The sequence below is a fragment of the Novosphingobium sp. NFX11 genome, assembly GCF_057376415.1.
In genome coordinates, this window is the sequence record NZ_CP080384.1 from 2,212,170 (window position 1) to 2,266,575 (window position 54,406).

General features: G+C 66.6%; 54 protein-coding genes, 2 tRNA genes, 6 pseudogenes and 1 riboswitch (2 of these 63 only partly in view). Of the genes and pseudogenes, 28 read left to right on the forward strand and 34 right to left on the reverse strand.

Annotated elements, in window-relative coordinates:
- Positions 1 to 554, reverse strand: partial view of an arylesterase gene (locus KZO24_RS11275; RefSeq protein ID WP_211149776.1) — the 5' portion only. It extends 142 nt beyond the left edge of the window; the window shows 554 of its 696 coding nt (coding positions 1-554); its start codon is at positions 552 to 554; the stop codon falls past the left edge of the window.
- 50 nt (positions 555 to 604) lie between these two features.
- Between KZO24_RS11275 and KZO24_RS11280 the strand changes: the two genes are divergently transcribed.
- Together KZO24_RS11280 and KZO24_RS11285 are read left to right on the forward strand one after the other, a co-directional pair.
- On the forward strand, positions 605 to 1,363 hold the full coding sequence (locus KZO24_RS11280) for an ABC transporter ATP-binding protein (RefSeq protein WP_211149782.1): 759 nt from the start codon (positions 605 to 607) through the stop codon (positions 1,361 to 1,363).
- Positions 1,356 to 3,880 (forward strand): annotated as a pseudogene (locus KZO24_RS11285) (ABC transporter permease). Before KZO24_RS11280 ends, KZO24_RS11285 begins: the two are co-directional and overlap by 8 nt.
- Positions 3,881 to 4,004: 124 nt before the next feature.
- Here KZO24_RS11285 and KZO24_RS11290 read toward each other — a convergent pair.
- Positions 4,005 to 4,487 (reverse strand): RDD family protein, encoded by a 483-nt coding sequence (locus KZO24_RS11290; RefSeq protein WP_008832133.1) that lies wholly within the window; start codon positions 4,485 to 4,487, stop codon positions 4,005 to 4,007.
- Positions 4,488 to 4,770: 283 nt separating this feature from the next.
- Positions 4,771 to 7,470, reverse strand: coding sequence for a TonB-dependent receptor (locus tag KZO24_RS11295; RefSeq protein ID WP_486486221.1), 2,700 nt, complete (start codon positions 7,468 to 7,470; stop codon positions 4,771 to 4,773).
- Between the two features lie 314 nt (positions 7,471 to 7,784).
- Here KZO24_RS11295 and typA point away from each other — a divergent pair, with 314 nt between their 5' ends.
- Together typA and KZO24_RS11305 are read left to right on the forward strand one after the other, a co-directional pair.
- Positions 7,785 to 9,617, forward strand: a complete 1,833-nt coding sequence (gene typA / locus KZO24_RS11300) for a translational GTPase TypA (RefSeq protein ID WP_271181931.1) — start codon at positions 7,785 to 7,787, stop codon at positions 9,615 to 9,617.
- A gap of 123 nt (positions 9,618 to 9,740) precedes the next feature.
- Entirely contained in the window at positions 9,741 to 10,367 is a 627-nt protein-coding gene (locus KZO24_RS11305; protein WP_271181932.1) for a YitT family protein, read from the forward strand.
- A gap of 56 nt (positions 10,368 to 10,423) precedes the next feature.
- Here KZO24_RS11305 and KZO24_RS11310 read toward each other — a convergent pair whose 3' ends face one another.
- The 6 genes from KZO24_RS11310 to KZO24_RS11335 form a co-directional block, all read right to left on the reverse strand.
- The gene (locus tag KZO24_RS11310; protein WP_008832138.1) at positions 10,424 to 11,269 is read right to left on the reverse strand and encodes a TorF family putative porin; all 846 of its coding nucleotides are present in this window, start codon (positions 11,267 to 11,269) and stop codon (positions 10,424 to 10,426) included.
- Between the two features lie 359 nt (positions 11,270 to 11,628).
- Positions 11,629 to 13,170 carry a SulP family inorganic anion transporter gene (locus tag KZO24_RS11315; RefSeq protein WP_008832139.1) on the reverse strand — a complete coding sequence of 514 codons (1,542 nt, stop codon included), beginning with the start codon at positions 13,168 to 13,170 and terminating at the stop codon, positions 11,629 to 11,631.
- Positions 13,167 to 13,856 (reverse strand): carbonic anhydrase, encoded by a 690-nt coding sequence (locus tag KZO24_RS11320; RefSeq protein ID WP_008832140.1) that lies wholly within the window; start codon positions 13,854 to 13,856, stop codon positions 13,167 to 13,169. Before KZO24_RS11320 ends, KZO24_RS11315 begins: the two co-directional genes overlap by 4 nt.
- Before the next feature lie 137 nt (positions 13,857 to 13,993).
- Positions 13,994 to 15,319 (reverse strand): ATP-binding protein, encoded by a 1,326-nt coding sequence (locus tag KZO24_RS11325; protein WP_271181933.1) that lies wholly within the window; start codon positions 15,317 to 15,319, stop codon positions 13,994 to 13,996.
- Positions 15,319 to 16,047: a response regulator transcription factor gene (locus KZO24_RS11330; RefSeq protein ID WP_008832142.1), complete on the reverse strand. Its 729-nt coding sequence runs from the start codon at positions 16,045 to 16,047 to the stop codon at positions 15,319 to 15,321. Before KZO24_RS11330 ends, KZO24_RS11325 begins: the two co-directional genes overlap by 1 nt.
- Before the next feature lie 163 nt (positions 16,048 to 16,210).
- Positions 16,211 to 16,474, reverse strand: coding sequence for a hypothetical protein (locus KZO24_RS11335; protein ID WP_271181934.1), 264 nt, complete (start codon positions 16,472 to 16,474; stop codon positions 16,211 to 16,213).
- A 268-nt stretch (positions 16,475 to 16,742) separates the two neighbouring features.
- Between KZO24_RS11335 and KZO24_RS11340 the strand changes: the two genes are divergently transcribed.
- The 3 genes from KZO24_RS11340 (at position 16,743) to KZO24_RS11350 (ending at position 19,334) form a co-directional block, all read left to right on the forward strand.
- Positions 16,743 to 17,117, forward strand: coding sequence for a hypothetical protein (locus KZO24_RS11340; RefSeq protein WP_008832144.1), 375 nt, complete (start codon positions 16,743 to 16,745; stop codon positions 17,115 to 17,117).
- Positions 17,118 to 17,504: 387 nt separating this feature from the next.
- Positions 17,505 to 18,035: a hypothetical protein gene (locus KZO24_RS11345; RefSeq protein WP_271181935.1), complete on the forward strand. Its 531-nt coding sequence runs from the start codon at positions 17,505 to 17,507 to the stop codon at positions 18,033 to 18,035.
- A gap of 147 nt (positions 18,036 to 18,182) precedes the next feature.
- A complete protein-coding gene (locus KZO24_RS11350; protein WP_486486222.1) occupies positions 18,183 to 19,334 on the forward strand; it encodes a glycosyltransferase family 4 protein in 1,152 nt (383 codons plus the stop codon).
- 129 nt (positions 19,335 to 19,463) lie between these two features.
- Here KZO24_RS11350 and KZO24_RS11355 read toward each other — a convergent pair whose 3' ends face one another.
- Entirely contained in the window at positions 19,464 to 19,817 is a 354-nt protein-coding gene (locus KZO24_RS11355; RefSeq protein WP_008832147.1) for a hypothetical protein, read from the reverse strand.
- 404 nt (positions 19,818 to 20,221) lie between these two features.
- On the opposite strand from KZO24_RS11355, the gene KZO24_RS11360 reads away from it, so the two are divergent.
- Positions 20,222 to 20,650, forward strand: a complete 429-nt coding sequence (locus KZO24_RS11360; RefSeq protein WP_008832148.1) for an OsmC family protein — start codon at positions 20,222 to 20,224, stop codon at positions 20,648 to 20,650.
- Here the strand turns inward: KZO24_RS11360 and KZO24_RS11365 are convergent.
- Complete coding sequence (locus KZO24_RS11365; RefSeq protein WP_486486223.1) at positions 20,647 to 21,255, reverse strand: COG3650 family protein; 609 nt, start codon at positions 21,253 to 21,255, stop codon at positions 20,647 to 20,649. The genes KZO24_RS11360 and KZO24_RS11365 overlap by 4 nt on opposite strands.
- A 140-nt stretch (positions 21,256 to 21,395) precedes the next feature.
- On the opposite strand from KZO24_RS11365, the gene KZO24_RS11370 reads away from it, so the two are divergent.
- A complete protein-coding gene (locus tag KZO24_RS11370) occupies positions 21,396 to 21,668 on the forward strand; it encodes a hypothetical protein (protein ID WP_036529531.1) in 273 nt (90 codons plus the stop codon).
- Positions 21,669 to 21,870: 202 nt separating this feature from the next.
- Positions 21,871 to 22,365: a hypothetical protein gene (locus KZO24_RS11375; protein WP_271181939.1), complete on the forward strand. Its 495-nt coding sequence runs from the start codon at positions 21,871 to 21,873 to the stop codon at positions 22,363 to 22,365.
- Positions 22,366 to 22,393: 28 nt separating this feature from the next.
- Here KZO24_RS11375 and KZO24_RS11380 read toward each other — a convergent pair whose 3' ends face one another.
- From KZO24_RS11380 to KZO24_RS11405, 6 genes are all read right to left on the reverse strand, one after another.
- Positions 22,394 to 22,690, reverse strand: coding sequence for a hypothetical protein (locus KZO24_RS11380; RefSeq protein ID WP_036529573.1), 297 nt, complete (start codon positions 22,688 to 22,690; stop codon positions 22,394 to 22,396).
- A 183-nt stretch (positions 22,691 to 22,873) separates the two neighbouring features.
- Positions 22,874 to 23,254: a DUF4440 domain-containing protein gene (locus KZO24_RS11385; protein WP_271181940.1), complete on the reverse strand. Its 381-nt coding sequence runs from the start codon at positions 23,252 to 23,254 to the stop codon at positions 22,874 to 22,876.
- Entirely contained in the window at positions 23,251 to 23,553 is a 303-nt protein-coding gene (locus KZO24_RS11390; RefSeq protein WP_271181941.1) for a YciI-like protein, read from the reverse strand. The genes KZO24_RS11385 and KZO24_RS11390 overlap by 4 nt, the downstream gene beginning before the upstream one ends.
- 38 nt (positions 23,554 to 23,591) lie before the next feature.
- On the reverse strand, positions 23,592 to 24,185 hold the full coding sequence (locus KZO24_RS11395) for a hypothetical protein (RefSeq protein WP_211149765.1): 594 nt from the start codon (positions 24,183 to 24,185) through the stop codon (positions 23,592 to 23,594).
- Positions 24,186 to 24,312: 127 nt separating this feature from the next.
- Positions 24,313 to 25,056 (reverse strand): DUF72 domain-containing protein, encoded by a 744-nt coding sequence (locus tag KZO24_RS11400; RefSeq protein ID WP_271181942.1) that lies wholly within the window; start codon positions 25,054 to 25,056, stop codon positions 24,313 to 24,315.
- Entirely contained in the window at positions 25,053 to 25,337 is a 285-nt protein-coding gene (locus tag KZO24_RS11405) for a hypothetical protein (RefSeq protein ID WP_008829356.1), read from the reverse strand. Before KZO24_RS11405 ends, KZO24_RS11400 begins: the two co-directional genes overlap by 4 nt.
- A 120-nt stretch (positions 25,338 to 25,457) precedes the next feature.
- Between KZO24_RS11405 and KZO24_RS11410 the strand changes: the two genes are divergently transcribed.
- The gene (locus KZO24_RS11410) at positions 25,458 to 25,766 is read left to right on the forward strand and encodes an alkylphosphonate utilization protein (protein WP_271181943.1); all 309 of its coding nucleotides are present in this window, start codon (positions 25,458 to 25,460) and stop codon (positions 25,764 to 25,766) included.
- Between the two features lie 138 nt (positions 25,767 to 25,904).
- Here KZO24_RS11410 and thiC read toward each other — a convergent pair whose 3' ends face one another.
- Positions 25,905 to 27,764 carry a phosphomethylpyrimidine synthase ThiC gene (thiC, locus tag KZO24_RS11415; RefSeq protein WP_271181944.1) on the reverse strand — a complete coding sequence of 620 codons (1,860 nt, stop codon included), beginning with the start codon at positions 27,762 to 27,764 and terminating at the stop codon, positions 25,905 to 25,907.
- A 63-nt stretch (positions 27,765 to 27,827) separates the two neighbouring features.
- A riboswitch (TPP riboswitch) is annotated at positions 27,828 to 27,938 on the reverse strand.
- A gap of 43 nt (positions 27,939 to 27,981) precedes the next feature.
- Here thiC and KZO24_RS11420 point away from each other — a divergent pair.
- From KZO24_RS11420 to KZO24_RS11430, 3 genes and pseudogenes are all read left to right on the forward strand, one after another.
- Positions 27,982 to 28,461, forward strand: coding sequence for an SOS response-associated peptidase family protein (locus KZO24_RS11420; protein WP_486486224.1), 480 nt, complete (start codon positions 27,982 to 27,984; stop codon positions 28,459 to 28,461).
- A 243-nt stretch (positions 28,462 to 28,704) separates the two neighbouring features.
- The gene (locus KZO24_RS11425; RefSeq protein ID WP_271181946.1) at positions 28,705 to 29,574 is read left to right on the forward strand and encodes a DUF1838 family protein; all 870 of its coding nucleotides are present in this window, start codon (positions 28,705 to 28,707) and stop codon (positions 29,572 to 29,574) included.
- A gap of 46 nt (positions 29,575 to 29,620) precedes the next feature.
- Positions 29,621 to 30,228: pseudogene (locus tag KZO24_RS11430) on the forward strand (uracil-DNA glycosylase family protein).
- Here the strand turns inward: KZO24_RS11430 and KZO24_RS11435 are convergent.
- From KZO24_RS11435 to KZO24_RS11445, 3 genes are all read right to left on the reverse strand, one after another.
- Positions 30,216 to 31,019 carry a MipA/OmpV family protein gene (locus tag KZO24_RS11435; RefSeq protein ID WP_271181948.1) on the reverse strand — a complete coding sequence of 268 codons (804 nt, stop codon included), beginning with the start codon at positions 31,017 to 31,019 and terminating at the stop codon, positions 30,216 to 30,218. The pseudogene KZO24_RS11430 and the gene KZO24_RS11435 overlap by 13 nt on opposite strands.
- Positions 31,020 to 31,139: 120 nt before the next feature.
- On the reverse strand, positions 31,140 to 31,646 hold the full coding sequence (locus KZO24_RS11440) for a DUF2585 family protein (protein ID WP_486486225.1): 507 nt from the start codon (positions 31,644 to 31,646) through the stop codon (positions 31,140 to 31,142).
- Between the two features lie 92 nt (positions 31,647 to 31,738).
- Positions 31,739 to 32,332, reverse strand: a complete 594-nt coding sequence (locus tag KZO24_RS11445; RefSeq protein ID WP_430097942.1) for a GNAT family N-acetyltransferase — start codon at positions 32,330 to 32,332, stop codon at positions 31,739 to 31,741.
- 38 nt (positions 32,333 to 32,370) lie between these two features.
- Here KZO24_RS11445 and crtY point away from each other — a divergent pair.
- The 7 genes and pseudogenes from crtY to KZO24_RS11480 all read left to right on the forward strand — a co-directional run bounded on the left by crtY (position 32,371) and on the right by KZO24_RS11480 (position 37,410).
- Positions 32,371 to 33,571 (forward strand): annotated as a pseudogene (crtY, locus tag KZO24_RS11450) (lycopene beta-cyclase CrtY).
- Positions 33,568 to 35,045 (forward strand): annotated as a pseudogene (locus KZO24_RS11455) (phytoene desaturase). Before crtY ends, KZO24_RS11455 begins: the two co-directional pseudogenes overlap by 4 nt.
- Entirely contained in the window at positions 35,042 to 35,479 is a 438-nt protein-coding gene (locus KZO24_RS11460; protein ID WP_271181951.1) for a hypothetical protein, read from the forward strand. The pseudogene KZO24_RS11455 and the gene KZO24_RS11460 overlap by 4 nt, the downstream one beginning before the upstream one ends.
- Position 35,480: 1 nt before the next feature.
- Entirely contained in the window at positions 35,481 to 36,074 is a 594-nt protein-coding gene (locus KZO24_RS11465; protein ID WP_008829805.1) for an LOG family protein, read from the forward strand.
- Positions 36,075 to 36,228: 154 nt separating this feature from the next.
- Positions 36,229 to 37,004 (forward strand): annotated as a pseudogene (locus KZO24_RS11470) (phytoene/squalene synthase family protein); the annotation flags it as partial.
- A 54-nt stretch (positions 37,005 to 37,058) separates the two neighbouring features.
- On the forward strand, positions 37,059 to 37,184 hold the full coding sequence (locus KZO24_RS11475) for a hypothetical protein (protein ID WP_486487203.1): 126 nt from the start codon (positions 37,059 to 37,061) through the stop codon (positions 37,182 to 37,184).
- Positions 37,185 to 37,263: 79 nt separating this feature from the next.
- Positions 37,264 to 37,410 carry a lmo0937 family membrane protein gene (locus KZO24_RS11480; RefSeq protein ID WP_008829807.1) on the forward strand — a complete coding sequence of 49 codons (147 nt, stop codon included), beginning with the start codon at positions 37,264 to 37,266 and terminating at the stop codon, positions 37,408 to 37,410.
- Between the two features lie 17 nt (positions 37,411 to 37,427).
- Here the strand turns inward: KZO24_RS11480 and KZO24_RS11485 are convergent, their stop codons facing one another.
- Positions 37,428 to 38,657: a multidrug effflux MFS transporter gene (locus tag KZO24_RS11485; RefSeq protein ID WP_486486226.1), complete on the reverse strand. Its 1,230-nt coding sequence runs from the start codon at positions 38,655 to 38,657 to the stop codon at positions 37,428 to 37,430.
- A gap of 126 nt (positions 38,658 to 38,783) precedes the next feature.
- Here KZO24_RS11485 and dinB point away from each other — a divergent pair.
- Positions 38,784 to 39,910, forward strand: a pseudogene (dinB, locus tag KZO24_RS11490) (DNA polymerase IV).
- A gap of 295 nt (positions 39,911 to 40,205) precedes the next feature.
- Here the strand turns inward: dinB and KZO24_RS11495 are convergent.
- The 3 genes from KZO24_RS11495 to lptB all read right to left on the reverse strand — a co-directional run bounded on the left by KZO24_RS11495 (position 40,206) and on the right by lptB (position 43,499).
- Positions 40,206 to 40,892 (reverse strand): energy transducer TonB, encoded by a 687-nt coding sequence (locus KZO24_RS11495; RefSeq protein ID WP_271181955.1) that lies wholly within the window; start codon positions 40,890 to 40,892, stop codon positions 40,206 to 40,208.
- 181 nt (positions 40,893 to 41,073) lie between these two features.
- Positions 41,074 to 42,582, reverse strand: a complete 1,509-nt coding sequence (gene rpoN, locus KZO24_RS11500) for an RNA polymerase factor sigma-54 (protein WP_486486227.1) — start codon at positions 42,580 to 42,582, stop codon at positions 41,074 to 41,076.
- 131 nt (positions 42,583 to 42,713) lie between these two features.
- Positions 42,714 to 43,499 carry an LPS export ABC transporter ATP-binding protein gene (lptB, locus tag KZO24_RS11505; RefSeq protein ID WP_271181957.1) on the reverse strand — a complete coding sequence of 262 codons (786 nt, stop codon included), beginning with the start codon at positions 43,497 to 43,499 and terminating at the stop codon, positions 42,714 to 42,716.
- 292 nt (positions 43,500 to 43,791) lie between these two features.
- On the opposite strand from lptB, the gene KZO24_RS11510 reads away from it, so the two are divergent.
- Entirely contained in the window at positions 43,792 to 44,151 is a 360-nt protein-coding gene (locus tag KZO24_RS11510; RefSeq protein ID WP_430097935.1) for a hypothetical protein, read from the forward strand.
- A gap of 196 nt (positions 44,152 to 44,347) precedes the next feature.
- Positions 44,348 to 45,694 (forward strand): TldD/PmbA family protein, encoded by a 1,347-nt coding sequence (locus KZO24_RS11515; RefSeq protein WP_271181958.1) that lies wholly within the window; start codon positions 44,348 to 44,350, stop codon positions 45,692 to 45,694.
- Between the two features lie 165 nt (positions 45,695 to 45,859).
- Here KZO24_RS11515 and KZO24_RS11520 read toward each other — a convergent pair.
- The 3 genes from KZO24_RS11520 to KZO24_RS11530 form a co-directional block, all read right to left on the reverse strand.
- Positions 45,860 to 45,934, reverse strand: a tRNA-Gly gene (locus KZO24_RS11520).
- Positions 45,935 to 46,049: 115 nt separating this feature from the next.
- Positions 46,050 to 46,394 carry a VanZ family protein gene (locus tag KZO24_RS11525; RefSeq protein WP_486486228.1) on the reverse strand — a complete coding sequence of 115 codons (345 nt, stop codon included), beginning with the start codon at positions 46,392 to 46,394 and terminating at the stop codon, positions 46,050 to 46,052.
- A 125-nt stretch (positions 46,395 to 46,519) separates the two neighbouring features.
- Positions 46,520 to 46,594, reverse strand: a tRNA-Gly gene (locus KZO24_RS11530).
- 214 nt (positions 46,595 to 46,808) lie between these two features.
- On the opposite strand from KZO24_RS11530, the gene KZO24_RS11535 reads away from it, so the two are divergent.
- Together KZO24_RS11535 and KZO24_RS11540 are read left to right on the forward strand one after the other, a co-directional pair.
- Entirely contained in the window at positions 46,809 to 47,711 is a 903-nt protein-coding gene (locus tag KZO24_RS11535) for a tetratricopeptide repeat protein (protein ID WP_486487171.1), read from the forward strand.
- Between the two features lie 5 nt (positions 47,712 to 47,716).
- Positions 47,717 to 48,325 carry an LON peptidase substrate-binding domain-containing protein gene (locus KZO24_RS11540; RefSeq protein ID WP_008830163.1) on the forward strand — a complete coding sequence of 203 codons (609 nt, stop codon included), beginning with the start codon at positions 47,717 to 47,719 and terminating at the stop codon, positions 48,323 to 48,325.
- A gap of 95 nt (positions 48,326 to 48,420) precedes the next feature.
- On the opposite strand, the gene KZO24_RS11545 is transcribed toward KZO24_RS11540, so the two are convergent.
- Positions 48,421 to 49,095, reverse strand: a complete 675-nt coding sequence (locus KZO24_RS11545; RefSeq protein WP_008830164.1) for a response regulator transcription factor — start codon at positions 49,093 to 49,095, stop codon at positions 48,421 to 48,423.
- Between the two features lie 275 nt (positions 49,096 to 49,370).
- On the opposite strand from KZO24_RS11545, the gene KZO24_RS11550 reads away from it, so the two are divergent.
- Entirely contained in the window at positions 49,371 to 50,276 is a 906-nt protein-coding gene (locus KZO24_RS11550; RefSeq protein WP_008830165.1) for a UDP-2,3-diacylglucosamine diphosphatase, read from the forward strand.
- Positions 50,273 to 51,355 (forward strand): glycosyltransferase family 4 protein, encoded by a 1,083-nt coding sequence (locus KZO24_RS11555; protein WP_271181961.1) that lies wholly within the window; start codon positions 50,273 to 50,275, stop codon positions 51,353 to 51,355. Before KZO24_RS11550 ends, KZO24_RS11555 begins: the two co-directional genes overlap by 4 nt.
- 102 nt (positions 51,356 to 51,457) lie before the next feature.
- Here the strand turns inward: KZO24_RS11555 and KZO24_RS11560 are convergent, their stop codons facing one another.
- From KZO24_RS11560 to KZO24_RS11580, 5 genes are all read right to left on the reverse strand, one after another.
- Positions 51,458 to 52,255: an IclR family transcriptional regulator gene (locus KZO24_RS11560; protein WP_271181962.1), complete on the reverse strand. Its 798-nt coding sequence runs from the start codon at positions 52,253 to 52,255 to the stop codon at positions 51,458 to 51,460.
- 8 nt (positions 52,256 to 52,263) lie between these two features.
- The gene (locus KZO24_RS11565) at positions 52,264 to 53,274 is read right to left on the reverse strand and encodes an LLM class flavin-dependent oxidoreductase (protein ID WP_271181963.1); all 1,011 of its coding nucleotides are present in this window, start codon (positions 53,272 to 53,274) and stop codon (positions 52,264 to 52,266) included.
- Between the two features lie 84 nt (positions 53,275 to 53,358).
- The gene (locus KZO24_RS11570; RefSeq protein WP_271181964.1) at positions 53,359 to 53,700 is read right to left on the reverse strand and encodes a YnfA family protein; all 342 of its coding nucleotides are present in this window, start codon (positions 53,698 to 53,700) and stop codon (positions 53,359 to 53,361) included.
- On the reverse strand, positions 53,697 to 54,335 hold the full coding sequence (locus KZO24_RS11575; protein WP_008829351.1) for a MarC family protein: 639 nt from the start codon (positions 54,333 to 54,335) through the stop codon (positions 53,697 to 53,699). The genes KZO24_RS11570 and KZO24_RS11575 overlap by 4 nt, the downstream gene beginning before the upstream one ends.
- 10 nt (positions 54,336 to 54,345) lie before the next feature.
- A protein-coding gene (locus tag KZO24_RS11580; protein ID WP_271181965.1) for a Cif family virulence factor crosses the window boundary here: on the reverse strand, positions 54,346 to 54,406 show its 3' end. 629 nt of this gene lie beyond the right edge of the window; 61 of the gene's 690 nt are visible here — the last part of the coding sequence; its start codon lies off the right edge, out of view; the stop codon is at positions 54,346 to 54,348.

Sequence of the window (54,406 nt, forward strand, 5' to 3'; positions counted from 1 at the left end):
ACCGCGCCGTACTTCTCCGCCAGCTGCGGATAGATCGGGTTGAAACCCGAGGCATAGTCCCTGCCCAGGTTCGGCGCCGCCAGCATTCCGAGCAGCACCACGCCGATCTTCTCCTGCCGCAACCGCTGGAGGATCTTCTCCAGGTTCGCGCGCGTCTCGGCCGGGGGCAATGAGCGCAGCATGTCGTTGCCGCCGAGGCTGATGATCACCAGTTCGGGCTTGGCCGGCTGGCTTTTCAGCGTGAAGTCGAGCCGCTGCAGCCCCGCCGCCGTGGTGTCGCCCGAGACCCCGGCATTGGCGATGCGCGCGTTGACACCCCGCGCGCGCAGGGCCTGTTCGAGCCGGTCGGGGTAGCTTTCGCCATCCTCCAGTCCGTAGCCCGCCAGCAGCGAATCCCCGAAGGCGAGTATCCTGCGCTCCGGCCCCATGACCGGTATCTGCGGCGGCGCATCGACGGCCGACCGGCTCTCCTGCACGGGCGGCGCCGGGGCCTTGTCGCAGGCGGAAAGCGCCAGGGTGGAGGCGGCAAGGAGAGCGAGGGAAACGAGGCGCAAGGCATTCTCCTGAAGGGACCGACTTGTCGGATGCACTGGTGCTATCCCATATGGGGATGGTGACAAGCCCTGCCCAAGCCCGCTCCGCCCTTTCCGGCACTCCTTCCCCCGCTTCCGACGACACTATTCTGGCCCGCGACCTGCGCCTGACGCTGGGTTCCGGGGACAGTGCGGTCGAAATCCTCAAGGGGATCGACCTTTCCGTGCCCCGGGGCCAGACGCTGGCGCTGCTCGGTCCTTCGGGATCGGGCAAGTCGTCGCTGATGGCGGTGCTCTGCGGGCTGGAGCGCGCCAGTTCGGGCACGCTGGAGGTCGCCGGACAGGACTTCGTGGGGATGGACGAGGACGCCCTTGCCCGGGCGCGGCGCGGCAGGATCGGCATCGTCCTCCAGGCGTTCCACCTGCTGCCGACGATGACCGCGCTGGAAAACGTCGCCACGCCGCTGGAACTCGCGGGAATGCCCGATGCCCGCGCGCGGGCCGAAGCGGAACTCACGGCGGTCGGGCTGGGCCATCGCCTGTCGCACTATCCCGCGCAGCTTTCCGGCGGCGAGCAGCAGCGCGTCGCCATCGCCCGCGCCCTCGCTCCCCGCCCGGCGCTGGTCTTCGCCGACGAGCCGACCGGCAACCTCGACGCCGCCACCGGCGCGGCAATAATCGACCTGCTTTTCGCCCGCCGGGCCGAGACCGGCGCGACCCTGCTCATCATCACTCACGACGAAAGCCTCGCCCACTGCTGCGAGCGCGTAGTGACCATCGGCGACGGCCAGATCGCCAGCGACATACGGGCAGGCGAACACCTTGGCTGACGCCCTCCCGTGGCGGACCGCCTGGACACTCGCCCGCCGTGACCTCTCGGCCCGGTTCAAGGGGCTGCGGCTGCTGCTCGTGTGCCTGTTCCTCGGCGTCGGCGCGATCGCCGCGATCGGGACGCTGACCGGCTCGATCGAGCGCGAACTGGGAACGCGGGGGCGCGAAATCCTTGGCGGCGACATCGAACTGAGGGTCTGGCAGCGCGCCTTCGGCAAGGACGAGGATGCGGCGCTCTCCCGCCTCGGCCGGGTTTCGCGCGGGCAACGCATGCAGGCCATCGCCACGAAGGGAGATGCCACCGCGCCCGTCGCGCTCAAGGCGGTGGACGGGAACTGGCCGCTCTACGGCCGCCTCGAACTGACCGACGGCCGCCGCGTCGGCGCCCCAGCCCCCGGCACGGCATGGATCGCCAAGGGCACCGCCGCCCGCCTCGGTGCCGGGAAGGGCCAGCGCATCGCCATCGGCGGCGTGCCAGTGATCGTGGGCGGCATCATCGCGACCGACCCCGAGCAGATGAGCGAGGGCTTCGCGCTGGGCGACACCGCCGTGGTGCCGCTCGACCTTCCCGCGAGCGCCGGGCTGACCGCGCCGGGCGCCATGTACCGCAGCGTCGTACGGGTGCGCTTCGCCGACCCCGCGCGCGATCCCGAAGCGGTGATCGACGCCCTCAAGTCCCGCTTCGGCGACGGCTTCGACACCCGCACCCGGCTGGCAGCCTCGCCTTCGACCGAGCGCTTCGTCACCCGCATGGGCGAGTTTCTCGTGCTGGTCGGGCTTGCCGCGCTGGTGATCGCCGGGATCGGCATCGGCGGCGGCGTCTCGTCCTATTTGGAGGCACGGCGCAGTTCGATCGCAACCCTGAAGGTGCTCGGCGCCACCAGCGGCGACATCGCGCGCATCTATCTCCTGCAGGTCGGCGCGGCCGCCCTGGTCGGCAGCCTGGCAGGGCTTGCCGCAGGCGTGCTCGTGACCCCGCTCCTCGCCTCGGCGCTGCAGAGCCTGCTGCCGGTCGAGCCCGGGTTCACCGTCTCCCCGCGGCGCTCGCGACGGCGGCGGCCTATGGCCTGCTGGTCGCGCTGATATTCTCCGCGCCGCCGCTGGTGCGGGCGCGCAGCTGGCCCGCGATGGCGCTGATGCGCGCCCGCGTGGCGCCGCTCACGGCCGACCGCAAGGCGCTCGCCCTGCCGGTCGGCCTCGGCCTTGCCGCCATCGTCGCGCTGGCGCTGCTCAACGCCGCGCAGCCGCTGGTGACGCTGGGCTTCCTCGGGGCCTCGGCCGCGATGCTCGGCCTGCTGGCGCTCGTCGGCCTCGGCATCCGCAAGCTCGCCGCCCGCCTGCCGAGACCGCGCGGGCCGATGCTGCGCGCGGGACTGGCGAACCTCCACCGCCCGGGCGCGCAGACCGGGGCGCTGGTCACGGCGCTCGGCTTCGGACTTTCCGCCTTCGTGCTGATCGCGGCTGTGCAGACGAGCCTCGACGCCAACATCCGCCGCACCGTGCCCGAGCGCGCGCCCGACTTCTTCGTGCTCGACGTGCCGAAGGACAAGGCCGATGCCTTCGCCGACGCGGTCGAGCGGACGATCCCCGGTTCCACCCTCAAGCTGGTGCCGAACATGCGCGGCCGCATCCTTGCCTATGGGCCGAAGGACCGGATGACCCGCGTGGCCAGCCTCGGCAAGGACCTGCCCGATGGCGCCTGGGCGCTGCGCGGGGAGCGCGGTCTGACCTACTCGGTCGGCGTGCCCGAGGGCAGCAGCGTCACCTCCGGCCAGTGGTGGCCCGAGTTCTACCGGGGCGAGCCGCTTGTCTCGGTCGATGAGAGGCTGGCCGAGGCGATCGGCCTGAAGGTCGGCGACTACGTGACCGTGGGCGTGCTGGGCGTCGAGAAGACCGCGCGCATCGCGGCGCTGCGCCGGATCGACTGGGACAGTCTGGGCTTCAACTACGTGCTGGTGTTCTCGCCCAATGCGCTGGCCGACGCCCCGCACAACCTCGCCGCGACGATCGAGGTGCCCAAGGGCGCGTCCACGGCGGGCCTGCTGCCCCGGCTGGTGCGCGCCTTCCCCTCGACCTCGGTGATCGAGACGGGGAGCCTGCTGCGCGATGCCCGCGCGCTGCTCGACCAGATGTCGGCGGCGATCCTCGCGGCATCCTCGGTTGCAGTGCTGGCGGGGCTCGCGGTGCTGCTGGGCGCTATCGCGGCGGCGCGGGCGAGCCGGACGTACGACACCGTGATCCTGCGCGTGCTGGGCGCCAGTCGCGGGCAGCTGCTCGCGGCGCAGATGGCGGAATACGGGCTGCTCGCCGTGGTGCTCGCCCTCGTCGCGTTGGGCGCGGGCAGCGCGATGGCTTGGGCGGTGATCGTCAAGCTGTTCGAGTTCGCCTGGCTGCCCGACTGGCCGCGCGTGCTGGCGGTTCTGGCCGCCGGGCTGCTGCTGATCCTCGGCTTCGCCCTAGCCGGAACGCTGCCGCTGCTGCGGGCGAAACCGGCAAGGGCGCTGCGCGAACTTTAGAAGCCGATCTCTACCCTCACCACTCATTGGTCATTCCCGCGAAGGCGGGAACCCATCTGCTGACGCTTCCTGTTCGCGATCATCAGATGGGTCCCCGCCTTCGCGGGGATGACGGGATTGGAAATCAGGCGAAGACCTCGCGGTTGTCGAACAGCACGCTGGGATCGCGCGTCTTGTAGACGAGCGTGCTGGCGACGATGTCGTGCAAGCCCTGCTTGCGCTCGGTGAAGGCGACCATGATGTAGCCGATGCACAGGATCAGGCTCGACAGGATCTTGGCGAAGTAGCGCCCGGTCGCACGCGCGAAAGTCAGCCGTTCGCCCCGCAGGTCGGTAACGACCACGCCGACGGCCAGCTTGCCGACGGTCGCCTGCAGCTTCGAGCTTTCCATGATCGCGAAGTAGAGCCAGTTGATCACCAGCGACGCGCCGATCATGCCGAACATCATCATCCCGAACGCCGCGTTCTCGCCCGCGCCCAGCCCCGTCAGCGGCAGCGCGAGGCCGACGCCGAAGATGCCGCCGATGATCGAAGTCGCGATCTGCAGGATGATCGCGTCAAGGATGTAGGCGAGCACGCGCCACCAGAAGCCACCATACGGAATCATGCATTCCCCCTTATTTTTGCGGCCTGCCCAGCCTGACAATGCGACGCAAGTTCACATTTAAATCGGGAAATTACAAAGACTTTCTGTTCCGCCTTCCGAAGCCGTAAAGAAAGAGGGGCGCAGGAGGCCGAGCCTCCCGCGCCCCTTTTCAGGTCCGCGTCCCGCTTCTCTTGCCGTACCTCCTCCCAGAGACGACACGGCGGGTACGCGCTTCACACGCTCCGGGCTTTATCATGCCGCATTTTCCGAGCCGCCGACCGCGCACGGCCGGCTTGAAAATGCTTCAAAACCGGTAGCGCGCCGCCACGCCGTAAGTGCGTGGCTGGTTCGGATAGCCCGAGATCGAGCCGGGCTGTGCCGGGCTGTCGAATATCTGCAGAATGGTGCGGTCGTTCAGCAGGTTGCGGCCCCAGACCGTCAGTTCCAGCCCGTTCGCCATCACGTAAGTCAGCGAGGCGTTCATGTCGTTGATGTCCTGCTTGAACTCCCGCGCGGCGGCGAGCGCTGCGGATACGTCGGTGACGTTGCCCGCGCTGTCGCGCACGACGAGGCCCGGCAGGCCCTCGACCAGACGGAACTGCGATTCGTAGTGATAGTCACCGCGCAGGATGATCCGGTCCCCGCGCGTTCCCACGGGCTGCACGAACTCGGCCGAGAACGTCGCCGAGAGCGGCGGGACGCCCGCCGGGGTCGTCCCCGAAAGGTCGCCGAAGGCCGAAAGCTGAAAAGTGTCGTACTTCGGGTTCAGGTACGTCCAGGCCATCGTCAGGGTCAGCTGGTCGATCGGCTTGGCCGAACCCTCGAACTCGATGCCGAACGCCGACTGCTTGCCCGCGTTCGCCAGAAAGAAGCCCGAGCCGGTGAAGATGTTCGACTGGAAGTTCTTGATCTCCTGCTTGAACACCGCGACGTTGGCCGAGACGATCCCCCAGTTGCCCTTGATCCCGGCCTCGTAGACCGTCGAATTCTCCGCATTGGCGAAGCGGCTGCCGGAGGTCAGATTGGTCACCGCCAGGCCCTGCGCGCGCAGTTCGACGAGGTCGGCAGGCGTCGGGCGGCTATCACGCGACAGGTTGATCGACGCCGCCTTGTAGCCGGTCGCCCAGGCCGCATAGAGGTTGACCGTGGGCGTCACGTCCCAGGCCACGCGCGCGGTGTAGCTGAAGTCGCCGTCGCTCACCCTGCCCGGCTCGACCGCGTTGGGCACGTTCATGAACTGCGGGAAATACTGCAGCGCGCGCAGCGGATTGAGCGGGTTTGCCGCCGGATTGTTGGCATTGCCGTTCGCGAAGCCGACCAGCTGCTGATAGATCGGCGCGGTCTGCGGGTTCGTCGCGAAGGCGAAGATCGCCGCCGGGTTGGTCGGGTCCACACCCACCGAACGCAGCGCCCCGCCAAGCAGCAGTTGCTGGCGGAACGCCGAATAGCGCGGATCGTCGAAATTGATCGACGAGAACACGTCATCCGACGTCGTGTTGGTGGCGAAGCGCTTCTTGTCGTGCGTGTAGTTGAGACCGCCGGTCACCGTCAGTCCCGGCGCCACCTCGAAGTCGAGCTGGCCGAAGATGGACCACGCCTCGTTCTTCAGCTTGTAGGCCTCGGTCAGGCCGGTGCCGGAAGCGAAGAACTGCCCGGCGTACTTGGCCGGATTGCCTTCGTAGGCGCCGAAGGCCGTCTCCAGCGCAGGCACGCTGAGCGCCCCGCCCGACAGGCTCTGGACGAGGAGGTTGGCGTAAGGCCGCGCATCGTCGCCCCAGAACACCTCGTTGTTCTGGTCGATCTTCTCGTTGAAATAGTAGCCGCCGATGAGGCCGGTGATCTTCTCGCCCACCTCGAAGTTGGCGCGCAGTTCCTGCGTGAAGGTCTTGATCCGCAGGTCCTGCCAGTTGCGGCCCAGCAGGTCGGCGCTGGAGAAGTCCGAATCCTGGTTGGTGAGCGCATTGGTGCGGCGGTACGAGGTGATCGAGGTCAGCTTGGTGGCGCCCAGATCATAGTCCAGCTGGCCCGAAACGCCCCAGTTCTCGATTCTATTGGACGATCTGAAGTTGTTGTAGACGAAGTTGTCGTACTTCTCGCCCGGCTGGTTGACCGCCCCGCCCAGCGCGAAGATCGCCGCCGTGGGGGTCGCCTGGCGCAGGTTGACCACCGCGCAGCAGTTCTCGTCGATCTTGCCGTAATCGCCGATCAGCCGCAGTTCGAGGCCGTCATGGTTGTCGAACAGCAGCTGCCCGCGCCCGAACCAGCGATCACGCTCGTTGGTGCGCTCGCCGGTGGCAAGGTCCCTGACGATGCCGTCGCGCTTGTTGAGCCCGCCCGCGAGGCTGAATGCGACGTTCTCGCTTAGCGGCCCGGTTACCGTGCCCTTGACGACTACGGCGTCGTAGTTGCCGTAGCTGGCCTCGACATTGCCGCCGAACTGGAACTGCGGCTTCTTGGTAACAATCGAGATCACGCCCGCCGAGGCATTCTTGCCGAACAGCGTGGACTGCGGCCCACGCAGCACCTCGATGCGCTCCACATCGGGGAAGTCCGCGATCATCGAGGCCGAGCGCGAGCGGTAGACGCCGTCGATGAACAGGCCCACCGAAGGCTCGATACCCGCGTTGTTGGCGCCGTTACCGAAGCCGCGGATATAGAAGTTGGTATTGGCGCTCGACTGCAACTGGTTGACGCGCAGCGACGGCACCAAAGTCTGCAAGTCCTTGAGATCGCGCATCTGCGCGCGTTCCAGCGTCGCTCCGCTGGTCACCGAGACGGCGACTGGCACGTCCTGCAGCGTCTGCTCGCGCTTGGTCGCGGTGACGATGATGGTATCGGTGTACTGCTCGTCGGCCGCCTGAGGCGCCGCATCCTGCGCCAGAGCCGCCGGCGCCCACAGTACCGCGGAAGCCCCCGCCAGCAGCGCGGACTTGTGCGCCATGATCCTGCGTTCGTTGAAGATGCGCGTACCCCGCGCGCAGATGCCCGCCAAAACACCCTTCATCGGATCCCCTGTCCCTTCCTGCACGACTGCCCGCGTCGTGGTGCGCAAAGCTGGTCGCAATTGGTAAGAGGGGCAGCTTATGTCGTTCTACGAGCGCTCACAATCGGGACCTGTGCATAGCTGCGGACATTCTGCACCATTGTTGTACTATCGACACAGGATGTGACGAAGTATGTCGGGCGCCATTACCCCCAGCAGTCTGCCTCATCTCACTGCGCTTGCCGAAATGCCCGCCATCGGCTAAGGGCGCGGCAATTTTGCGGTGCAGCACACGATGGCTGCCCGCCTCCGGCCCTCGTACAGAGAGAACAACAATGTCCGCCCCGCTTCCCTTGCGCAATATCGCGATCATTGCGCACGTCGACCATGGCAAGACCACCCTTGTCGACCAGCTGTTTCGCCAGTCCGGCACGTTCCGTGACAACCAGCGCATCGAAGAGCGCGCGATGGACAGCAACGACCTCGAAAAGGAGCGCGGCATCACCATTCTGGCGAAGCCGACCTCGATCGAGTGGAACGGCTATCGCATCAACATCGTCGACACGCCCGGACACGCCGACTTCGGCGCCGAAGTGGAGCGCATCCTCTCGATGGTGGACGGCGTCGTCCTGCTGGTGGACTCGTCGGAAGGCGCGATGCCGCAGACCAAGTTCGTCACCGGCAAGGCGCTGGGCCTCGGCCTGAAGCCGATCGTCGTCGTCAACAAGATCGACCGTCCCGACGGCCGCCACGCCGAAGTGCTGGACGAAGTGTTCGACCTCTTCGTCAGCCTCGACGCCAACGACGAGCAGCTGGACTTCCCGACCCTCTACGCTTCGGGCCGCAACGGCTACGCCAGCTACGATGCGGACCGCCGCGAAGGCGACCTGACCCCGCTGTTCGAGAAGATCGTCGAGCACGTCCCCGCGCCGAACCTCGACGTCGACGCGCCGTTCTCGTTCCTCGCCACCCTGCTTGACCGCGACAACTTCATGGGCCGCGTCCTGACCGGCCGCGTCCAGTCGGGCACGCTGAAGGTCAACGACCCGATCCGCGCCATCGACATGGACGGCAAGGTCGTCGAAGTGGGCCGCGCCACCAAGGTGCTCTCGTTCCGTGGCCTCGACCGCGTGCCCGTGGAAGAAGCCCGCGCCGGTGACATCATCGCGCTCGCCGGTCTCGAAAAGGCGACCGTGTCGAACACCATCGCCGATCCTTCGGTCACCGAGGCGATCCAGGCGCAGCCGATCGATCCGCCGACCCTGGCGATGCGCTTCGCCGTCAACGACTCGCCGCTCGCGGGCCGTGAAGGCGACAAGGTCACCAGCCGCATGATCCGCGACCGCCTGATGCGTGAAGCGGAAACCAACGTCGCCATCCGCGTCACCGAGTCGGCCGACAAGGACAGCTTCGAAGTCGCCGGTCGCGGCGAACTCCAGCTGGGCGTCGTGATCGAAACCATGCGCCGCGAAGGCTTCGAACTGGGCATCAGCCGTCCGCGCGTGCTGTTCGGCACCGACGAAAAGGGCGGCCGCACCGAGCCTTACGAAACCGTCGTGATCGACGTGGACGACGAGCACTCGGGCACGGTCGTCGAGAAGATGCAGCGCCGCAAGGCAGAGCTGACCGACATGCGTCCGTCGGGCTCGGGCAAGACCCGCATCACCTTCTCGGCCCCTTCGCGCGGCCTGATCGGCTACCACGGCGAGTTCCTTTCGGACACGCGCGGCACCGGCATCATGAACCGCCTGTTCGAGAAGTACGACGCCCACAAGGGTCCGATCGAGGGCCGCCAGAACGGCGTGCTGATCTCGAACTGCACCGGTGAAGCGGTCGGCTACGCGCTGAACTCGCTCGAAGATCGCGGCGTGCTGTTCATCAAGCCCCAGGAAAAGATCTACGAGGGCATGCTGATCGGCGAGAACGCCAAGACCGACGACCTCGAAGTGAACCCGATGAAGTCGAAGCAGCTGACGAACTTCCGTTCGACCGGCAAGGACGACGCCATCCGCCTCACCCCGCCGCGCGTGATGACGCTGGAGCAGGCGATCGCCTACATCGACGACGACGAGATGGTCGAAGTCACCCCGCAGTCGATCCGCCTGCGCAAGGTCCACTTGGACCCGAACGAGCGCAAGAAGCAGAGCCGCAAGAAGGAAAACGCCTGATTTTGCCCTCCCCTGTGGTCGGGCTTTGAAAAGAGCGATCGCGGGGGATGCATTACCGGTTGAATGAAAGGTCGGGGCGCCGAAGGGCGCTTTCCGGCCTTTCGTGTTTTTGAAGCAGGGGGCATGACTGCAATGACGAGTTCCAACGCACCCTCGCCCACCCCGCACGGGCACGGCGAGGATATCTACGCGATGTTCGTGGGCACGATCCATCTGGCGGTCGGGCTCGTGCTGCTGCGCGCGGCAGGGCTCGCGACAGGCGGTGTGGCGGGTGTCGCGCTGGTGCTGAGTTATGCAACGGGATGGCCGGTGGGCCTGCTCTATGCGCTGATCTCGGCGCCGCTGATGGCGATCACCTTGCGCTCGATGAGCTGGCGGTTCCTGATAAAGACCGCCGTGGTGACGCTCGGCCTGTTCGCGATGACCGCCCTGGCCCCGATGGGCATCGACATCGCCCGGGTGAGCGACCCGGTTGCAGCGGTCGTCGGCGGCAGCGTCATCGGCATGGGCGCGCTCGCCCTCGCCCGCCATGGGGCCGCAACGGGCGGCTCGGGAGCGCTGGTGCTATGGCTTTATCGCACGCGTGGATGGAATGCCGGCCGCACCCAGCTCATCATCGACGGTACGGTGCTGCTGTTCGCCGCCTCACGGCTCGATGCGGTGCGCATGGCCTGGTCGCTGCTGGGCGTCGCGGCGACGGCGGGCATCCTCTGGGCCTGGCACCGCCCGGGCCGCTATACCGGATACTGAAAGAGGGCCGGCCCTGCCCGGCCGGCCCTCCCCGTTTGCCCCACAAGGCCGAGTGATCAGAACGCCGCGGACAGCGAGAACACCACGGTCGAGCCGGAGATCTGCGAACCGTTCTTGGAGGAGGAGAAGTTCGGCTTCAGGTAAGCCGATTCCGCCTTCGAGATGTCGGTATCGATGTAAGCCACGCCCAGCACGACCGGGCCGACCGCGAGGTCCGCGCCGAGCATCCAGTCGAGATAGCTGCCCGTCGGCGCCACGCTGGTGCCGTTGGGGCCAAGGCCGGAGTTGCCGTTCGAATAGCCCAGGTGTGCCTTCAGGGTCAGCGGCGTGTTGGGAATGCCGGTGCTGGCATCGCCCCAGAGGTAGAAGTTGTCCGACTTGGCGCCGGGTGCATCGGGAATGCCGGTCGCGTAGGAATCGGCGTCCAGATACCAGCGACCGAGCGCTTCCTGCTTGGGCGCATAGGCCGCGCCGACGAGCAGGTTCGCCGGGCCGACCGAGCCCGAAACCTTGACGTAGGGTTCAGCAAAATCGGTGATGTCCGAGCCGCCCGGGTACATGTACCAGGTCACGCCGACGTCCACCTTCACGCCCGGCGTCACTTCGGCCGCGAAACCGCCGTAGATGTCGAGTTCGGTGTTCGAGCCGCCGAAAGTGCCCCAGCCCGAAAGGTTCGAACCCCAGGTGCCGACGTAGAGCCCGCTTTCATGCGTAACCGAGACGCCGCCCTGCACCGCGAGTTCCTTGTCGGACTGCGACACACCGCGAAAACGGTAGTCGGTGACGAGCCCGACGCTGCCCGCGATGGTGAATTCGCTGGGGGCTTCCTCCTGCGCCATCGCTGGAGTCGCAGCAAACGCGGCTGCGAGGCCGGCGACGCCGGCAAAGAGACGAAACTTCATAGTCGGAACACCCTCATGTTACTGTTGTAGCATGTTCCGTCCTGCGGCCTGCAAGCCGGGCTCCGCTGCGTGGCGAGCCCGTTTCATGCCGGCAGGTTCATGGATATGGCGCCGACCTGTCTCTATTCTTGCGTTATCGTAACGAACTGTTGCTGAATTCTGCAGCGCAACAAGTGTGGTTGCGTAGCAACACAAGCACGCCGTCACGATATTGCCGAGTATCTATGCAGGCCAATTCGCTCTGCGATCAGAAAACGGCACCGTCCAAAGAAAGCGGGCGGAAACGCTTACGCGCTCCGCCCGTAGGTTAGAGGGCCGGGTGTGAGGGTTCCCGGCCCGCCAGGTGTTCGATCAGATCGTCAGCTGGCCAGCGGCAGCGGGCGCAGGATGGCATCGGGACCGGTGATCCGGTCACGCTGGCCACCCTGGCGGCGGCGGCTGATCCATTCCGACAGCGTTTCCGCCGTGGTGTGGTCCATCGCCTTGACCAAGCCGAGGTCGAGGTGGACCGGACGGTTCGCCGGCTGCTTCTCCAGCACCGCGTTTAGGCGGGTGAGCCCGACGAAGGTGGCCGCACCGTTCAGTTCCACGCGGGTCGCTTCACCCTCGTCATGCTCCGCAACCTTGAGCCGCAGGTGCTTGTAATGCGGCAGCAGCTCGACGACCGAGAGCGCCAGGCCGACGAGCACGCCGGTCAGCAGGTCGGTGGTCACTACCAGCACGAAGGTCGCGGCCCAGATCGCTGCGGGCAGCGGGCCATGCGCCTTGAACAGGTGCGTGACGTGCTTGAGGCTGACGAGCTTCCAGCCGGTGACGACCAGAACGCCGCCGAGCGCGGCCATCGGCACTTCGCGCAGCAGCCAGGGCAGCAGCGCGACGAAACCGAGGATCCACACGCCATGGAAGATCGTCGAAAGGCGGGTCTTTGCACCTGCCTGCACGTTCGCCGAGGAGCGCACGATCACGCCCGTCATCGGCAATGCGCCGAAGACGCCGCACAGGAAGTTGCCGATGCCCTGCGCGCGCAGTTCCTTGTCGTAGTGGGTACGCACGCCGTCATGCATGCGATCGACGGCAGCCGCCGAGAGCAGCGTTTCGGCGCTGGCGATGAAGGCGATGGCGACGGCTGCGACGAGCAGCGCGGGCTGGCTCAGCGGCGCGAACCAGGCGGCGCTGGTCGGCAGACTGAAAGCCGAGGCGATCGAGGCAGGCACCTCGATGCGGGCGACGTCCAAGCCCATGCCCCAGGCAACCGCCGTGGCGGAAACCACGCCGAGCAGCGCGCCGGGAACCAGACCCATCGACTTGGGACGCAGCTTTTCCCACGCAAGCATGACGGTGATCGTCAGCACGCCGATCAGCAGCGCCATTTCGGTTGCAGCCGCATTGGTGAAATCGAGGCCAAAGACGCGCGCGGGCATCGCCGCGAGGTTCTGGAGGCCGCTCGACAGCGGCTTGGCGTCGAACAGGATGTGGAACTGGCCGATGACGATCAGCGCGCCGATACCCGCCAGCATCCCGTGAACGACAGCCGGGCTGATCGCGCGGAACAGCCCGCCGAGCCTGAGCGCACCGGCAATCAGCTGGAGCACGCCTGCCAGAAGCAGGACCGGGCCAAGCGCCTCGAGTCCGTTCTCGCGAACGAACTCGAAGACGATGACCGCAAGGCCGGCCGCCGGGCCGCTGACCTGCAGCGGCGAACCCGCCAGCAGGCCGACGACCACGCCGCCGATGATGCCGGTGACGAGGCCCCTTTCAGGCGGCACGCCCGAAGCGATGGCGATGCCCATGCACAGCGGCATGGCGACCAGGAACACGACGATCGACGCCGTGAAATCGCGGCCGAAGTGGGAGAAGAGGCCTTGGCGGCCGTCTCCCACGCCAGAGGAAACCGAGGTCATTCTGCCGCTTCTGCGTATTCGGTGGCAAAACGGCTGCGGGCGGCGAGAGCAACCGGCAGGTCACGGTCTTCGCGCAGCGGCACGAACTCGCCGGTGTCGCCGTTGAGGCCAAGGACCTGACCGGCGTGAATATCGACCATCCAGCCATGCAGCGTGATCTCGCCGCGCGCGATGCCCGCAGCAACGGCCGGATGCGTGCGCAAGTGGCTGATCTGGGCGATGATGTTCTCCAGCGTGATCGCGCGGACGCGGTCCTTGCCCTGAAGGTCGGAATGGCAGGCGCTGACGATATTCTCGGCCGCGGCGCCGTGCTTGAGCCAGGCGGCGACGTTCGGCATCGCCTCGAGGCCGGTGGGATCGGAAAGCGCCTTCATCGCGCCGCAGTCCGAGTGGCCGCAGACGATGATGTCGCGCACGCCGAGCGCCATGACCGCATATTCGACGGTCGAGGTAACGCCGCCGTTGAGCGTCGCGTAAGGCGGCACGATGTTTCCGGCGTTGCGGCAGACAAACAGATCGCCGGGCTCGGCCTGCATGATCTGCTCGGGCACGATGCGCGAATCGGCGCACGAGATCATCAGCGCCTTGGGCGACTGGCCGTGCGTGGTCAGCTTGCCGAACAGCTCGCTGCTGGCGGGGAAGAGGGTCTTCTCGAAGTTGAAGACGCGACCGATCAGTTCGTTCACTGGAACACCTTTCTTTTATCCACTGCCGTCAGCGCACGCACTGCGGCTCACTGTGGAAAGCTAGGTGCCGCGCTTGTCGCTGAGCGTGCGCGAACGTTACGAAAGTTTGCTGCGATGCAGCGTGTGTGAACTCCGGGTCAGTCCGCACCCATGGGCAGGCGGATGGTCGCCCGCAGTCCGCCTTCGGGCCGGTTGCGCAAGTCCAGCGTGCCGTTTTCCGTGCGCACGGCCTTGCGCACGATCGGCAGGCCGAGGCCCATTCCGGCGGTGTCCCGCGCCCGCGCCGTGTCGAGGCGGACGAAAGGCTGGAGCGCGTCGGTGATGCGATCGTCGGGGATGCCGGGCCCGTCATCGTCGACGGTGATCTCCACCGCTCCTCCGTCCCGGCGCACGCTGACGCGAACATTGCCGCCGTAATGCAGCGCGTTCTCGATGAGGTTCGACAAGGCGCGGCGGATCGGGACGGGGCGCACTTTGACTTCGAGGCTGGACACGCCGGAATAGGTCGCGTCGGCGCCATGATCGGCAGCGGTATCGACCAGTGTTTCGGCCATGACCGCGATGTCGATGCGCTCCGCCGGGATCGAGCGGCCGTCGCTGTCGACATAAGCCTGGATCGAATCGAGCAGCATGCGCATCTCGTCGATGTCGTGGTTCAGGCCGTCGCGCACTTCGGGATCGACGCTCTCGTCGTCGAGCCGCAGCCTCATGCGCGCGAGCGGGGTCTTGAGATCATGTCCGATCGCCAGCATCGTCTGGGTGCGATCCACCAGCGACTGGTGGATGCGTTCCTGCATCTCGTTCAGTGCGCGGATCAGTTCGCGCAGCTCGTCCGGTCCGCGTTCGGGCACCGGACGCGGCGGACCGGAGCCGAGATGGCGGGTCGCGCCGATCAGGGTGCGCAGGGGCTTGAGCGTGGTGCGTACCAGCACCCAGGCAAGCGCGAAGAGCAGCAGCGTGGGCAGCACCAGCCCGGCGATCCGGCCCAGCGTCAGCTTCCACGCCGACTTCGCATGCGTATGGAACTTCACGAGGCTGTTGTCGGAAAGCCGGATCGAACCGCCGATGTTCCCCTTGCCCGGCAGTTCCTCGAGGTGAAGCTCGAGATCGGCCATGGCGAGTTCGGGCTGAAGGGCGACGACCTGCGCGCGCAGGTTGGTCAGCCCTAGGCTACCGCGGCGGCGGGTGCCGGGCGCGAACCAGTGCAGCTGGAAGCGGTCGGTACTGAGGACGTGGGCGATCTGGTCGCGCTCGCCCGCCTCGGCATGTTCCATCGTCCGGCGCGCGAGGACGAGGTTCTCGGCGATGCGCTCGGCATCGTCGCGCCGCAGCATGAAGGAATCGACACGCTCGAACAGGAAGGAGTTCGCCACGAAGTCGATAATGACGACGACCAGCAGCACCGCGAGCAGCCGCTCGGGCAGGCCCATCCGCCTGAACAGGGCGACGAACCTGCCTGCCATCAGGTGCGGATCACTTCCGCCTTGAACATGTAGCCGACGCCGCGAACGGTGACGATCGGAGATTCGGAGCCCTCGGCCTGCAGCTTGCGGCGCAGGCGGCTGACGAGCACGTCGATCGAGCGATCCGAACTGTCGCCGATGCGCGAGCGCGAAAGCTCCATCAGGCGTTCACGCCCGAGCACTCGCTGCGGGTATCCCAGAAAAGTGGAGAGCAGATCGAACTCGGCACCGGTCAGATCGACGATCGCACCGCTGGGTGAGCGCAGTTCGCGCCGCGCCATCGAGACTTCCCAGCCGTCGAACCGGATCGAATCGGCGGACCGCATCTCTGGCACCGGCTCGCTGGTCGAATCGAGCCCGCCACCGCGACGCAGGACGGCGCTGACGCGCGCAGCCAGTTCGCGGGTGCTGAACGGCTTGGCGAGGTAATCGTCGGCGCCCAGCTCAAGGCCGAGCACGCGGTCTTCCTCGCTGCCGCGCGCGCTGACGAAGATGATCGGCACGTCGCTTTCGCGGCGCAGGCGGCGGAACAGGTCGAAGCCGCTGGTGCCCGGCAGCATGATGTCGAGCACGACCAGGCTGACCGTCGCCTCGCGCAGGGTCACCCACATCTCCGCGCCGGTGGCGGCGGTGAGCACGTTGAAACCGCTCTGGCGCAACGCTCGCGCGGTCAGGGTGCGCAACGCGCCATCGTCCTCGACGAGCAGAATGGTGGAAGGGGTTGTCATAGTCTCGTGCGGGTGTCTGTAGCGGGGGCGACCGTCATCGTGCTGGTTGTCTCTGCTGTCTATAGGCAACCGGCGCGGTCAGGCAAACCGCGCCGGTCGGAAATTGTCCTGCCGCGCTCTTTCGCGCAGCAAATCTGCACAAAAGGCCAAGGCGGCGGATGCGTCAGTCCTTGGTTACGGCCGCATCGGCGACTGCCAGAACCGGACGCTCTGCCTGCTCGGCCTGGACGACGGCGTGACGGCAGGCGCGGCCCTTGGACGGGTCAGGATGGCAGACGGTCGGAGCCGAAGCCTTGCCCTGCGCGCGCGCCACGATGGTCGGATTGCCCTTCGAGGCGGCGACGCTGTCACCGGCATAGGCAGTAGCGAGCGATGCCGAAGCGGGCGTGGAAAGCGAAACAAGGGCAAGAAGAGCGGCGGAAATCATTGGTATTCTCCAATCTGGCAATGCAATGACGCCAGATTGGGGAGCCCGCGTGTCACGTTTCGGGCGGACGCGTGACGAAACATGTCTGGAACCGCTTCATCTGCAGCCCCGCATCGCCCCATGTACCGCTACGCATACAATTGCGTAAAATCGTGAATGGATTCTGCCAGATCCGCTTCGATCCGGTTCAGGAGCCGGGGCTTATACCAAACTTCACACGGGGACAACGGCTTCCTTGATCCGCCACCCCGAACAAGGAGTTGAAGCCATGACCATTTTCAAGAAGACCGCGCTGGCCGTCGGCCTCGCCGCCACCGCTCTTGCCACTACGACGCCGGCGATGGCGCGCGACTGGCACCGGGGCGGCGACAACACCGCCGCCGTCGCCATCGGCGCGGGCATTCTGGGCCTTGCCGTCGGCGCCATCGCCGCCTCGTCCAGCCGCGACCACGACCGTTACGACAATGCCCGCTACGACGACCGCTACTACGGTTCGAGCTGGTCCTATCGCGACGGCTACTACTGGAATGGCGACGGCAACCGCTACTCGCGCGGCGACTACGATCGCTACAACCGGGATCACCGCGACGATCAGCGCCGCGGCTACTACGGCGACCGGGGTGACTGGCGCCGCGGTTACTGATCGATCGAATACCAGCGAAGCCGGGTGACGCCCCTTTCGGCCCCTCCCCGACTTCGCGAGACGCCCGGCCCCTCCTCCTCGGCCGGGCGTCTTCGCATGTGCCGTTAGAGCGAGATCGACTTTAACCGTATCATTGTCATTCCCGCGAAGGCGGGAACCCATCTCCTGACGGCGCCTGCTGTATGAGCGTCAGATGGGTTCCCGCCTTCGCGGGGATCACGAACGGTGTTTTAGTCGAACACGATCACGCCCTGGCGCACGGCTCGCCGCACGCCCGATACACCTCGCGACAAATTCACTTCCGGTTCAGTCCATCCGGCCCATGTTTCCAGCGTGCCCACCGCTACCGCCGTTACCCGGTCGGCCCGGAAAGGGAGACGTCACGTCATGAATATAAAGTTGAAATCCTTCGGGAAAAAACTCGCGCTGGGGGCCGCACTCGCCGCCTCGGTGCTGGTGACCACATCGCCAGCCCAGGCGCGAGACCGCTACTACGGGCGCGGTGACGACACCGCCGCCATCGCCATCGGTGCCGGCGTGATCGGCCTTGCCCTCGGCGCAGCAATCGCCGACCGCGGTGATCGGAACTACTACGATCGCGGCTACTGGGGCTCGCGTCGTTACGTCACCGTGCGCGATCGCCCCGGGTATTACTACTACTACGATGGCTCCCCCAATCGCTACTATCGCGATCGCTATTACGACCGGTACTATTCGCCGTGGTCGCGTGATCGCTGGCGCGACGGCGGCAACCGCTGGGATCGCGGACGCGACTGGCGCCGGGATCGGCACTACGATCGCCGCGACCATTGGGGCCGTCGTGACGATCGCCGCTGGGACCGCCGTGACGGCCGTTGGGATCGCCGCGATGACCGCCGAGACGATCGCCGCTGGCGTAACCGCGATTATCGTCGCTAAAACATAGCCGCGATGCATTTCGGGGAAGGCTGCCCGGTCGATGGCAATCCCTTTGTCCCCGATGCATCCCGGCATGAAATCCATCGGGGAGCGCCCTGTCATCCACCCTCGCCAAGCGCGGCCGGGGCGGCTATGGGGCGCTCCATCATGGACACCGCTGACCTGCGCATCGCCCTGTTCTCGGGCAACTACAACTACGTCCGCGACGGCGCCAACCAGGCGCTCAATCGTCTCGTCGGCTATCTCCTGCGCCAGGGCGCGCAAGTGCGCGTCTATGCGCCCACGGTGGCCGAGCCCGCGTTCGAGCCGACCGGCGACCTCGTCAGCGTGCGTTCCTTCGCGATTCCCGGACGTCCGGAATACCGCGTTCCGTTCTCGATCTCGGGCAAGGCCCGCCGCGACCTCGCGAAGTTCGCGCCGAATGTGGTGCACGTCTCTTCGCCCGACCCGGTCGGCCACCAGGCGGTGATCTGGGCACGCAACCGGACCATTCCGGTGCTGTCCTCGGTCCATACCCGGTTCGAAACCTACCTGCGCTACTACAACATGGCCTGGGGCGAGCCGGTGGTCGAGGCGATCCTGCGCCGCTTCTATCGCCGCTGCAACGCCCTTGTCGCGCCTTCGGAAAGCATGGCTCAGCTCCTGCGCGAGCAGCGCATGAACTACGACGTCTCGATCTGGTCGCGCGGCGTCGATCACGAGATCTTCAACCCCGGCCGCCGCGACCTCGAATGGCGCCGCAGCCACGGCATCGCCGACCATGAAGTCGCCATCGGCTTCCTCGGCCGACTGGTGATGGAAAAGGGGCTCGACGTATTCTCGGACACGCTCGACGAACTGCGCCGCAAGGGCATCGCCCACAAGGTTCTGGTGATCGGCCAGGGGCCTGCGCGCGACTGGTTCGAGGAACGTCTTCCCGGGGCCGCATTCGTCGGCTTCCAGGGCGGCGCCGACCTCGGCCGGGCAGTCGCCTCGATGGACGTGCTGTTCAACCCCTCGGTCACCGAGACTTTCGGCAACGTCACGCTCGAGGCGATGGCCTGCGGGCTGCCCGTCGTCGCAGCGGCCGCCACCGGCAGCCAGAGCCTCGTCGACGACCGCGTCTCGGGCCGCCTGATCCCGCCCGGCGCCGTGCACCAGTTCGCCGAAGCGCTGAAAGGCTATATCGAGGATACCGAACTGCGGCGCACCCATGGCGCCGCCGGTGTCGCGCGTGCCGGCGAGTTCAGCTGGGACCGCATAAACCAGGCCGTCGCCGATACCTACGTGCGCCTGATCCGCCAGAAGGCGCGCGCCTGAGCACATAGCAACAAGACGCGGCGGTGGTGGCTACCCGCCGCGCCTTGCGCTTCTCCCCTTCCCTCGGCTCTGCGCGAAGGCCCAGCCGACCTTCGCGCGCGTTCTCCCTGCGTCTTCTCTTTTATACCGTCATGCGACCTTGCGCTGCAGACGGACCAGCGCGCGGTCGATCTCGGCCCGGGCACCATCCCCGATCTCGCCGGTGACCACCCGGTAGACGATCCGCCCGTTCTCCAGCGAATAGGCCACCGTCGCCATGCCGTCGTTGAAACTGGCAAGGTAGAGCGCGGGCTTGCGCTGTAGCAGGGCGAGATCGTCCGCTCGGGGAACCAGGCTGTCGCGCATGTAGTACGCACCGGTCATCGCATCCGCCTCGACGGACACTTCAGCAGCGTGACCGGTTCCGGTCATCGCCATTGCTGACGGGAAAGCCATTGCCGACAGGGCAAACCCTACCTGCAATGCTGTCAGGAATCGCTTCATGACAACTATCCTCTTCCGGTGCGGCACCGTCGTCGCGGGCCGTCATCTCACAAGCCGAGAGGTACCATGCGCACCCACCGCGACAAAGCGAACAATCCTCAAGAAGCTTAGGATTTCTGCGCTTTTTGCGGTGCGCAACGATTGGTGTACCGCATGGTATCACGGGCATCAGCCCTGCTTTCGGCGGGATGTGAGGGCGCCGCGCCCCTGCCCGGTGCCAAGGCGTAAAAGGCTCTTCCAGGAAGCATCGCCCGGGCGTAGCCTCGTGCTGCAACGCGAGGCTCGCCAAACCCGTTGCGGCATCGTCACGCGGCAGACTTTCGGAACCTGTACAGAGCCCCGGCGTTGCAGCCAGCGCCACTTCGGCCCGCCAGCAGTAGCATCAGCACCAGGGGAACCTCGACATGACCACCAATACCGCTTCCGCCCGTTATGTCGGTCTCGGCAAGGACGGCAAGGGCTCGATCACCACGCGCTCCGGCGTGTTGTCAGACCAGCCCTACGGCTTCGGCACCCGCTTCGAAGGCCAGCCCGGCACCAACCCCGAGGAACTGATCGCCGCCGCGCACGCCGCCTGCTTCACCATGGCGACCAGCTTCGCGCTCGCCCGCGCAGGGCACGCCGAAGGCACCCTCGACACCCAGTGCACGGTCACGCTCGACAAGGACGGCGACGGCTTCTCCGTCACCAAGTCGGCCCTGACTCTCACCGCGTCCATCCCCGGCATCACGCCCGAGGACTTCGCCAGCATCGCCGACGAAGCAAAGGCCGGCTGCCCGATCTCCAAGCTGCTGAATTGCGAGATCACGCTCGAAAAGTCGCTCGGCGACTAATTACTGCCCGTGCGCGGGCTGCGGTCGGTCCAGCCGCAGCCCTGCCGCGTTTCCTCGCCGATCTGCAATGTGATAGTAAAGGGATAGCGCGTATCCGACATGCCGTCGCTGCAGGCCGACGGCGTGACCGCCAGCGTCGCCGCACCGCCCGACAGCTTTCCGCTGAACGAAACCCCGCCGCGACCGGCGAAGCGGGTGACCGGGACTGTTTCGCCTTCGGCATTATCCGGGGTTGTATACGTCAGGCGCGAAGACTCGACCTGCCCGCCCCAGAACGGCTCCGTACCGACGAAGTGCACGGTCTCCGTGACGGCAATGCCGTTCCACGGCCGATGATCGGCAGGATCACCGGGCAACCCGTCCGAAGCGGAATGACATGCTGCAACTGCGAAAATGGCCAGCAGTGCGCTCGCCCGGTACGGTCTGATGCTCGACATGAGTTGCACGGTACGCCTCTCCCGGCCGGCGGGCAAACTTTCGCATGCGATCTGATAGGCCGCCGGTGTGATTCGGCTGATTCCCTGACCCGACGATGATAAATTTGCGGTCATGCTTGTTTTTTCTTCGCGCCTGGAAACGCCGATTTGCTTAAAAATCAGGCACATTGTTTGATGGTTGCAAAACTTGCAACACCCGGTTCGGGTATTGAAATTGCACTCCCGTTCAACATCCGCTTTTGCTGCAGCGCACAAGATAAACGTCGCCCGAGGCGATCCAGCCTCATCCAGAATCTAAGGATTTTGCCATGTTCAAGACTGTTCTCGCCTCTGCCGCCGTTGCTCTCCTCGCCGTTCCCGCCGTCGCCCAGGCCGACGACAGCCGCGAGTTCTCGCACGAAGGCGTCAACTACAACTACACCACTGCCCAGAAGGGCAAGGTGACCGTGATCGACGGCGCGACCTCGGCGGGCATCCCCTTCCGCCTTTACGTCAAGGGCGGCCGCGTGACCGGCACCTACAACAGCCGTTACGTCTCGTTCACGACCGCCGAAGCCGCCAAGCTGCACCTCGGCGAGTAATCGAGCTACCGATCGGGCATACTGATCGCGCGCTCGCGCTTCTTCCGGGCAGTCCTCCTCTCCCAACGCCCGGGTAGCCGCTGAGCGCCGAACCAGGCGCCGTCCCCTCCGTGCGGGACGGCGCCTTTTTCTTTGCGTTCAGCAGGCCGACAGCTGCGACGGGATACCCCGCCATCATGCAAGACAGCCGCGGCCCGAACCGATGAGTGGAGCCAAGTTCGCCCTGTTGCTGGTGGTCGGCGGTATCGCCGGCGCGGCCTTCGCCGTCATAACGACCGGCGCGATGCCGCGATTCTCCCAGCCCCAATCGCATCGCTCCGCCACTTTGGAAGACAACTCGCCTGCCGGGCGCTCGTGGCTGGACGAGGGCCTGTCCGCCCTCAATTCTCCTGCCTGGCCCTTCGGTCGGGGCTCCGACGACGCCGGACCGCCGATGCCGCCCGAACCGCAGCAGGACTACGCGCCTTACGGTTACGGCCCGCCGGACGACTATGACGATGGTGCCTGGGAACGTCGCCAATACGGCAGCCATGCTCCCTATCAAGGCGAGGGCTACGCTGCGGAGGGTAGCCAGCCGGCACCCGACCGGTCACCGGCCCCATCACCGGCAGCCCCTCGTGCAGACGCCGCTGCCGACGCAGCAGCGCGCGCCGCCGATGCAGCTCAGGACGTACTGTCGGCCGAGAACACGCCCTGAGGGACAGAGGCCGACGGAAGGATTTGGATCAGGCCTGATCGTTCGCCGAAAGGCGGCGCAGGTTCTTGCGTACGGCGCGGCGATAGTGGTTCACCGTGCGGCGGCACACCGTCTCGGGATCGTGCCCGAACTGCCCGGTCGCCAGCGCCATGCCGACTTCCCAGCCCGCCCAGACCTTTTCGGTGACCATGCGGACCATCTCGTCGCCCGCCAGAGGATCGCCCCAGCCGATGCGGGCAGTGCGCAGCGCGATCACCGATCCGGCCTCGACCCAGAGCTTGCCGGTATCACGCAGCAGAGCTTCTCCGGCGACATCCTGCTTCATCGACACGTCCTTATGCCCCCGCCCGCACGCAAGGATTGCGCACGGTCCGGAGAGCCGGCTGCCAGGCATCGAACATCCTCGGGAATTGCCCGGAGCGCTCGACCGGCGCGCCGGGTTGCGGGCGGCTCCTTAATCGAACTCACCCGCCTTAGGAAACGATTTCATGCCATGCGTCACACCCCGTCACGAAAACGTCACGAAGATTTCGGCTTCGATTACCCATTCTCCCGCCACTTCGCGCCACTTGGCGGCGTAAGTGCCAGAGGCTCCGGGAATTTCCAAACCACCTTGCGTTCCGTACCAGCGTCCGTGCTCCATGGCGATCGGCTCGGCGGAAGAAATGGCCACGCTTTCGGACGTGCGAACATAGACCATCCGCCCGGAATGGCCGAACTCACGCCGCCAGACTTTCACTTGCGCCATCCGGCCCGCGATCACGGCGCTGTCGGTGCCGGTAACCATGACGCAGTCGCGCGCCAGCAGTGGCCCGATCGCCGCCGCATCACCGTCCGCAATGGCCCTGTTGAAGGCGGCTCGGCGGCTGCGGATCGCCAGTTCGCTCACGGCCTCACCGGAGCCGAAGGCTCTTTGCCCACGACGGTCACCCAGCGCCGGACGTTCCAGCGCTCGACCAAGCCCTCGGTCACATAAGGGTCGACCTCGGCGAAAGCCTCCGCAGCTTCCGGCCCCTCGCCGGCGAACAGCAGCATCGCCGTATCGAGCGGATCCTCGACCGCGCCGCCAAGCAACAGTTCGCCGCGCTCGGCCGCCTGCCATGCGAGGTCCAGATGCGCGGCGCGAAATTCGGCCCGGCGCTCGAGGTAACCGGGCGCGAGATGATAGATAAGCAGGTAGTGGTTCATCGCCCGACCATGCCCGGCGGCACGACCCGGGAAACCCCTCAGCCACAGCCTTCCACATAGGCCAGCACCGGCATCTCGCCGACATGGATCAGGCCGACCTTGCCGTCAGACTTGATCTCGAAGCGCAGCGCCGATTCTCCGGGGCGGGCATTGGGAGCGGTCAGGTACTTGGCGGGCGCCGCCTCGTACTTGTGCGGTTCCTCGCGGAAACCGGCGAACCACTTCTTCACGTCGCCCTCGGTCGCGCCGACGCCGATACCCTCGGCCAGCTTGACGGTGGAATTCGCGCCCAGCGTGATGCGGCGCACCTTGCCCTCGGTGACGATGGCATAGACACCGGGGTAGTCAGGCGAGCTGATCGCTGTGCAACTGTCGCTTTCCTGTGCGCCGCGTGACGCCCAGGAACTGCCCTTGGGTACCGGCTGACCGATCTTCAGGTCACCCAGCCCCTCCAGGCCAAGCACTTTAGGGTCGCTCGCGGGAGTGACGGCGGGCGCAGCCTCCGAAGGCGCGGCCTCGCCGGCCAGAGCCTCCTCGCTCGCGGAAGCGGTGACACTCGGCTCCTCCGGCCCGGACGAGCAGGCGGCGAGGGGCAACAGGACGAGAGCGGCGAGCGCGGCAATCCGTTTCATGATAGCCGAAACGGATCGCAATCGCTCAGGTTGCCGGGGCGATCGACAAAGATGCCAAGGGTAAGAAAATGCGAGGGTTATTACCCTCGCGCTCCCGGGACTGTCGGCGTCGCACCCTGCAGCATCCTCAGCGCCCGACTTTCTCGATCAGCTTCATTGCCGCAGCAGGCGCCCGCTCCTTCGCGCCATTGATGAAAAAGACAAATGCTTCGCGGCCTTGTCCGGTCCAGTCGCCGACACGCTTTGCCCATGTGTCGAGGTCTTCGTCCGGATAGCCCTGTTCCAGTTCGCTTTGCGCGTTCTGCAGGCGGGCGTAGACGAACGGAGCGCAGTCCGTCGCATCCAGCACTGCATATTTGGGCGAATCGGCCAGCACCACCGCTACCCCGGCCTTGCGGCACAAGTCGAAGAAGGCCGAATCGTCGAAACTCTCGTGCCTTGCCTCGATCGCGTGGCGCACCGTCAGGCCCTCGTGGCTGGCGGGCAGCAGGGCGAGGAAGGCGGCGATCTCGGCCGCATCGAACTTCTTGGTGGCGGCAAGCTGCCAGTTGATCGGGCCGAGCTTGTCGCCCAGTTCGACCAGCCCCTGCGCCATGAACCGCGCCACGCTCTCGCCCGCCTCGGACAAGTCCTTGCGGTTGGTGCAGTACCGGCTGCCCTTGAGCGCGAAGCGGAAGCCGCCGGGCACCGCGTCGCGCCACTTGGCAAAGCTGGCGGCACTTTGGCCGCGATAGAAGGTGGCGTTGATCTCGGTGCCGGTCAGGTGTTCGCCGACGTAGGCCAGTTCGCGCGACTGGGTGAGGCCCTTGGGATAGAACAGCCCGCGCCATGGTTCATAAGTCCAGCCGCCAATGCCGATGTGAACACTCATGATTTCTTCCGGGCGAGGCGTTTACGGTTTGCGGTGACCTTGCGGCGGTAATGGCGCACGGCCTTTCCGGCGGTCTTCGGAGATGCACTCGACGTCGCCAGCATCATGCCCACTTCGGCGGCGGCCCTGACCTTTTCCGAGACCATCAGCGCGTTCTCGCGGTCGCTGCCCTTGCCGGTCATCATGTCGCTGGTGCGCATGCCCATGACCATGAGCGATTCCGCCCAGAGCCAGTAGCTGTCGTGGGCGAGTTTCATCCAGTCGGTGGTCGGGTTGCGCATGCGTGGCCCTCCTTGGGAAGAGGCAGCGTAGCACCGGCGCTCGATGCTGCGAAGGCGGCATGCTGCTGGTCAAACGCGCGTCGCGCTGCCAAGGGCGCGAGGCATCAGGAGAAATAGGTCATGGCAGACGACGACGAGGATTATGTCTACGACGAGGACAGCGGTGAATGGCTGCCCGCCTCGGAACTGACGGCGAAGCGCGCGGCGGCCGATGCCGTGGAAGTCCGCGACGCGGTCGGCAATGTGCTCGCCGACGGCGATTCGGTGACGCTGATCAAGGACCTCGACGTCAAGGGCGCAGGCCAGACGCTGAAGCGCGGGACGGTGATCCCCGCGATCCGCCTGACCGGTGACGCGCAGGAAATCGATTGCCGCTACCCCGGCATCAAAGGCCTCGTCCTGCGCGCGGAGTTCGTGCGCAAGCGGTGAGCCGTGCCTCCCCACTCCTCCGTCATTCCCGCGAAGGCGGGAACCCATCTCCTGACGTTTCATGTTGCACGCCCGTCAGATGGGTCCCCGCCTTCGCGGGGATGACAAAGAAGGTTTAGATCCAACTCGTTCGCAGAGTCAGTCGTGCTCGCGCCCGCCTGCCCCCATGTAGAGTTCGCTGCCGGTTTCGCGGAACACCTTGCTCATCTCGGCCATGCCGGCCTCCGCCTCTTCGGCGGCGACGAAGGTTTCAACCGGCTGGTTCTGCTTCGCGGCGAACTCGCGCACTTCCTGGCTGATCTTCATCGAGCAGAACTTCGGCCCGCACATCGAGCAGAAATGCGCCGACTTCGCGCCCTCCGCAGGCAGCGTCTGGTCGTGGTACTGCTCCGCCGTGTCGGGATCGAGAGACAGGTTGAACTGGTCGCGCCAGCGGAACTCGAAACGGGCGCGGGACAATGCATCGTCGCGGACCTTGGCCGCCGGGTGGCCCTTCGCCAGATCGGCGGCATGGGCGGCCAGCTTGTAAGTAACCACGCCGACTTTCACGTCATCGCGGTCGGGCAGGCCGAGGTGCTCCTTGGGCGTCACGTAGCAGAGCATCGCCGTGCCGTACCAGCCGATCATCGCGGCACCGATGCCGCTGGTGATGTGATCGTAGCCTGGAGCGATGTCGGTGACGAGCGGACCGAGGGTATAGAACGGCGCCTCGCCGCAGGCGGCCAGCTGCTTTTCCATGTTCTCCTTGACTTTGTGCATCGGCACATGGCCCGGCCCCTCGATCATGACCTGCACGTCCTGCTCCCAGGCGCGCTTCGTCAGTTCCCCCAGCGTGTAGAGTTCGGCGAACTGCGCCTCGTCGTTGGCATCCGCGATCGAGCCGGGGCGCAGGCCATCGCCCAGCGAGTAGGCGACGTCGTAGGCCTTCATGATCTCGGTGATTTCGTCGAAGCGTTCGTAGAGGAACGATTCCTTGTGATGCGCCAGGCACCACTTGGCCATGATCGAGCCGCCGCGGCTGACGATGCCGGTGACGCGCTTCGCCGCCAGCGGCACGAAGGGCAGGCGAACCCCGGCGTGGATGGTGAAGTAATCGACGCCCTGCTCGGCCTGTTCGATCAGGGTGTCGCGGAAGACTTCCCAGGTCAGGTCCTCGGCAATGCCGCCGACTTTCTCCAGCGCCTGATAGATCGGCACGGTGCCGATCGGCACGGGCGAGTTTCGGATGATCCATTCGCGCGTGTCGTGGATGTTGCGCCCGGTCGAAAGGTCCATGACGGTGTCGGCGCCCCAGCGGATCGACCAGACCATCTTGTCGACCTCGTTCGCCACGTCCGACGCGACGGCAGAGTTGCCGATGTTGGCGTTGATCTTGACAAGGAAATTGCGCCCGATCGCCATCGGCTCGCTTTCGGGGTGATTGATGTTGGAGGGGATGATGGCGCGGCCGCGCGCGACTTCCTCGCGCACGAACTCGGGCGTCACGTAGTCCGGGATCGATGCGCCCCAGTCCTGCCCGTCGCGCACGTATTCCCTGAGCATGGCGCGGCCGAGGTTCTCGCGCTCGGCCACATATTCCATCTCCGGCGTGATGATCCCGCGCCGGGCGTAGTGCATCTGGCTGACGTTCATGCCCGCCTTCGCGCGCAAGGGCCGCCTGACGACGTTGGGGAAGGCCGGAACCCCTGCCGAACGGTCAGGCCCCTTGAGGCCGTTGTCCTCGGGCTTCACCTCGCGCGCGGCGTAATCCTCCACGTCGCCGCGCGCCGTGATCCATTCGCGGCGCTTGGGGGCGAGGCCCGCCGAAATGTCGATCGTGACATCGGGATCGGTATAAGGGCCGGAGGTGTCGTAGACCCGCACCGGTGCCTCGCCGCTGCCGGGTTCGAGGTGGATTTCGCGCATCGCCACGCCCAGCGGGCCGACGTGGATCTTCCTCGATCCACGGATGGGGCCGGTGGTCACGCCGATCTCGAGCTTGGAATTGATGTCTGCCATGGATTGCCTCTCTTTTTCTCCATGGGACGAAAAAAGAGACGCATTGCGGGCGTTGAAACATGCTCAAACCCGACGCTCCACTTCCTCCGCCCGTACTAACGGGTTCAGGTTCGACGGGTCTTGTGGAGCATACCCACAACTCTCAGCCACTTGCTGGCTCCCCGGGGACGGCGCAGTGATAGACGCGCGTATCGGCGGGGTCTAGAGGCTTGAGCCCATGCCGATGCTCTATCGCCTCGACGCGCCCGCGCCGCATGTCGCACGCTCCTTCGGGGCCGAATCCGGCAATGACCCGTGGGACGGCGGCCACGTCGCGCCCGGGCAGTTCGCGCCGGTCATCACGGCTGGGCGAGAGGCGATCGCCGGGCCGAGGCCGCACTATCGCACCCCGCGCCGGATGATCCCGCGCCTCTGGGGCGTACCGCCGCCGCCCTCGGTGCACGAGCAGCGCGGCATCCTGACGGTGCGCAACCTCGACAGCCCGTTCTGGATCGGCAACTTGCGCAACAGCGAGTTCCGCTGCCTGGTGCCCGCCACCGCCTTCATGGAGTGGGGCCGCCCCTCGCCCACGGATGGCAAGCGCCGCCAGTGCTGGTTCGCCTGCGCCGACCTACCGGTCTTCGCCATGGCGGCGGTATGGAAGGACAGCGAGATCCCTCCTTCGCCCTCCTCGCCTGCGAAGCGAACGCGGCACTGAGAGCAGAGGGGCGAGAGACGATGCCGGTGATCCTCCCACCCGATCCGGCCGTGCAGGACACCTGGCTGCGCGGCGCCTGGGACCGCGCGAAGAGCCTCATCGTGCCTTACTCCTCGTCCCTCATGGAGATGCGCGTGGCGGGCTGAGCCCATCGCTATCCGAGACGCGATCAATCCCATGCCGCATGCTTGTTGCTCCTCCGATAACGATCAACTTTCTCGATCGCAGTAAGGGGAGTGTAAAATGATCGACCAGAACGACGCGGCAAAACTGAACCGACGAACCGCCTTGGGACTGGGCGCCACCGCGCTTGCCGCAGCCTCGCTTCCGGCGGCGGCCGCAACGCCGAAGAAGCGCCTGCTCGATCCCGCCAATGCGGCCGATGCCTCGCTGATCTATCGCAAGCTGCGCTATCGCACGGACGACGGCCTCGTCTTCTCGTGGATCAAGGGTCCGTACATGGCCGCGACGGGCGGCGACCTGATCCCGGTCTATGCGATCAATCTCGGATCGATCCAGCGCATCACGCACAACGCCGACGGCAGTTTCGAGCTGATCGACCTGGAGATCAGCTTCCGCGTCGATATCGACACCGGCCGTCGCCTCACCGACCTCCGCAACCCGATCACGGGAGAGACCGTGAAAGTCGGCGGTCGCGGCCCGATCCCCACGCGCGTGCGGGTTTCGGCGACCAACGAGATCGACATTCCCGACGTCCCGGGTACGCCCCGCTTCGAGCACGTCCACACCCCCGCCGTGCCCTTCACCTTGCGCACCGGCGAGATCGCGGTGCGCGACCGCTCGCACGCCAGAGTGACCGCTCCCGACGGCTCGGTGTCCTATCTGAACGAAGTGAGCACCCTGTCCGCGCCGAGCGCGCTGGTGCTGGACCCGGCGGTCACCAACGTCGACACGCGGGTGCAGTCCAACGACGTGCGCAGCTGGCCGGAATGGCTGCGGATGGGCGATCGCCCCGGTACGCTCAATCTGTTCGGCAACGGCGGCAAGGTGAAGCGCTTCGAAGACCTTCCGGCGGACTGGCACGCCATGCTCGAGACGTATTATCCGCAGATCGCCAAGGACCCCATCGCCGCTCTCGACAAGGCGGGGTAACAGGGCACGCCTTGTCTCAGGCAAGGAAGGTGGCCATCTGCGGTAGATGGCCTCCGCGACCCTCGACACCCTGCTCGGCGAAATCCGCGCCTGCCGCCTGTGCGAGACGGCGCTGGGCTTCGAGCCGCGCCCGTTCGTCGCGGCCAGCCCGTCCGCGCGCCTGCTCATTATCGGGCAGGCGCCGGGCAGCAAGGTCCATGCCAGCGGCATAGGCTGGGACGACGACAGCGGCGACCGGCTGCGCGGCTGGCTGGGGCTCGACAAGGCCATGTTCTACGACACCGCGAAAGTCGCGCAGATGCCCTCCGGCTTCTGCTATCCGGGCAAGGCGAGCGGCGGCGACAAGCCCCTCGCCCCGAATGCGCCCCGCGCTGGCACGCGCCGCTGCTGGCCGAACTGCCGCAGCGGCGCCTGACCCTGCTGGTGGGGCAGTACGCCCAGAAACGCTACCTGCCGCGCGGCTTCGCGCCCAACCTCACCGAAACGGTGCGACGGTGGCGCGAGGCGCCGGATGGGCTGTTCCCGCTCCCTCATCCGGCGTGGCGCAGCCGGCTGTGGATGGCGAAGCACCCGTGGTTCGAAGCGGAAGTGCTGCCTGACTTGCGCCGAAAGGTGATCGAAGCCGTCGAAGGCTCCCCGCATCAGAACGTATAGGCCACGCCCGCGCCCAGGACCCACTGGTTCGCGCTGCCCCGCAGCGAGGTGAACGGCGTGTCCTTGCCGTCGTTCAGCATGCGCGAATAGTTCGCCACCCCGAACACCGAAAGCCCACCGTCGCGCACGTCGCCGGAGAGATCATAGGCCATCAGCAGCGAGGTGTTGACGCTGTCCCAGCCGCCCTTGGCATTGTAGACCGGCAGCCCGCTCGCAAGGCTTTGCCCCGGATTCACCGAGTAATAGTAGCGCGCGAACTTGTCATCGACACGGCGGGCGCTGACCGCCAGCACCGTGACGACCGCCGGGCTCAGGGGCGTCGTGTAGCTGATCGCGGGGGACCAGACCATGCCCTTGTAGGCGCCGTTCACATCCCACTTCACGTCGCTCGACAGCGTGAGCGTATCGTAGTCGTGCAGCACGCGGTACTTGGTCACGCCCGCGCTGACGCCGACCTCGATAACCGGATCGAGCTTGCCTGCCGCCCGCACGACCTCGTCCCGCACGCGCCGGTTGCGATTGAACGAGGCCGTGACCACCGGCCCCAGCGAAAAGCCGATGCCCGAATCCTTGTCGTCGGGAATGAAGTCCAGCGCCACGCCCGCAACGCGCGGATTGATGTCCACGCCCTTGAAATGGCCGCGCACCAGCGGCACCGGCGAGAGGATGTAGTCATCCGAGCCGCGATAGCTGGGAACATAGACCGCACCGACGCCGACCGTCAGGTAATCGCCGTCGAGGACGTTCTCGGTCGGCTGTTGCTGCGGCGCCTCCTGCGCGATGGCGGGCATCGAAAGAAGGGCGGCAGATGCCGTGCAAATCCGTAAGACAAGGCGTGAATTCATGACGGTCCCCTGAAGATCTTGAGAGACCAACGCTTTGCGGGACCTAACAGTTGCCTCGCTTGGCTTTCAGGCCGACGACTGCCAGTCACGCACCGCCTCGATCGGGTGCACCAGCATCAGGACGTTGAGGGTCAGGTTGTCCCGGATCATGAACAGCGTGAACGCCTCGAACACCAGCGCCAGAGCTACGCTGGCTCGGGGCGGGAGGCGCGCGGCGACAATGAAACCCAGCGCCATCCACCCCACGTCGCTCAGCGAGTTGAGCACGCTGTCGCCGCTGTAACCGTAGCTGATAGTGACTGAACGGTAGCGATCGATGATCAGGGGCGAGTTCTCCAGCAATTCCCAGCCTCCCTCGAAAGCCACCGCCAGCGGCAAGGCCCAGCGCGGCGACAGGACGCGGCCCAGCGCAGTCCACCGCCAGAGCGCACGCGCGATTCCGTAGAAGATGAGCCCGTGGATGACGTGGCTGAAACTGTACCAGTCAGCGATCTGCTGGCTATTCTGGTCGGACTGTACGTCCCCAGCCCAGAATCGCACGACGCCGCAAGGGCAGATGCCCGGGCGGCCCATCGAAAGCTCAACCAGAAGCAGCGCAAGGCCAAGACAAAGCGCCAGCCACGCCGCCGGACGATGCGGCAGCAGGGGCGAGCGTCCCGCGAGGTTCAGGATGCGGCGGCGCCTTCGGGCAGCGTCTCATTGCCGTCGCCGAGGCGGCGCTGCATGAGGAACACGTCGATCCACTGACCGTGCTTCCAGCCCGCCGCCGTCAGCGTACCGACCGGCAGGAACCCCGCCCGCGCGTGGAGCACGACCGAAGCCGGTTCCGAGGCTGCGATCACCGCGAAAGCCTGCCGGAAACCGCGCTTCTCGCACTCGGTGAGCAGTTCCTGAAGCAGCGCGCTGCCGATCCCGCGGTTCAGGCTGTCCTGGCACACGTATATCGTCGTCTCGACGCTGTAGCGATAGCCGATGCGCGGGCCGTAGCGCTGGGCGAAGCCGAAGCCGAGCACGCGGTCGTCGTCGTCGCGCATGACGAGGAAGGGATAGCCGCCCTTGATCAGTTCGCGCATCCGCCGTTCCGATTCCGCCTCGTCAGGTGGTTCGGTCTCGAACGTCGCGGTGCTTTCCAGCACGTAGTGCGCGTAAATCTCGGCTATTGCGGCCGCATCCCCCGATGCGGCGTCGCAAACGGCCAGTTGGCCTGTGAGTTGCCCTGTCATCGTCACGAACATGCAGTAAAGCGAGGGGTCTGCCAAGTTGCAGCAATCGTTCGCAGTGCCTAAACAACGCCGCGATGCAGCAAAAATCGGCCGATCCGGCGTTCTGTGACCTCGCGATACTAGGCGGCGGCCTTGCCGGCGGGCTGATCGCGCTTGCCTTCGCGGCGCGGCGACCGGACCTTCGTGTGGCGATATTCGAGCGTGATCAGCGACTTGGCGGGGACCACGTCTGGTCCTTCTTCGCCAGCGACCTGCCCGAAGGCGGCGAGGCGCTGCTGGACCCCATCGTCGTTGCCCGTTGGGACGATTACGAGGTGCGTTTTCCCGGCACCAGGCGGCACCTAACGACACCCTACCGGAGCGCAACGGGCACAAAGCTCGACGCGGCGGTGCGCGCGGCGCTGCCCGCCGACGCCATCGTCACCGGCTTCGAAGTCGAGCACGCCGACGCCACCAGCGTCACCCTGTCCGATGGTCGCCGCTTCGCCGCCGGGGCGGTGATCGACGCGCGGGGGAGCCGGGGCCTGCCGCACATGACAGGCGGCTGGCAGAAGTTCGTCGGCCAGTCCCTGCGCCTCGCCGCGCCGCATGGGCTGGCGCGGCCGGTGGTGATGGATGCCACCGTCGCGCAGATCGACGGCTACCGCTTCGTCTACTGCCTGCCCTTCTCCGATACCGAGGTCTTCGTCGAGGATACGTACTATTCCGATACCTCCGACCTCGACCTCCCGGCCCTGCGCACCCGCATCGCCGACTATGCCCGCGCGCAAGGCTGGCAGGTCGAGAGCGTTGCCTACGAGGAAACCGGCGTCCTTCCCGTCATCGCCGAGGGGGATTTCGAGGCGTTCTGGCGCGCCGGAAGCCCCCTGCCGCGTGCCGGAACCCGCGCCGCCTTGTGCCATCCGCTGACATCCTACTCGATTCCCGATGCGACAAGATTCTGCGCTTTACCTGACCAGCCTCGACAATCTCTCCGGGTCCGCCCTATTGAGGACCAGTCATGACAGGGCCGCACAGCACTGGCGCCAAGGGCGCTTCTATCGAATGTTGAGCAAGATGCTCTTTGGCGCCGCACACGGCCCGGACCGCTGGCGCATGCTGGCGCGCTTCTACACGCTGCCCGAAGGGCTGATCGAGAGATTCTACGCAGGCCGCTCGACCCCGCTCGACATGGCGCGGGTGCTGGCCGGAAAGCCGCCGGTGCCGGTGGGCGCGGCGCTCGCCAGCCTGACCGGACGCGGGCGTCCGCTGGCTGATCTGGGAGCCGTATCGTGAAGAAGGCCTGCGTCATCGGCGCCGGTTTCGGCGGCCTTGCCCTCGCGATCCGGCTCCAGAGCAGCGGCATCGCCACCACCCTGATCGAAGCGCGCGACAAGGTCGGCGGCCGCGCCTACTCCTGGCAGCGCGAGGGCTTCACTTTCGATGCCGGCCCCACCGTCGTCACCGATCCGGAATGCCTGCGCGAGTTGTGGAAGCTCTCCGGCCACGACATCGCCGACGACGTGACGCTGATGCCGGTCATGCCGTTCTATCGCCTCAACTGGACCGATGGTGTCACTTTCGACTACTCGAACGACGAAGGTTCCCTGCGCCGCGAGATCGCCCGCGTCGCCCCCGGCGACCTTGCCGGGTACGAGGAGTTCGAACGCTACGCCGCCGGGGTCTGGCAGGAAGGCTACGTCAAGCTGGGGCACGAGGCGTTCCTCGACTTCTCCAGCATGATCAAGGCCGCACCGGCGATGATGCGCTATCAGGCGTGGCGCTCGGTTTATTCGATGGTCTCGCACTACGTGAAGGACGAGCATCTGCGCCAGGCGCTGTCGTTCCACACCCTGCTGGTCGGCGGCAACCCGATGAGCACCAGCGCGATCTACGCCCTGATCCACAAGTTGGAAAAGGACGGCGGCGTGTGGTGGACCAAGGGCGGCACCAACAAGCTGGCGCAGGGCATGGCGAACCTGTTCGAGCGGCTCGGGGCACGCTGCGCGTCGGCGACAAGGTCCGGCAGGTCCACACCATCGGCGATCAGGTCACCGAAGTCGAATGCGAGAGCGGCTGGCGCGAACGCTTCGACGCGGTCGCCTCCAACGGCGACCTCATGCATACGTACGCCAGCCTCCTCGGCGACACGGTGCGCGGCAAGGAGATGGCCAGGAGCCTGACCAAGAAGAGCTTCTCGCCCAGCCTGTTCGTCGTGCACTTCGGGCTGGAGGGCACCTGGCCCGGCATCCCGCACCATACGATCCTGTTCGGCCCCCGCTACAAGGGCCTGCTCGACGACATCTTCGAGCATGGCGTGCTGCCGCGCGATTTCTCGATCTATCTCCATCACCCGACCGTCACCGATCCCTCGATGGCGCCGCCGGGCAAGAGCACCTTCTACGCGCTCGTCCCCGTCGCCCACATGGGCAAGCTGCCGATCGACTGGGCGGAAGTCGGCCCGGTGCTGGAACAGCGCGTGATCCGCGAAGTCGGCCGCCGCCTGATCCCCGACATCGAGGACCGCATCGTCACCCGCTTCCACTACGCCCCGCCCGATTTCGAGGCGGACCTCGGCGCGTGGAAGGGCAATGCCTTCAGCCTCTCGCCGATCCTGACGCAGAGCGCCTTCTTCCGCGGCCATAACCGCGACGACAAGCTGAAGAACCTTTACCTCGTCGGCGCGGGCACGCATCCGGGCGCGGGAATTCCCGGCGTCGTCGGCAGCGCCAAGGCCACCGCCAAGCTTATGCTGGAAGACCTCAGGTGAGCCGGGAAGTCCACGCGCTCAATGCCGCATGGGGCTGGACCGGCGTGCACTTCGCCGAGGTCGTCGCGCACAGCCTGATGGGGCACATGCTCGTCACCGACGATGCGGGCGCGTTCCATTACGTCGATCCCGATCTCGGCGAAGTCACCCCGCTCGGCACCGAGGCGGAGGCCAGGGCGCACATGGCCCTGGACGAGACGAAGGCGATCTGGCGCGCGGACGCCCTTGTCGATGCGGCGGTAAAGCGGCTAGGGCCTCCCGCATCGGGCGAGGTCTACAGCCTCACCCCGCAGGCGCTCGTCGCCGGGGACTATGCCCACGAACATCTGGTGCGGATCGATTTCGTCCGCCTCATCCAAATCACGGGTGACCTCGCCCGGCAGACGCGCGATCTTCCGGAGGGCGCGCTGGTTAATATCAAGGTAGTTGACTGACATGAAGCGTCTCGCCGTCTATTGCGGCTCCGCCACTCCCGCCGATCCCCGCTACGTCCAGCTTGCCGCGGACGTCGGCACCGCGCTTGCCACGCAAGGCATCGGCGTCGTCTACGGCGGCGGTCGCCTCGGCCTCATGGGCGCCGTCGCCGGTGCCGCGCTGGCAGCAGGCGGCGAGTGCATCGGCGTCATCCCCGAAGCGCTCACCGGCAAGGACGGCAAGGGCGGCGAAGTGGCCAACTACGATTGCGAACTCACGATCGTGAAGACCATGCACGAACGCAAGGCCAAGTTCACCGAACTGTCCGACGGCTTCCTGGTCCTGCCCGGCGGCGTCGGCACCATGGACGAGCTGTGGGAAGCGGTGAGCTGGGCGCAGCTGGGCTATCACAACAAGCCGGTCGGCGTGCTCAATGCCTTCGGGTTCTACGACGGGCTGCTGGCGTTCAACCGCCACATGGCCGAAGTCGGCTTCGTACGCCCGGCGCACCAGGGTATCCTGCTGGCCGATACCGAACTGGCGCCGCTGCTCGACCGGATGCACGCGCACCAGCCGATCGTGCCGATCGTGAACATGGACCCGAACACGCTGTGATGCGCGTGGCCTGCCGTTCGGGCGAGGGAGGGCTTGTCCCCCTCGTTCGTCATTGCGAGCGTAGCGAAGCAATCCAGGGCGGCGTGGCACTGCCCTGGATTGCTTCGCTACGCTCGCAATGACGACGGGTGGGGTGAACGGAAGACCAGCGGCAATGCCGTTTAACCGCGCCGCCCTCGTCGCCGAGGCGCGCGAATCCATCCGCCTCGGGTCGAAGAGCTTCGCCGCCGCCAGCCGCCTGTTCGACCGCGAAACGCGCGAGCGGGTCTGGCTGCTCTACGCCTGGTGCCGCGCCTGCGACGACATCGCCGACGAGCAGGATCACGGAGGCGCCTCCACCCCCGGCAAGCTCGACCCCGAATCGCGCCTCGCCACGATCCGCACCCTCACCGAACTGGCGATGGCCGGGGAAGCGACCGGCTCGCCCGCCTTCGACGCACTCGGCCAGCTCATGCGCGAGACGCCGATCACCCCCGCCATGGTCGAGGACGTGCTCGCCGGCTTCGCGCTCGACGCCGCCGAATGGCGCCCGCGCTCCGAAACCGACATGCTGCGCTACTGCTACCACGTAGCGGGCGCGGTGGGGGTGATGATGGCCGCCGTCATGGGCGTGCCCGCCGACGACGAGAACACGCTCGACCGCGCCTGCGACCTCGGCATCGCCTTTCAGCTCGCCAACATCGTGCGCGACGTGTGGGAAGACGACGCCAACGGCCGCTGTTACCTGCCGGTCGAATGGCTGGTGGAGGCCGACATCCCCCCGGCGAGATCACCAAGCCGCACTATCGCCACGCCCTCGTCCCGCAAGTCGCGCGCGCCTGCGCGATGGCACGCGAATACGAGGCGTCCGCCCGCGTCGGCGCGGCGAAGCTGGCGTTCCGGCAGCGCTGGGCCGTGCTCTCGGCAGCGGGCATCTACGGCGGCATCGCGCGGGAGGTCGAACGCCTCGGCGCCCATGCATGGGACCACCGCGCAAGGGTGAGCATGCTCCAGAAGCTGCGGCTGATCGCAGGCGCCTTCTTCGAGGCCAAGCGTGAGCCCGTACCCGCGCCGATACCCCGGCCATCGCGCCGCGAACTGGCACGCCTTTCGTCGTCCCGGACGACGTGAAACCCTCTAAGCAATAGACCGGAAACAAATCCGTAGGACCCGGCGTTACCCACGCACACAACTGTTGGGAGCTACGTCCATGCTATTCACCATCGCCGCCATCCTCATCGTGCTCTGGCTGCTCGGCTTCGTCGTGTTCCATGTTTCCAGCGCGCTGATCCACGTGCTGCTGGTGATCGCCATCGTCGTGGGTCTCGTGCAGCTGTTCCGCGGCCGCAGGGTATAAAAAGCGCGTGCGCCCCGTCAGTGACCGACTGGCGGAGGCGCATTGCGGTAATACTCCGGCGGGTTGAGACGGCGGAACAGCCGTCCGCCCTCCGAATAGAGCACCAGCACCAGCGCGATGAGCCCGCAGATCACCATGGCCGCCATGATCGGCCGCGCGGTGCCGTCGTAAGCCTGTCCGATCAGCGACCCCAGCGTCGCCCCCAGCACCATCCGCACGAACGCCATGACCGAGGCCGCCGCCCCCGCGATCCGCGCGAAGGGCTGCAGCGAGATCGCCTGGAAGTTCGAGCCGATGAAGCTGAGCATGCACATCGACAGCGTCATCAGCGGCAGGAAGGTCCACAGCCCCTCGCCCCGCATCGCCAGCACGAGGTGGATGCTCCCCAGCACGATATACCCCAGCAGCGCCGCGTGCGACACGCGCCGCGCGCCGAAGCGTTCGACGATGCGCGCGTTGGCGAAGTTGGTGCAGGCCATGACCAGCGCCATGCAGCCGAAGATCACCGGGAACATCGTCCCCGCTCCGAAGTGCTCGCCCACCAGCTGCTGCGCGCTGTTGATATAGCCGAACAGCGCCCCCTGCACGAAGGCCGCGCCGAGGAAATAGCCGAAGGCCGCCCGCTCCTTCAGCGCCAGCCCCATGTTGCCCGCGATCACGCTGAGCCTTACCGGCTGGCGGAAATCGGGGTGCAGTGTCTCGGGCAGGCGCATCCACGCCCAGGTGAAGACGCAGGCCGCCAGAACGCCCATGATCCCGAATATCCAGCGCCATCCCGCGAACAGCAGCACCGTCTGCCCCAGCATCGGCGCGATCATCGGCACCACCATGAAGGTCATCGCGATCAGCGACTGGCTGCGCGCCATGCGGTCGCCCTCGAACCGGTCGCGCAGGATGGTCATCGGCATGACGATCATCGCCGAGGTCACGAAGCCCATCACCCCGCGCGCGATCAGCAGCAGCTCGAAACTGGCCGAAACCGCGCAGACCATGGAGAGCAGCACGTAAGTCGTGATCGCCGTCAGCACCACCGGGCGCCGCCCGAAGCGGTCGGCCAGCGCCCCGGGAAACAGCGAGCCCAGCCCCGAGCAGATCAGGAACACGCCGACGATCAACTGCCGCTGGTTGGGATCGGCAAGATGCAGGTCGGTGCTGATCGCGCCGAGCGCGGGCAGCATGACGTCGATCGCCAGCGCTTGCAGGGCCTGGAAAGAGGCCATCATGACGACGAATTCCAGCTCCCCCATCGGGAACTTCTCGGAGCGTGGTGCGGGGAGGTCATGCGCTGGCGCATGCCGCACTTGGCATTGGATGGCCAGTGAAATCCCGCTCCGGATGGCGCATTCGGCCCGAACAGCGCTATATGATATCACATGTTTTCGCAGGACGATCATCGCCCCGGATCGGGAGAGGACGAGGCCGACGGCCTGCGCAAGATCATTCACGTCGACATGGACGCCTTCTACGCCAGCGTCGAGCAGCGGGACGATCCCTCGATCCGGGGGCTTCCCGTAGCGGTCGGCGGCTCGTCCGGGCGCGGCGTGGTGGCGGCGGCGAGCTATGAGGCGCGCAAGTTCGGCGTCCGCTCGGCAATGCCCTCGGCCCGCGCCGTTCGCCTTTGCCCGGACCTCGTGTTCCGCAAGCCGCGCTTCGAGGTCTACCGCGAGGTCAGCCAGCAGATCCGCGCGATCTTCCTCGACTATACCCCCATGTCGAACCGCTCTCGCTCGACGAGGCCTATCTCGACGTCACCGCCGACCTCAAGGGCATCGGCTCGGCCACCCGCATCGCGCAGGAGATCCGTCGCCGGATCAGGGCCGATACCCAGCTGACCGCCAGCGCCGGGGTGTCCTACAACAAGTTTCTCGCCAAGCTCGCCAGCGACCAGAACAAGCCCGATGGCCTCTGCGTCATCCGCCCCGGCGAGGGCGCGCAGTTCGTCGCCGGGCTACCGGTGCGCCGCTTCCACGGCGTCGGCCCGCGCGGGGCGGAGAAGATGGCGCGCCTCGGCATCGAGACCGGCGCCGACCTTGCGGGCAAGGACCTCGCCTTCCTGCGCGCCAACTTCGGCAGCTTCGCCGAGTACCTGTTCCGCGCCGCACGGGGCGTCGACTTGCGCCAGGTACGTGCCGATCGCCCGCGCAAGTCGGTAGGCGGCGAGCGCACCTTCTTCGAGAACATCGAGGACCCGGGGGCCCTGCGCGAAACCATGGACCACATCGTCGATACGGTGTGGGAGCGCATCGAACGCTCCGGCGCGCGCGGGCGGACGGTGACGATGAAACTGCGCTACGCCGACTTCCAGACCCTCACCCGCGCCCGCTCGCTGCATCATTTCGTGGCGGACAAGGCGGAGTTCTCGACGATCGGCCATGCCTTGCTGGAGGACCACTTGCCCCTGCCCCAGCCGATCCGCCTGATGGGCCTGACGCTTTCGGCGCTGGAGCAGCGCGAGGAAGACGCGCGGCCCGCGAAGGACGGGCAGTTATCGCTGTTGTAGGAATCCTCCCTGTCCCGAAGGAATGGGGAGGGGGACCGCTCGCGTAGCGAGTGGTGGAGGGGAGAACCCTCCGTCAGCCCTGCGGGCTGCCACCTCCCCATCGCTGCGCGACAGGGAGGATAAGCGGCCCCAAAAATGGAAGGGCGGCCCCTGAGGACCGCCCTTGACCGGGGACACAATCACTAAACCCGCGTCCGCCCCACAAGTTCCCGCCATAATTGACGGCCGGAGCGGGCTCTGGTTGGCGGAACGAGCCACACCCCGGCCGGGCGACCCGAAGGCCGCCAAGGGCGCTTCAGTCGTTCGGGATCACCCAGCGGATGGTCCCGTCGTAAGTCCCTGCAGCCCTGCCGCCGGTGGCATCGCTCGCCGCATCGAAGCGGGCGCGCCGGGTCACGTTGCGGCAGGTCGCCGCATCGAGGCCGGGAAAGCCGCTCGACTGCGTGACCGTGCAGCCCGACACGCGGCCATCGGCATCGATGGCGAGGCGGAAGCGCACCGTCCCGGTATTCCCTGCACGAATGTCGGCGGTCGGGTAGTCGGCAGTGGTGACCCAGCCCGCGACATTTCCACGCGGCCGGGCGACCTTGGGCGTGAAACGGGCCGCCGGTTCGCTCGGCGCGGTGGAGGGCAGCACGAAGTCGCTGCTGAACTCGGTTGCGCCGCTTACCGGCATCGGATCGACGGTGACGCCGGTGATCGCGGCCTTGGGCGTGATGTCCAAGCGCGGCAGCGGCGCGCTGATCGGCATGTCGCGCACCAGCTTCTGGTCCGGCTCTGCGGTCGGAGGTGGCGGCAGGTCCGGGGTGACGGGCTTGGTGGGGAAGAACTCGCTGGCAAGGTGCGGCGGCTTCTCCTTCTCGAAGAAGGTCACCGCGAAACCGTTGATCAGCGCCAGTGCCAGACCGCCCTGGATCAGGACGACGACACCACCAGTCAGGGCCTTGCGTGTACTTCCGGAATTCCCGTCGACATAAGACATGGGCTTCTCCTCAACAGCGGCCCGTATCCTGCCGTTCACCGCAGGTACGGCACCGGTCAGCGAGAAGATAACACAGTCATAATTCTTGCAAATTACTTTTTACTAAACATGCCAAGTATTTAACAGGGCGCCCACATGATCAGCGTGGTTAGCATGCGCTGCATTGCAATAGCGTGCGAAATCAACGCGCGCCTGCGAGTGCCTTCTGGCGGCGACGCTGCACCGAACTGCCGAGCCCGATCGCCTCGCGGTACTTGGCGACGGTACGCCGGGCGAGTTCGAAGCCCTTGCCCTTCAGCAGGTCCACCAGCGCGTCGTCGGACAGGATCGCCTTCGCATCCTCGGCATCGATGAGCTGACGGATCGCCGCCTTGACCGCCTCGGCCGAGGCCCCGCCCTCGCCGTCCGCCGAGGCGACGCCCGAACTGAAGAAGTACTTCAGCTCGTAAGTCCCGCGCGGGCAGTTGAGGAACTTGTTCGAGGTCACGCGGCTGACGGTCGATCTGTGCATGCCGATCGCTTCCGCCACCGCGCGCAGGGTCAGCGGCCGAAGGTGCGCGACACCCTTGCGGAAGAAGCCGTCCTGCTGCTTCACAAGTTCGGCCGCAACCTTGAGGATGGTCTTCTGCCGCTGGTCGAGCGCCTTGATCAGCCAGTTCGCATCCGCCAGCTTGTCCGACAGCCACGCGCGCGACGCCTTGTCGTCGCACTCGCCTTTCATTTCCACGTAATAGCCGCGATTGACGATCAGCCGCGGCAGCGTCGCCTGGTTGAGCGCGATGTCCCAGCCGCCATCGCTGCGCGCCGTCACCAGAATATCGGGCGTCACCGCGCCGCTCGGCTCGCCGCCGAAGCGCAGGCCTGGCTTGGGGTCGTAGCCGCGCAGTTCGGCGAGCATGTCGGCGAAATCCTCGTCGTCCACGCCGCAGATGCGCTTGAGGCGGGGCAATTCGCCCTTGGCCAGAAGGTCGAGATTGTCGATCATCTTGGCCATGAGCGGGTCGTAGCGATCCGCCTCGCGCGCCTGCAGGGCAATGCATTCGGACAGGCTGCGCGCACCGACGCCGGTGGGGTCGAGCGCCTGGACCAGCGCCAGCCCTTCCTCCATCTCGCCGGGATCGACGCCGAGGTCGCCCGCAAGTTCGGACAGGCTCACCGGCAGGTAGCCCGCCTCGTCGAGCTGGCCGATGATGTAGCGCGCGACGCCCTCGGTGAAGGGATCGCGCGCGACCGCGCCGACTTGCGCTTCGAGGTGTTCGGCCAGCGTGCCGCCGAGGGCCGCGCGTTCGTCGATGCCGGGGCCTTCCTCGCCGCCCGATGCTCCGCTGAGCCGCAGGTCCGCGCCCCATGTCTCGTCGCGGACGGCGCCGTCGCCGGTGTCGCGGTCACGGTCGAGAGCGCCGGTATCGATGTCGAGCGGGCGATCGTCGGCAGCGCGGCCCTCGCCGATCAGGCGATCCACGCCGGACGTCTCCAGCGCCGTTACGCGCGCCTCGGCGGGTGCCTCCACCGTCTCGGCGGCAGGCGCCTGCGCGCCCACATCGAGGAGCGGGTTGGCGTCGAGCGCCTCTCCGATGAAAGTCTCGATCTCGAGGTTGGACAGCGCCAGCAGCTTGATCGCCTGCTGAAGCTGCGGCGTCATGACCAGCGACTGGCTCTGCCTGAGATCGAGGCGCGGCCCCAGCGCCATCGATCAGAGGTCCGTGCTGTGATCCTTCGACAAGCTCAGGATGAGCGGGAAAAGGAAATCCACCCCCACCCCCGCTCGTGCTGAGCTTGTCGAAGCACCTGCACCACGATTGGCCCCGGCACGCCGAAGAATCACAACGTGAAGCCTTCGCCCAGATAAAGGCGCCGCACGTTCTCGTCCGCCACCAGCGCTTCCGGGCTGCCGGCGAAGAGCACCTGGCCGCCGTAGATGATGCAGGCGCGGTCGACGATGTCGAGGGTCTCGCGCACGTTGTGGTCGGTGATCAGCACGCCGATGCCGCGCGTCTTGAGATCGCGCACGAGGTCGCGGATGTCCGAGATCGAAAGCGGGTCGATGCCCGCGAACGGCTCGTCGAGCAGCATGATCGAGGGCTTGGCGGCCAGCGCGCGGGCAATTTCGCAGCGGCGGCGTTCACCGCCCGAGAGCGCCATCGCCGGGCTGGTGCGCAGGCGGGTCAGGCCGAATTCGTCGAGCAGGCGGTCAAGTTCGGCCTGACGCACGTCGCGGTCGGGCTCGTTGAGTTCAAGCACCGCGCCGATGTTCTGCTCCACCGTCATGCCTCGGAAGATCGAGGTTTCCTGGGGCAGATAGCCCAGACCCAGGATCGCACGGCGGTACATCGGCAGGCGGGTCACATCGACGCCGTCCATCAGGATACGCCCGGAGTCGGGCCGGACCAGCCCCATGATCGAGTAGAAGCACGTCGTCTTGCCCGCGCCGTTCGGCCCGAGCAGGCCCAGCACTTCGCCCTTCGCGACCGAAAGCGAAATGTCGGTGAGCACCGCGCGCTTGTCGTAGCTCTTGGCGATCGAGATGACCTCCAGCCCGCCACGCTCCGCCAGAAGTGCGGAGTCGGTGGCTGCGGGGCCGTGATCCTGCTGAAATTCTGCCGTCATCGCCGGGCACTTACCGCAGGCAGGCACGCCCCCGCAAGACGGCATTTCCGCTTAGGCGACGCGACTGGCAGGATTCGTGCATGACTCGGGGGAAATCGGACTGCGGAGCCCTTCGCACTTGCGGAATCTGGAACTGAACTTGTCATGAACGCCTTTCGGTGATGTACTCAGCATCAAGAGGTCGAGGAGAATCGCCCTTATGGACAGGATGACGGACCATGCAGCGCACCAGCCGGTGCGAGGTTCCAGTTCCCACCCCGAGCAGTCGCACTCGGGATCATACGGCGGACCCGTGACGGATTCGCCAATTGCAGGCGCTCAGGTCAGCGACTGGCGCCGCAAGATGAGCGACCACATCGCTTATGCGCTGCTGGTCTACACGGCGCTGCAGATCTTCGTTACCATCGGCGCGCTCAAGGCGCATGGCGGCTCGCTGTTGCCGTACTTCGCGCTGGTGATCCTCGTCGTCGCCATCATCCCGGCATGCCGCCGCTTCGAAGCGCGCTGGAACGGGCTGACCGACGAACAGGCGCACGACCCGGCCCTCGCACCTTATTACCGGCGGGACCGGCTGGCGCTGTGGCTTCTGGCGATCGGCCTGCCTTTCGCCCTCACCGCGCTGTTCAAGGGACTGGCTCTGCTCTTCGCCTGAATTCCTGACCTCCCCCTGCCCCACCTCTTCGTCATTGCGAGCGCAGCGAAGCAATCCCGGGCAGTCTTGAGCCGCTCTGGCTTGCTTCGCTGCGCTCGCAATGACGAGAGCGCGGATAACTCCCGTTTGCCCTTCGCCTGCACCGCGACTAGGGCAAGGCCGCAAGTTCGGCTTTTTATCGGGAGTTTCACAGGTCATGCTCAGTCCGGATCAGGCAAGGGACCGCGCGCTTGACCTCGTGGAGCGCGCCCGCCGCGCCGGGGCCGAGACCGCCGACGCGGTCTATGGCGCCAGTTCCTCCGAAGGCATACAGGTCCGCCTCGGCAAGCTGGAGGAAGTTGAACGCTCCGAAAGCGAGCACATCGCGCTGCGCGTCTTCGTGGGCAAGCGCTCGGCCAGCATCGGCTCGTCCGACCTCTCCCCCGCCGCGCTCGACGAACTGGCCGCCCGCGCCATCGACATGGCCCGCGCCGCGCCCGAGGACGCCTATGCCGGCCTAGCCCCCGATGAACTGCTGACGCGCGGCCCCTGGCCCGAGCTCGACCTGATCGACGCGCACGAACCCAGCCCCGAGGCCCTGCGCGAAGCCGCACTGGAGGCCGAGGACGCCGCGCGCGCGGTATCCGGCATCACCAATTCCGACGGCGGCACCGCCAGCTTCGGGCACGGCGTCTTCGCGCTCGCCACCAGCCACGGCTTTTCCGGCGCCTACGGCTCGACCAGCCATTCGCTGAGCGCTTCGGTCGTCGGCGGCGACGGCTCGGACAAGCAGCGCGACAATGCCTGGCGCAGCACGCACCACCATGCAGACTTGCCCTCCCCCGCCGAAATCGGCCGCCTTGCCGGGGAGCGCACCGTCGCCAAGCTCGGCTCCGGAAAGCTCAAGAGCGGCGCCATGCCGGTGATCTTCGACCCGCGCGTGTCCAGTTCGCTGGTCGGCCACCTGCTCGGCGCGATCACAGGCAGCGCCATCACGCGCCGCTCCAGCTTCCTGCTGGAAAAGCTGGGCGAACAAATCTTCGCCCCCGGCATCCTGATCGCCGACGATCCGCACACCCCGCGCGGCCTGCGCTCGCGCCCGTTCGATGGCGAGGGCCTCGCCACCTCGGCGCGCAATATTGTCGAGGACGGGCGCCTGACCGGCTGGCTGCTCGATTCGGCCTCAGCGCGGCAGTTGAACCTTGCGCCGACCGGCCACGCCGCGCGCAACGGCGGCGGCGCCCCGGGCGTATCGACCGGCAACGTCCACCTCGCGGCGGGGACGCTGTCGCCCAAAGAACTGATGGCGGACGTGAAGGACGGGGTCTACGTGACCGAACTGATCGGCCAGGGCGTCAACGGCGTCACCGGCGACTACAGCCGCGGCGCCGCGGGCTTCCGCATCGTCGATGGCGAGTTGGCCGGGCCGGTGGCGGAGTTCACCGTGGCGGGCAACCTCCTGCGCATGTTCGCTCAGCTGACGGCGGCGAACGACCTCGAATGGCACCGCGCGATCAACGTGCCGACGCTGCGCGTGGACGGGATGACCGTGGCGGGGGATTGATTCCTCGCCTTGCACTTCGTCATTGCGAGCGCAGCGAAGCAATCCAGAGTCGCGCAAGCCGCCCTGGAGTGCTTCGCTGCGCTCGCAATGACGAAGTCTGGCCGAAAACAGCCGGGCACGCGCGATTTCGGATCCGGCGGGATAGCGATGGCTGGAAGGTCAAACTGGAGCGGGCGAAGGGATTCGAACCCTCGACCCCAACCTTGGCAAGGTTGTGCTCTACCACTGAGCTACGCCCGCTCTGGCGTTTGACGGACAGTGCGATGAAGACCGCTTCCGTCCGGGTGGAGGGGCCACTAGCAGCGGTTCGCGACCTCTGCAAGAGCCCCACGTCACAAAAAATGCGTCACAAATTTTACCGAGCCTTGCGCAGCCCCAACACAAGGCTGATCGCGCCGAGCATGACGAGGATCGCGAAAGTGTCGGCGACGAGGTCCATCAGTTCCGCATCGCGGTGGAGCGCGGGGATCATCTGCACCACCTCGATCCCCGCGCCGAGCAGCACCAGTCCTGCCGCGATTGCCAGCTTGGGCACGCGCGGATAGCCGAGCACGCCCAGCACCGCGAGCGTTGCGAAAGCCATCATATGCTGGAACTTGTCGCTGGGCTCACCGGGAAAGTGCGGTGGATGCGGCAGCACGGCCATCGTCACCGCAAAGACCAGCGCCAGCCAGAAAAGGATCTGGAAGAGGTTCTGCATGGCACCACTATCGTGGTGCGGCGCAGCAAATTCAAACTGAACTTGCCCGATCCCGGACGCGCAGAACACCGTCGGTCCCTTGAGGCCGGTCCTTTGCAGGAGGTAGTTTTGCGATGTGGGAAAACTGGAGCGGGCGAAGGGATTCGAACCCTCGACCCCAACCTTGGCAAGGTTGTGCTCTACCACTGAGCTACGCCCGCTCTGGCGTTTCGAAAAGGCCTGCTGGAAAGCGGCCCGTCCGGTGTGGAGGCGGCCCACTAGCAGCGGTTCGAAAGGTCGGCAAGCATAAAAGACAAAGTTTTTGCGACAGCCTCGGAAACGGGCCGAATTGGCGCATTCTCCCTTCACAAACGCGCGCGAAAGGCCAATCTAGGGAACTGATTTTTCGTAATTGGAGCACGAATCTTGGCCAGCATGGGTCTCAACCTCGACGAGCAGAAGGCCGTGGACCGGTTCCGCAAGGCGGTCGCCGAACCTTCGATGACCCAGCTCGTGATCCTGGACTTCTGGGCCGAGTGGTGCGGCCCCTGCAAGGCGCTGACCCCGGTGCTGGAAAAGGTCGCCGCGGAATACGCGGACAAGGGCGTGCTGCTCGCCAAGGTCAACGTCGATGAGGAGCAGTTCATCGCCGCGCAGTTCCGCGTGCAGTCGATCCCGACCGTCTACGCGATCTTCCAGGGCCAGCCGGTGGCGGACCTCACCAGCGCCCGCACCGAATCGCAGCTCAAGGGCATGCTCGATCAGTTGCTCGCCAAGCTGCCGGTACAGCCGGGCGGCGCCGAACCCGCGCCCGACCTCGCCCCGCTGATCGCCATGGGCGAGGAAGCGCTGGCCGAGGGTGACGGCGAACGCGCCGCGAGCATCTTCATGCAGATCCTCGAGATGGCGCCCGACAACGGCGAAGTGCTTGGCGGTCTGGTCCGCGCTTTCGTCGCCGCCGGGCGGATCGAGGAAGGCGAGCAGGTTCTCGATCTGCTGGGCGAACCGCTCTCCACCGACCCGCATGTGGAGCGCGCGCGCGGCGTGCTGGCACTCGCCAAGGACAAGCCCGAGGACAGCGAACTGGCCGCCCTGCGCGCCGCCGCAGCCGAGCGCCCCGCCGACATGGAAGCGCAGTTCGCCTTCGCCGGTGCCGCCTTCGCCGCCGGTGAGCGCGACGGCGCCGCCGAAACGCTGCTGCGCATGATCACGGCCGACCGCGAATGGAACGAGGGCGCGGCCAAGGCCAAGCTGCTGCAAATCTTCGAAGCGATCGGCCTCGAAGACCCGTGGGTTTCGGCCACGCGCCGCAAGCTCTCGACCGTCCTGTTCGGCTGACGCGGTTGGCGCGGATCACCATCTTCCCGCTGACCGGCGCGGTGCTCTACCCGGGACTGCAACTGCCGCTCCACATCTTCGAGCCGCGCTACCGCGCGATGGTGAGCGACGCCCTCGCACGCGACCGGCTGATCGGCATGATCCAGCCGCAGAAGGGCTTCGAGGGCGCCCCGCTCTTCGCGGTGGGGTGCCTGGGCCGCATCGGCGATGTCGAGGCGCTGGAAGACGGCCGCTTCAACATCATCCTCGACGGCGAGAAGCGCTTCCGCGTGCTGCGCGAACTCGACGTGACCACGCCGTTCCGTCAGGTCGAGGCGGAACTGCTGGAGGAGCCCGAGGAAGTGCTCGCCCCGATCGAGCGCGCCAGCTTCGAGCGCGAGGCGAAGCGGTTCGCGCAGGCGCAGGGCTATGTGGTCGACTGGGAGCAGGTCGGGCGGCTCGACGACATGTCGCTGATCAACGGCGTCTCGCAGATCGCGCCGTTCGATCCGGCCGCCAAGCAGGCGCTGCTGGAAGCCTCGGGGCTCTCGGCGCGGTGCGAGTTGCTGGTGCAGCTGATGCAGTTCTTCGGCCGCGCGGGCGATGGTGACGAGGATGGGGCGACGTTGCAGTAGCTTCTACCTCGTCATTGCGAGCGAAGCGAAGCAACCCAGGGCAGTGTTACGCCGCCCTGGGTTGCTTCGCTTCGCTCGCAATGACGAAAAACGCATCAAACCGTATCGAACACATACCCCAGCGAACGCACTGTGCGCAGCGGGTTGCCCGCACCCACGCCCTTGAGCGCCCGGCGCAGGCGGCCGATCCACACGTCCACCGTGCGTTCGTCCACCGGCGGCTCCTGCTTGCCGAGCGCCGAGATCAGCTGCGTGCGGCTGAATACCCGGCCGGGGTGCTCGATGAAGTAGCGCAGCAGGCGCAGTTCGTTGGGCATGAGCGAGATCGGCTTGCCCTGGAAACGCGCCTGGAACGCAGCGACGTCCACCATCAGCTCGCCCTGCGTGACGACGCGGATGCCCGCGCTGTCCTGCTCGCCGAGGTTGGCGCCGAGCACCCGGTCGAGCAGGGCATTGCGCGTCAGCGGGCCGACCATGTAGTCGTCCGCGCCCATGCGCAAGGCACGCTTGCGATCCTCCTGGTTGTCCTCCTCCAGCACCATGGTCACGTGGGCATGGGCGGTCAGGCTGTCCGCGCGCAGGCGGCGGCACAGTTCGAGGCCGGACATCTCGGGCAGCACCCAGTCGATGAAGACCCACAAGGCCCCCTCGATCAGCGGTAGTTCGGCAAAGTCGGTCCAGCGATGCAGCATGACGTCGAACTGGTCATGCCGAAACGGCGCGAGCCCACCCGAAAGTTCGCTCGCCAGCAATATGTCGATCCGCCGCATCGCCCCGTTGTCCGCCTTTTCGAGATAGTCTGCCCCCAGGGTCAGGACCCTTCGTACGCGCGGCTTTTGCCTCCCGAGTGTGACGACCCGGTGACATATCGGTGACATGGCAGTGAATTCGCAAAACCGGCCCCGACGCCGGAAACAATCGGGAAATATCGCTTATCAACAAGCCGCTTGGCACTTGTCATCGAATTGACCCGCAACCGTCACGCCGCCGCAACCGCCTGCTGTCATAGGCCCCGAAATCGCAGGGAATTTGGGGACGAACGACCATGCGCGAGCAGATCGAAGACTTCATCGGACGTGGCAACAACAGCGGGATTCCCGCCTGGCTTGACCTTCCCGATCCCAAGGGCTTCCGGCCCAAGCGCAAGTACCGCACGATCTGGATCTCGGACATCCACCTCGGCACGCGCGGCTGCAACGCGAACATGCTGGTCGACTTCCTGCGGGCGCACGAGTGCGAGACGCTCTACCTCGTCGGCGACATCGTCGACGGCTGGCGGCTGCGCAAGGGCTGGTACTGGCCGGACGCCCACAACGAAGTCGTGCGCCGCATCCTCAAGATGGCGCACCGCGGCACCCGCGTGATCTTCATCGCCGGCAACCACGACGAGATGCTGCGCGACTATGCGGGCCTCAGCTTCGGCGGCGTCGAGCTGGCGCTGGAATACGTCCACACCACCGTCGACGGCCGCCGCCTGCTGGTGACGCACGGGGATGCCTTCGACGGCGTGGTGCTCTACCACAAGTGGCTCGCGTTCCTGGGCGACCAGGCCTACTCGATGCTGCTGCGCGCCAACATCGTGTTCAACGCCGTGCGCCGCCGCTTTCACATGCCGTACTGGTCCCTCTCGGCCTACATGAAGAAGAAGGTCAAGAACGCCGTCCAGTTCATCGGCAGCTACGAGGAAGCCGTCGCCAACGAGGCCACCTCCCGCGGGTTCGACGGCGTCGTCTGCGGCCACATCCACTGCGCCGAAATCCGCGAATTCGGCGGCATCACGTATTACAACGACGGCGATTGGGTCGAAAGCTGCACCGCACTGGCGGAAGACTTCACCGGCCACATGTCCCTGATCGACTGGGTCAAGGAAACCGGCGGCCACACGATCGCCGAAACGGCCGCCGAGGAGCACGCCGCAGACAAGGAAGCCACCCCGGAGGCCGTATCGTGAAGCTGGCCCTGGCAACCGACGCCTGGTTGCCGCAGGTCAACGGCGTCGTCCGCTCGCTCACCTCGACCGTCGAACACCTCACTGCCCGCGGGCACGAGGTCGAGACGATCACGCCCGACCGCTTCCTGACGATGCCGATGCCGGGCTATGCCTCGATCCGGCTGGCGATGGCGCCGCGCTTCGGCGTACGCCGGATGCTCGACAAGGCGGCGCCGGACATCGTCCACATCGCCACCGAAGGCCCGATCGGCTGGGCCGCGCGCGGCTGGTGCCTGGCGCGCGGGGTGCCCTTCACTTCCGCCTTCCACACGCGTTTTCCCGAATACTGCGCGGTGCGCACCGGGCTCTCGGCCGAGTACTTCTGGCCGATCCTGCAGCGTTTCCATGCGCAAAGCCAGGCGGTCATGGTCTCCACCCGCAGCCTCGCCGCCGAACTGGAAGAACGCGGCATCGGCCCGACCCGCGCGTGGAGCCGGGGCATCGACCACGCCATGTTCCGCCCCGACGGCCCGCGCCTTGAAGAGATGACCGCGCTGAAGGCGATGCGGCCCGGTCCTGTCCTGCTCAATGTTGGCCGCGTCGCGCCGGAGAAGAACCTCGAGGCCTTCCTCGACCTCGACGTGCCCGGCAGCAAAGTGGTGGTCGGAGACGGCCCTGCGCTCGACAACCTGCGCCGCCGCTATCCGCACGTGCTGTTCCTCGGCGCACTGTCGGGCGAGGCGCTGGCCTCTGCCTATCGCAGCGCCGACTGCTTCGTGTTCCCCAGCCTGACCGACACCTTCGGCCTCGTCGTCATTGAGGCGCTGGCCTGCGGCACTCCGGTGGCAGCGTACCCGGTGACCGGGCCGATCGACATCCTCGGCCCTGACGGACGGGGCGTGGACCACCGTGTCGGCTGGGCGGCGGGCGCAGTCGATACCTCGCTCGCCCGCGCGGTCGAGGGCGCACTGACGGTGGAGCGGACCGACGCCGCCGCGCTGGGCTCGCTCTATTCGTGGGAACGCGCGACGGACCAGTTTCTCGCCGCGATCGAGGGCGCACTGGAGAACGCCGAACGCAGGTTGAGGTCGGCGGCCTGACATCCCTTGCGCCGTCATTGCGAGCGTAGCGAAGCAATCCAGAGCGGTGTGAAACTGCCCTGGATTGCTTCGCTGCGCTCGCAATGACGAAGGTAGTGGGGCCTACCTGAACCCGAGACTGCGCGAGATCGCGGCGGCCTCGTCCCGCACCAGCCGGGCGAGGTCTTCCAGCCGCCCGGCCGCACGCGTACTGGGCGCGGCGATCACCAGAGCGCCCACCACACCACCCGCCGCATCACGCACCACCGCCGCCGTGCCGGTGACACCCTCGGCGGCCTGATCGACGGTCTGCGCATAACCTGCCGCACGGGCCTGCTCGACCACATCCGCAAGCACGGCGGGGTCGATCTCAGTCCCCGGAGCCAGCCGCGCCGGCGCCACCCGCTTCAGGTACGTCTCGACCGCTGCAGGTGAGCACGTGGACAGCAGCACCCGACCCGCCGCCGTCGCATAGAACGGCCGTCGGTCACCGATCGACACCGTATAGCGCACCACATTGCTGCTCTCGACAAGGTCCACATAGGTGATCATCCCGTGATCCTGGTCGCCCACCGCCAGCAGCACCGTCTCCCCGCTGCGTGCGGCCAGCCGCCGCATCCCGTCGCGCACGAGGTCGGAGCTTTGCAGCCGCCGCCGCGCCTCGGTCAGCGCGCTGCCAAGGCCGAAAGCGCCCGGACCAAGCCGCCACGCCCCTTCGGTCGCGACGACGAGGTCTTCGTCCGCCAACCCGCGCAGCAGTGCCGCAAGGCTGCTCTTGGGGGTGCTCAGGCGCCGGCTGAGATCGGCCAGCGACACCGGCTCGGTGCTGACGCAGAGCGCTTCGAGCAGGCGGATGACCCGGGTGACCGACTGCGGCGACCCGCCCCGGCGCTCGCCGTCCTTCTCCGCATCCTCGATCACGCACGCCCTCACTGGAAATGCGGGAGAACCTCCCGCGCGAAGAGCCCGGCATAAGCGAGGAAGCGCTCCGCCGGAAGGCCGGGCGGCATCATCATCGTGAATTGCTCGACCGGGGCCTTTTCCAGCAGGCGGTGGAAGTAGGCGACCGCCTCGGACGGGGTCAGGATCTGCAGGATGCCGCTGGCCTTGAAGGCATCGAGGCTCATCGGCTGGATCGTCGGACCGTCGAGGCCGATGGCCTTGTCTTCGTTCATCCAGGCGCCGTAACTGTTGTTGACGTGGTGGAAATGGGGCGCCAGTTCCTCCAGCGCCGCCGTCTTGTCCTCGGCAACGACCAGCATCAGGCCCTGTATCCAGATGCGTGCATCGGCCTGGCTCTTGCCCGCCGCTTCCAGTTTCTCGCGGTAGAGCGGCCAGATCTCGGGATTGCCGAAGTAGCCATCGCCGTGCCGCGCAACCCGCTCCATCGCCTTGGGCGCGAAGCCGCCGATGTAGAGCGGGATATGCCCCCGGGTTGAGAGCGGTGAGGCTTTGGCGCCGTGGAGGGTGAAGAAGCCGCCTTCGAAGTCTACCGTCTCGCCGGACCAAAGGCGGCGCACGATCTCCAGGAATTCGTCGAACCGGGCGCCGCGCTTGGTGAAATCCAGCCCGTGCGCCGCGTACTCCCGCGCACGATAGCCGATCGCGAGCCCCAGTTGCAGCCGTCCGCCGGACAGACTGTCGAGCACCGCGCAGTCCTGTGCGAACCGCAGCGGCTCGTAGAGAGGGGCAAGCGCGATGCCGGTGCCCAGCCGCATCCGCCGCGTGCGTGCAGCCATCGCGGCGAGCGCCACCAGCGGCGAGGACATGTAGCCGTCCTCGGCGAGATGGTGCTCGGGCACGAAAGCGCCGTCGAAGCCCAGCGCTTCGGTTTCCGCAACCACGTCGAGGATTTCGGCGTAGAGCGCTTCGGGCGGGCGGCGCCACGGGGCCGGATTGCGGAAATCGTAGAGGTAGCTGAACTCCAGCCTGCCGGTCATGCAGCCTTCTCCGTCGTCTTGTGATTTGACGCGAGAGTAGAGGCCGCCACCCAAGCGGCAAGGCGCGGGGGCGATGAATGGGCCTCAGCCCTTATGCGGCCCCAGCAGGATCACCCCCACCCCGGCCAGGCAGAGCAGCGCGCCGCCCATGTCCCAGCGGTCCGGCCGCACGCCCTCGACCAGCCATAGCCACAAGAGCGCCGAAGTGATGTAGATGCCGCCGTAAGCCGCATAGGCCCGGCCCGCCTGCGAGGTGTCCACCAGCGTCAGCAGCCAGGCGAAGACCACCAGCGAGACGCAGCCCGGCACCAGCCACCAGACCGGCTTGCCCATCCGCAACCAGCCCCAGAACGCGAAGCAGCCGCCGATCTCGGCCAGCGCGGCGAGGAGGTAGACGGCGGCGGTCTGGATCACGCCCCCGGTCATGCAGAAAGCAGCGTCGCCTTGACCCCGTCGATCACATACTGCGCCGCCAGCGCCGCCAGCAGCACGCCAAGCAGGCGGGTGATCACCGCCTCGACCTTGTCGCCCAGCACCTTCATCAGCGGCCCGGCAGCGGCAAGCGCGGCGAAGGCCAGCAGCATGACCGCGATCATCGCGCCCAGGATCGTCAGCGTCTGCTCGGTGCCGTGCGCGCGGCTGGTCAGCAGCATCATCGTCGCGATCGAGCCCGGCCCCGCCAGCATCGGCATCGCCATCGGGAAGACGGACACGTCCTCGATCTCGGGCGTGGCGGCGTTGTGGGCGATGATCTTCTCGGCCCGCTCCTCGCGCCGCTGGGTGCGCTTCTCGAAGACCATGTCGATGGCGATCATGAACAGCATGATGCCCCCAGCGATGCGGAAGGCGTCGAGTTCGATGTGCAGGGCGTTCAGCAGCGTCTTGCCGAACAACGCGAAGACCACGAGGATGATCGCCGCGATCACGCAGGCGCGGGTTGCCATGGAGATCGCCTGCGCACGGCTCGCCCCGGCGGAGAGCCCGGCATAGATGGGCGCGCAGCCCGGCGGATCGATGACGACGAAGAGCGTGACGAAGGCGCTGAGGAAAAGTTCGTACATCCGCCCTACCCTAACCTTGCGGCGTCACCTTGTCCTCTACGATCGTGTCGAACCCGGTGCCATTCCACAGT

What these genes read in the sequence shown, in the direction of transcription:
- KZO24_RS11360 (WP_008832148.1), top strand. Translation starts at nt 20,222, where the DNA reads ATGACCACCAATACCGCTTCCGCCCGTTATGTCGGTCTCGGCAAGGAC.
- KZO24_RS11405 (WP_008829356.1), bottom strand. Translation starts at nt 25,337, where the DNA reads ATGCGCAACCCGACCACCGACTGGATGAAACTCGCCCACGACAGCTAC.
- KZO24_RS11495 (WP_271181955.1), bottom strand. Translation starts at nt 40,892, where the DNA reads ATGTCTTATGTCGACGGGAATTCCGGAAGTACACGCAAGGCCCTGACT.
- KZO24_RS11370 (WP_036529531.1), top strand. Translation starts at nt 21,396, where the DNA reads ATGTTCAAGACTGTTCTCGCCTCTGCCGCCGTTGCTCTCCTCGCCGTT.
- KZO24_RS11340 (WP_008832144.1), top strand. Translation starts at nt 16,743, where the DNA reads ATGACCATTTTCAAGAAGACCGCGCTGGCCGTCGGCCTCGCCGCCACC.
- KZO24_RS11315 (WP_008832139.1), bottom strand. Translation starts at nt 13,170, where the DNA reads ATGACCTCGGTTTCCTCTGGCGTGGGAGACGGCCGCCAAGGCCTCTTC.
- KZO24_RS11380 (WP_036529573.1), bottom strand. Translation starts at nt 22,690, where the DNA reads ATGAAGCAGGATGTCGCCGGAGAAGCTCTGCTGCGTGATACCGGCAAG.
- KZO24_RS11475 (WP_486487203.1), top strand. Translation starts at nt 37,059, where the DNA reads ATGCTCCAGAAGCTGCGGCTGATCGCAGGCGCCTTCTTCGAGGCCAAG.
- typA (WP_271181931.1), top strand. Translation starts at nt 7,785, where the DNA reads ATGTCCGCCCCGCTTCCCTTGCGCAATATCGCGATCATTGCGCACGTC.
- KZO24_RS11335 (WP_271181934.1), bottom strand. Translation starts at nt 16,474, where the DNA reads ATGATTTCCGCCGCTCTTCTTGCCCTTGTTTCGCTTTCCACGCCCGCT.
- KZO24_RS11290 (WP_008832133.1), bottom strand. Translation starts at nt 4,487, where the DNA reads ATGATTCCGTATGGTGGCTTCTGGTGGCGCGTGCTCGCCTACATCCTT.
- KZO24_RS11420 (WP_486486224.1), top strand. Translation starts at nt 27,982, where the DNA reads ATGCCGATGCTCTATCGCCTCGACGCGCCCGCGCCGCATGTCGCACGC.
- KZO24_RS11280 (WP_211149782.1), top strand. Translation starts at nt 605, where the DNA reads ATGGGGATGGTGACAAGCCCTGCCCAAGCCCGCTCCGCCCTTTCCGGC.
- KZO24_RS11440 (WP_486486225.1), bottom strand. Translation starts at nt 31,646, where the DNA reads ATGGGCCGCCCGGGCATCTGCCCTTGCGGCGTCGTGCGATTCTGGGCT.
- rpoN (WP_486486227.1), bottom strand. Translation starts at nt 42,582, where the DNA reads ATGGCGCTGGGGCCGCGCCTCGATCTCAGGCAGAGCCAGTCGCTGGTC.
- KZO24_RS11525 (WP_486486228.1), bottom strand. Translation starts at nt 46,394, where the DNA reads ATGCAGAACCTCTTCCAGATCCTTTTCTGGCTGGCGCTGGTCTTTGCG.
- thiC (WP_271181944.1), bottom strand. Translation starts at nt 27,764, where the DNA reads ATGGCAGACATCAATTCCAAGCTCGAGATCGGCGTGACCACCGGCCCC.
- KZO24_RS11570 (WP_271181964.1), bottom strand. Translation starts at nt 53,700, where the DNA reads ATGACCGGGGGCGTGATCCAGACCGCCGCCGTCTACCTCCTCGCCGCG.
- KZO24_RS11350 (WP_486486222.1), top strand. Translation starts at nt 18,183, where the DNA reads ATGGACACCGCTGACCTGCGCATCGCCCTGTTCTCGGGCAACTACAAC.
- KZO24_RS11565 (WP_271181963.1), bottom strand. Translation starts at nt 53,274, where the DNA reads ATGACCGGCAGGCTGGAGTTCAGCTACCTCTACGATTTCCGCAATCCG.
- KZO24_RS11550 (WP_008830165.1), top strand. Translation starts at nt 49,371, where the DNA reads ATGCGCGAGCAGATCGAAGACTTCATCGGACGTGGCAACAACAGCGGG.
- KZO24_RS11480 (WP_008829807.1), top strand. Translation starts at nt 37,264, where the DNA reads ATGCTATTCACCATCGCCGCCATCCTCATCGTGCTCTGGCTGCTCGGC.
- KZO24_RS11425 (WP_271181946.1), top strand. Translation starts at nt 28,705, where the DNA reads ATGATCGACCAGAACGACGCGGCAAAACTGAACCGACGAACCGCCTTG.
- KZO24_RS11390 (WP_271181941.1), bottom strand. Translation starts at nt 23,553, where the DNA reads ATGAACCACTACCTGCTTATCTATCATCTCGCGCCCGGTTACCTCGAG.
- KZO24_RS11400 (WP_271181942.1), bottom strand. Translation starts at nt 25,056, where the DNA reads ATGAGTGTTCACATCGGCATTGGCGGCTGGACTTATGAACCATGGCGC.
- KZO24_RS11305 (WP_271181932.1), top strand. Translation starts at nt 9,741, where the DNA reads ATGACTGCAATGACGAGTTCCAACGCACCCTCGCCCACCCCGCACGGG.
- KZO24_RS11485 (WP_486486226.1), bottom strand. Translation starts at nt 38,657, where the DNA reads ATGGGGGAGCTGGAATTCGTCGTCATGATGGCCTCTTTCCAGGCCCTG.
- KZO24_RS11310 (WP_008832138.1), bottom strand. Translation starts at nt 11,269, where the DNA reads ATGAAGTTTCGTCTCTTTGCCGGCGTCGCCGGCCTCGCAGCCGCGTTT.
- KZO24_RS11515 (WP_271181958.1), top strand. Translation starts at nt 44,348, where the DNA reads ATGCTCAGTCCGGATCAGGCAAGGGACCGCGCGCTTGACCTCGTGGAG.
- KZO24_RS11365 (WP_486486223.1), bottom strand. Translation starts at nt 21,255, where the DNA reads ATGTGCCTGATTTTTAAGCAAATCGGCGTTTCCAGGCGCGAAGAAAAA.
- KZO24_RS11375 (WP_271181939.1), top strand. Translation starts at nt 21,871, where the DNA reads ATGAGTGGAGCCAAGTTCGCCCTGTTGCTGGTGGTCGGCGGTATCGCC.
- KZO24_RS11575 (WP_008829351.1), bottom strand. Translation starts at nt 54,335, where the DNA reads ATGTACGAACTTTTCCTCAGCGCCTTCGTCACGCTCTTCGTCGTCATC.
- lptB (WP_271181957.1), bottom strand. Translation starts at nt 43,499, where the DNA reads ATGACGGCAGAATTTCAGCAGGATCACGGCCCCGCAGCCACCGACTCC.
- KZO24_RS11355 (WP_008832147.1), bottom strand. Translation starts at nt 19,817, where the DNA reads ATGAAGCGATTCCTGACAGCATTGCAGGTAGGGTTTGCCCTGTCGGCA.
- KZO24_RS11545 (WP_008830164.1), bottom strand. Translation starts at nt 49,095, where the DNA reads ATGCGGCGGATCGACATATTGCTGGCGAGCGAACTTTCGGGTGGGCTC.
- KZO24_RS11410 (WP_271181943.1), top strand. Translation starts at nt 25,458, where the DNA reads ATGGCAGACGACGACGAGGATTATGTCTACGACGAGGACAGCGGTGAA.
- KZO24_RS11435 (WP_271181948.1), bottom strand. Translation starts at nt 31,019, where the DNA reads ATGCCCGCCATCGCGCAGGAGGCGCCGCAGCAACAGCCGACCGAGAAC.
- KZO24_RS11395 (WP_211149765.1), bottom strand. Translation starts at nt 24,185, where the DNA reads ATGAAACGGATTGCCGCGCTCGCCGCTCTCGTCCTGTTGCCCCTCGCC.
- KZO24_RS11325 (WP_271181933.1), bottom strand. Translation starts at nt 15,319, where the DNA reads ATGGCAGGCAGGTTCGTCGCCCTGTTCAGGCGGATGGGCCTGCCCGAG.
- KZO24_RS11330 (WP_008832142.1), bottom strand. Translation starts at nt 16,047, where the DNA reads ATGACAACCCCTTCCACCATTCTGCTCGTCGAGGACGATGGCGCGTTG.
- KZO24_RS11295 (WP_486486221.1), bottom strand. Translation starts at nt 7,470, where the DNA reads ATGAAGGGTGTTTTGGCGGGCATCTGCGCGCGGGGTACGCGCATCTTC.
- KZO24_RS11345 (WP_271181935.1), top strand. Translation starts at nt 17,505, where the DNA reads ATGAATATAAAGTTGAAATCCTTCGGGAAAAAACTCGCGCTGGGGGCC.
- KZO24_RS11535 (WP_486487171.1), top strand. Translation starts at nt 46,809, where the DNA reads ATGGGTCTCAACCTCGACGAGCAGAAGGCCGTGGACCGGTTCCGCAAG.
- KZO24_RS11465 (WP_008829805.1), top strand. Translation starts at nt 35,481, where the DNA reads ATGAAGCGTCTCGCCGTCTATTGCGGCTCCGCCACTCCCGCCGATCCC.